This window comes from Microvirga soli (assembly GCF_016734765.1).
Lineage (GTDB): Bacteria > Pseudomonadota > Alphaproteobacteria > Rhizobiales > Beijerinckiaceae > Microvirga > Microvirga soli.
This window is the reverse complement of the sequence record NZ_JAERQE010000010.1, coordinates 1-56,412: the sequence shown is the minus strand read 5'-3', so window position 1 is coordinate 56,412 and position 56,412 is coordinate 1. Positions and strand designations below refer to the sequence as shown.

The 56,412-nt window shown below is 60.6% G+C and carries 54 protein-coding genes and 3 pseudogenes (1 of these 57 only partly in view); 28 read left to right on the top strand and 29 right to left on the bottom strand.

Annotated features, from left to right (window positions below):
• The 6 genes from JKL45_RS11220 to JKL45_RS11195 all read right to left on the bottom strand — a co-directional run.
• Positions 1-399: the start of a copper resistance CopC/CopD family protein gene (locus JKL45_RS11220; RefSeq protein ID WP_201861218.1), read on the bottom strand. 1,200 nt of this gene lie to the left of the window's left edge; the window shows 399 of its 1,599 coding nt (coding positions 1-399); its start codon is at positions 397-399; its stop codon lies beyond the left edge, outside the window.
• A 44-nt stretch (positions 400-443) separates the two neighbouring features.
• Positions 444-968 (bottom strand): YcnI family copper-binding membrane protein, encoded by a 525-nt coding sequence (locus JKL45_RS11215; protein WP_376771025.1) that lies wholly within the window; start codon positions 966-968, stop codon positions 444-446.
• Between the two features lie 54 nt (positions 969-1,022).
• Entirely contained in the window at positions 1,023-1,409 is a 387-nt protein-coding gene (locus JKL45_RS11210; protein ID WP_201861216.1) for a hypothetical protein, read from the bottom strand.
• Between the two features lie 31 nt (positions 1,410-1,440).
• The gene (locus JKL45_RS11205; RefSeq protein WP_201861215.1) at positions 1,441-2,592 is read right to left on the bottom strand and encodes a DUF8744 domain-containing protein; all 1,152 of its coding nucleotides are present in this window, start codon (positions 2,590-2,592) and stop codon (positions 1,441-1,443) included.
• A gap of 107 nt (positions 2,593-2,699) precedes the next feature.
• Entirely contained in the window at positions 2,700-3,023 is a 324-nt protein-coding gene (locus JKL45_RS11200; RefSeq protein WP_201861214.1) for a metal-sulfur cluster assembly factor, read from the bottom strand.
• Between the two features lie 148 nt (positions 3,024-3,171).
• Positions 3,172-3,870, bottom strand: a complete 699-nt coding sequence (locus JKL45_RS11195; RefSeq protein ID WP_201861213.1) for a Crp/Fnr family transcriptional regulator — start codon at positions 3,868-3,870, stop codon at positions 3,172-3,174.
• Between the two features lie 306 nt (positions 3,871-4,176).
• Between JKL45_RS11195 and JKL45_RS11190 the strand changes: the two genes are divergently transcribed.
• The 3 genes from JKL45_RS11190 (at position 4,177) to JKL45_RS11180 (ending at position 6,994) form a co-directional block, all read left to right on the top strand.
• Complete coding sequence (locus JKL45_RS11190; RefSeq protein WP_201861212.1) at positions 4,177-4,632, top strand: pseudoazurin; 456 nt, start codon at positions 4,177-4,179, stop codon at positions 4,630-4,632.
• A 143-nt stretch (positions 4,633-4,775) separates the two neighbouring features.
• A complete protein-coding gene (locus JKL45_RS11185; protein ID WP_201861211.1) occupies positions 4,776-5,957 on the top strand; it encodes an NnrS family protein in 1,182 nt (393 codons plus the stop codon).
• A 230-nt stretch (positions 5,958-6,187) separates the two neighbouring features.
• On the top strand, positions 6,188-6,994 hold the full coding sequence (locus tag JKL45_RS11180) for a YoaK family protein (protein WP_201861210.1): 807 nt from the start codon (positions 6,188-6,190) through the stop codon (positions 6,992-6,994).
• A 111-nt stretch (positions 6,995-7,105) separates the two neighbouring features.
• Here JKL45_RS11180 and JKL45_RS11175 read toward each other — a convergent pair whose 3' ends face one another.
• Complete coding sequence (locus tag JKL45_RS11175) at positions 7,106-8,065, bottom strand: GGDEF domain-containing protein (RefSeq protein WP_201861209.1); 960 nt, start codon at positions 8,063-8,065, stop codon at positions 7,106-7,108.
• 68 nt (positions 8,066-8,133) lie between these two features.
• Positions 8,134-8,304 carry a hypothetical protein gene (locus tag JKL45_RS11170; RefSeq protein WP_201861208.1) on the bottom strand — a complete coding sequence of 57 codons (171 nt, stop codon included), beginning with the start codon at positions 8,302-8,304 and terminating at the stop codon, positions 8,134-8,136.
• Positions 8,305-8,386: 82 nt separating this feature from the next.
• On the opposite strand from JKL45_RS11170, the gene JKL45_RS11165 reads away from it, so the two are divergent.
• Together JKL45_RS11165 and hmpA are read left to right on the top strand one after the other, a co-directional pair.
• Complete coding sequence (locus JKL45_RS11165; RefSeq protein WP_246498479.1) at positions 8,387-8,797, top strand: response regulator; 411 nt, start codon at positions 8,387-8,389, stop codon at positions 8,795-8,797.
• A 164-nt stretch (positions 8,798-8,961) separates the two neighbouring features.
• On the top strand, positions 8,962-10,176 hold the full coding sequence (gene hmpA, locus JKL45_RS11160; protein ID WP_201861207.1) for an NO-inducible flavohemoprotein: 1,215 nt from the start codon (positions 8,962-8,964) through the stop codon (positions 10,174-10,176).
• Between the two features lie 28 nt (positions 10,177-10,204).
• Here the strand turns inward: hmpA and JKL45_RS30800 are convergent, their stop codons facing one another.
• On the bottom strand, positions 10,205-10,450 hold the full coding sequence (locus JKL45_RS30800; RefSeq protein WP_376771024.1) for a DUF6894 family protein: 246 nt from the start codon (positions 10,448-10,450) through the stop codon (positions 10,205-10,207).
• A 364-nt stretch (positions 10,451-10,814) separates the two neighbouring features.
• On the opposite strand from JKL45_RS30800, the gene JKL45_RS30470 reads away from it, so the two are divergent.
• Positions 10,815-10,946 (top strand): hypothetical protein, encoded by a 132-nt coding sequence (locus tag JKL45_RS30470; protein WP_255549809.1) that lies wholly within the window; start codon positions 10,815-10,817, stop codon positions 10,944-10,946.
• 125 nt (positions 10,947-11,071) lie between these two features.
• Here JKL45_RS30470 and ccoS read toward each other — a convergent pair whose 3' ends face one another.
• The 10 genes from ccoS to JKL45_RS11110 all read right to left on the bottom strand — a co-directional run bounded on the left by ccoS (position 11,072) and on the right by JKL45_RS11110 (position 20,119).
• Positions 11,072-11,245, bottom strand: coding sequence for a cbb3-type cytochrome oxidase assembly protein CcoS (gene ccoS / locus JKL45_RS11155; protein WP_201861206.1), 174 nt, complete (start codon positions 11,243-11,245; stop codon positions 11,072-11,074).
• Positions 11,246-11,270: 25 nt separating this feature from the next.
• Positions 11,271-13,502 (bottom strand): heavy metal translocating P-type ATPase, encoded by a 2,232-nt coding sequence (locus JKL45_RS11150; RefSeq protein ID WP_201861205.1) that lies wholly within the window; start codon positions 13,500-13,502, stop codon positions 11,271-11,273.
• Between the two features lie 37 nt (positions 13,503-13,539).
• Positions 13,540-14,346: a DUF2189 domain-containing protein gene (locus JKL45_RS11145; protein WP_201861204.1), complete on the bottom strand. Its 807-nt coding sequence runs from the start codon at positions 14,344-14,346 to the stop codon at positions 13,540-13,542.
• A gap of 36 nt (positions 14,347-14,382) precedes the next feature.
• On the bottom strand, positions 14,383-14,583 hold the full coding sequence (locus tag JKL45_RS11140; protein WP_201861203.1) for a hypothetical protein: 201 nt from the start codon (positions 14,581-14,583) through the stop codon (positions 14,383-14,385).
• Positions 14,580-15,461: a cytochrome-c oxidase, cbb3-type subunit III gene (ccoP, locus tag JKL45_RS11135; RefSeq protein ID WP_201861202.1), complete on the bottom strand. Its 882-nt coding sequence runs from the start codon at positions 15,459-15,461 to the stop codon at positions 14,580-14,582. Before ccoP ends, JKL45_RS11140 begins: the two co-directional genes overlap by 4 nt.
• The gene (locus tag JKL45_RS11130) at positions 15,452-15,622 is read right to left on the bottom strand and encodes a cbb3-type cytochrome c oxidase subunit 3 (RefSeq protein WP_201861201.1); all 171 of its coding nucleotides are present in this window, start codon (positions 15,620-15,622) and stop codon (positions 15,452-15,454) included. The genes ccoP and JKL45_RS11130 overlap by 10 nt, the downstream gene beginning before the upstream one ends.
• Before the next feature lie 22 nt (positions 15,623-15,644).
• Positions 15,645-16,397 carry a cytochrome-c oxidase, cbb3-type subunit II gene (gene ccoO, locus JKL45_RS11125; RefSeq protein ID WP_201861200.1) on the bottom strand — a complete coding sequence of 251 codons (753 nt, stop codon included), beginning with the start codon at positions 16,395-16,397 and terminating at the stop codon, positions 15,645-15,647.
• A gap of 4 nt (positions 16,398-16,401) precedes the next feature.
• On the bottom strand, positions 16,402-18,057 hold the full coding sequence (gene ccoN, locus JKL45_RS11120) for a cytochrome-c oxidase, cbb3-type subunit I (RefSeq protein WP_201861199.1): 1,656 nt from the start codon (positions 18,055-18,057) through the stop codon (positions 16,402-16,404).
• 157 nt (positions 18,058-18,214) lie between these two features.
• A complete protein-coding gene (locus JKL45_RS11115; protein ID WP_201861198.1) occupies positions 18,215-18,706 on the bottom strand; it encodes a response regulator in 492 nt (163 codons plus the stop codon).
• 759 nt (positions 18,707-19,465) lie between these two features.
• Positions 19,466-20,119 carry an SOS response-associated peptidase gene (locus JKL45_RS11110; RefSeq protein WP_201861197.1) on the bottom strand — a complete coding sequence of 218 codons (654 nt, stop codon included), beginning with the start codon at positions 20,117-20,119 and terminating at the stop codon, positions 19,466-19,468.
• A gap of 209 nt (positions 20,120-20,328) precedes the next feature.
• Between JKL45_RS11110 and JKL45_RS11105 the strand changes: the two genes are divergently transcribed.
• A complete protein-coding gene (locus JKL45_RS11105) occupies positions 20,329-20,703 on the top strand; it encodes a DEAD/DEAH box helicase family protein (protein WP_201861196.1) in 375 nt (124 codons plus the stop codon).
• On the opposite strand, the gene JKL45_RS11100 is transcribed toward JKL45_RS11105, so the two are convergent.
• From JKL45_RS11100 to JKL45_RS11090, 3 genes are all read right to left on the bottom strand, one after another.
• Positions 20,696-21,664: an IS5 family transposase gene (locus JKL45_RS11100; protein WP_201861195.1), complete on the bottom strand. Its 969-nt coding sequence runs from the start codon at positions 21,662-21,664 to the stop codon at positions 20,696-20,698. The two genes, JKL45_RS11105 and JKL45_RS11100, sit on opposite strands and share 8 nt — an antisense overlap.
• Positions 21,665-21,858: 194 nt before the next feature.
• A complete protein-coding gene (locus JKL45_RS11095; protein ID WP_201861194.1) occupies positions 21,859-24,342 on the bottom strand; it encodes a bifunctional diguanylate cyclase/phosphodiesterase in 2,484 nt (827 codons plus the stop codon).
• Positions 24,343-25,119: 777 nt separating this feature from the next.
• Positions 25,120-26,160: a hypothetical protein gene (locus JKL45_RS11090; protein ID WP_201861193.1), complete on the bottom strand. Its 1,041-nt coding sequence runs from the start codon at positions 26,158-26,160 to the stop codon at positions 25,120-25,122.
• Positions 26,161-26,679: 519 nt separating this feature from the next.
• Here JKL45_RS11090 and tnpA point away from each other — a divergent pair.
• From tnpA to JKL45_RS11065, 5 genes are read left to right on the top strand one after another with little or no spacing between them, the layout of a single operon-like run.
• Entirely contained in the window at positions 26,680-27,102 is a 423-nt protein-coding gene (gene tnpA, locus JKL45_RS11085; protein ID WP_201861192.1) for an IS66-like element accessory protein TnpA, read from the top strand.
• On the top strand, positions 27,099-27,446 hold the full coding sequence (tnpB, locus tag JKL45_RS11080) for an IS66 family insertion sequence element accessory protein TnpB (protein WP_201861191.1): 348 nt from the start codon (positions 27,099-27,101) through the stop codon (positions 27,444-27,446). Before tnpA ends, tnpB begins: the two co-directional genes overlap by 4 nt.
• Positions 27,447-27,491: 45 nt before the next feature.
• Positions 27,492-29,177, top strand: a complete 1,686-nt coding sequence (gene tnpC, locus JKL45_RS11075; protein WP_201861190.1) for an IS66 family transposase — start codon at positions 27,492-27,494, stop codon at positions 29,175-29,177.
• 20 nt (positions 29,178-29,197) lie between these two features.
• Positions 29,198-29,449 (top strand): hypothetical protein, encoded by a 252-nt coding sequence (locus JKL45_RS11070; protein ID WP_201861189.1) that lies wholly within the window; start codon positions 29,198-29,200, stop codon positions 29,447-29,449.
• A 47-nt stretch (positions 29,450-29,496) separates the two neighbouring features.
• On the top strand, positions 29,497-29,715 hold the full coding sequence (locus tag JKL45_RS11065) for a DUF6894 family protein (protein WP_201861188.1): 219 nt from the start codon (positions 29,497-29,499) through the stop codon (positions 29,713-29,715).
• On the opposite strand, the gene JKL45_RS11060 is transcribed toward JKL45_RS11065, so the two are convergent.
• The gene (locus tag JKL45_RS11060) at positions 29,712-30,446 is read right to left on the bottom strand and encodes a Crp/Fnr family transcriptional regulator (RefSeq protein ID WP_201861187.1); all 735 of its coding nucleotides are present in this window, start codon (positions 30,444-30,446) and stop codon (positions 29,712-29,714) included. The genes JKL45_RS11065 and JKL45_RS11060 overlap by 4 nt on opposite strands.
• Positions 30,447-30,753: 307 nt before the next feature.
• On the opposite strand from JKL45_RS11060, the gene JKL45_RS11055 reads away from it, so the two are divergent.
• Complete coding sequence (locus JKL45_RS11055; RefSeq protein ID WP_201861186.1) at positions 30,754-31,779, top strand: patatin-like phospholipase family protein; 1,026 nt, start codon at positions 30,754-30,756, stop codon at positions 31,777-31,779.
• A 414-nt stretch (positions 31,780-32,193) separates the two neighbouring features.
• Here the strand turns inward: JKL45_RS11055 and JKL45_RS11050 are convergent, their stop codons facing one another.
• Positions 32,194-33,459, bottom strand: a complete 1,266-nt coding sequence (locus tag JKL45_RS11050; RefSeq protein WP_201861185.1) for a polyhydroxyalkanoate depolymerase — start codon at positions 33,457-33,459, stop codon at positions 32,194-32,196.
• 749 nt (positions 33,460-34,208) lie between these two features.
• Here JKL45_RS11050 and JKL45_RS11045 point away from each other — a divergent pair.
• Positions 34,209-34,610, top strand: coding sequence for a response regulator (locus JKL45_RS11045; RefSeq protein WP_190847302.1), 402 nt, complete (start codon positions 34,209-34,211; stop codon positions 34,608-34,610).
• Positions 34,611-34,644: 34 nt separating this feature from the next.
• Here the strand turns inward: JKL45_RS11045 and JKL45_RS11040 are convergent, their stop codons facing one another.
• On the bottom strand, positions 34,645-35,142 hold the full coding sequence (locus JKL45_RS11040; protein WP_246498487.1) for an ABC transporter permease: 498 nt from the start codon (positions 35,140-35,142) through the stop codon (positions 34,645-34,647).
• 95 nt (positions 35,143-35,237) lie between these two features.
• Here JKL45_RS11040 and JKL45_RS11035 point away from each other — a divergent pair, with 95 nt between their 5' ends.
• The 7 genes and pseudogenes from JKL45_RS11035 to JKL45_RS11005 all read left to right on the top strand — a co-directional run bounded on the left by JKL45_RS11035 (position 35,238) and on the right by JKL45_RS11005 (position 40,376).
• A complete protein-coding gene (locus JKL45_RS11035; RefSeq protein ID WP_201861184.1) occupies positions 35,238-35,939 on the top strand; it encodes an IS6 family transposase in 702 nt (233 codons plus the stop codon).
• Positions 35,940-36,070: 131 nt separating this feature from the next.
• Entirely contained in the window at positions 36,071-36,217 is a 147-nt protein-coding gene (locus JKL45_RS11030; protein ID WP_201861183.1) for a hypothetical protein, read from the top strand.
• Positions 36,218-36,363: 146 nt separating this feature from the next.
• Positions 36,364-36,810, top strand: a complete 447-nt coding sequence (locus JKL45_RS11025) for a peptidoglycan-binding domain-containing protein (RefSeq protein WP_190848473.1) — start codon at positions 36,364-36,366, stop codon at positions 36,808-36,810.
• A 90-nt stretch (positions 36,811-36,900) separates the two neighbouring features.
• On the top strand, positions 36,901-37,392 hold the full coding sequence (locus tag JKL45_RS11020) for a Gmad2 immunoglobulin-like domain-containing protein (protein WP_190848474.1): 492 nt from the start codon (positions 36,901-36,903) through the stop codon (positions 37,390-37,392).
• A gap of 656 nt (positions 37,393-38,048) precedes the next feature.
• A complete protein-coding gene (locus tag JKL45_RS11015) occupies positions 38,049-38,435 on the top strand; it encodes a hypothetical protein (protein ID WP_190848475.1) in 387 nt (128 codons plus the stop codon).
• An 81-nt stretch (positions 38,436-38,516) separates the two neighbouring features.
• A pseudogene (locus JKL45_RS31055) lies at positions 38,517-39,197 on the top strand (IS6 family transposase); the annotation flags it as partial.
• Positions 39,198-39,434: 237 nt separating this feature from the next.
• A complete protein-coding gene (locus JKL45_RS11005) occupies positions 39,435-40,376 on the top strand; it encodes an IS5 family transposase (protein ID WP_201861182.1) in 942 nt (313 codons plus the stop codon).
• A 292-nt stretch (positions 40,377-40,668) separates the two neighbouring features.
• Here JKL45_RS11005 and JKL45_RS11000 read toward each other — a convergent pair whose 3' ends face one another.
• Complete coding sequence (locus JKL45_RS11000; RefSeq protein ID WP_190848477.1) at positions 40,669-42,477, bottom strand: adenylate/guanylate cyclase domain-containing protein; 1,809 nt, start codon at positions 42,475-42,477, stop codon at positions 40,669-40,671.
• Between the two features lie 924 nt (positions 42,478-43,401).
• Between JKL45_RS11000 and JKL45_RS10995 the strand changes: the two genes are divergently transcribed.
• The 4 genes from JKL45_RS10995 to JKL45_RS10980 all read left to right on the top strand — a co-directional run bounded on the left by JKL45_RS10995 (position 43,402) and on the right by JKL45_RS10980 (position 52,417).
• The gene (locus JKL45_RS10995) at positions 43,402-44,592 is read left to right on the top strand and encodes a S8 family peptidase (RefSeq protein ID WP_190848478.1); all 1,191 of its coding nucleotides are present in this window, start codon (positions 43,402-43,404) and stop codon (positions 44,590-44,592) included.
• A 764-nt stretch (positions 44,593-45,356) separates the two neighbouring features.
• Positions 45,357-47,090: a peroxidase family protein gene (locus tag JKL45_RS10990; RefSeq protein WP_246498476.1), complete on the top strand. Its 1,734-nt coding sequence runs from the start codon at positions 45,357-45,359 to the stop codon at positions 47,088-47,090.
• A gap of 127 nt (positions 47,091-47,217) precedes the next feature.
• Entirely contained in the window at positions 47,218-49,956 is a 2,739-nt protein-coding gene (locus tag JKL45_RS10985) for an endonuclease (RefSeq protein WP_201861180.1), read from the top strand.
• 640 nt (positions 49,957-50,596) lie between these two features.
• Entirely contained in the window at positions 50,597-52,417 is a 1,821-nt protein-coding gene (locus tag JKL45_RS10980) for a di-heme-cytochrome C peroxidase (RefSeq protein ID WP_190848481.1), read from the top strand.
• Positions 52,418-52,514: 97 nt separating this feature from the next.
• Here JKL45_RS10980 and JKL45_RS10975 read toward each other — a convergent pair.
• Positions 52,515-52,637, bottom strand: a pseudogene (locus JKL45_RS10975) (IS6 family transposase); the annotation flags it as partial.
• A 153-nt stretch (positions 52,638-52,790) separates the two neighbouring features.
• Positions 52,791-53,553, bottom strand: a pseudogene (locus JKL45_RS10970) (IS5 family transposase).
• A gap of 457 nt (positions 53,554-54,010) precedes the next feature.
• Here JKL45_RS10970 and JKL45_RS10965 point away from each other — a divergent pair.
• A complete protein-coding gene (locus JKL45_RS10965) occupies positions 54,011-54,259 on the top strand; it encodes a hypothetical protein (protein WP_190848482.1) in 249 nt (82 codons plus the stop codon).
• Between the two features lie 20 nt (positions 54,260-54,279).
• On the top strand, positions 54,280-55,488 hold the full coding sequence (gene grrM, locus JKL45_RS10960; RefSeq protein WP_312896946.1) for a cyclophane-forming radical SAM/SPASM peptide maturase GrrM/OscB: 1,209 nt from the start codon (positions 54,280-54,282) through the stop codon (positions 55,486-55,488).
• A 173-nt stretch (positions 55,489-55,661) separates the two neighbouring features.
• Here the strand turns inward: grrM and JKL45_RS10955 are convergent, their stop codons facing one another.
• On the bottom strand, positions 55,662-55,967 hold the full coding sequence (locus JKL45_RS10955) for a transposase (protein ID WP_376771023.1): 306 nt from the start codon (positions 55,965-55,967) through the stop codon (positions 55,662-55,664).
• 26 nt (positions 55,968-55,993) lie between these two features.
• Here JKL45_RS10955 and JKL45_RS10950 point away from each other — a divergent pair, with 26 nt between their 5' ends.
• The gene (locus tag JKL45_RS10950; RefSeq protein WP_190848484.1) at positions 55,994-56,335 is read left to right on the top strand and encodes a helix-turn-helix domain-containing protein; all 342 of its coding nucleotides are present in this window, start codon (positions 55,994-55,996) and stop codon (positions 56,333-56,335) included.
• Positions 56,336-56,412 lie beyond the last annotated feature (77 nt).

Below are 56,412 nucleotides of genomic sequence, written 5' to 3'. Positions count from 1 at the left end.
GGCTTGGTTTCCCTCGACGCCCGGCGTGGGGGCGGATCCCGTCGGGGCACCGATCGAGAACACGACGGATCCGCCGATCGGATGACCGTCGCCCGACGCGACGCGGTAGCTCAGGACATGGCTGCCCCGGGGAAGATCCCCGGGGATGGCCACTTCCAGCACCTCGTTGCGGACTGCAGCGTGCAGGCCGCGATGCACCTGGCCGCGGGCATCGGTCAGGCTGACGACCAAGGGCGAGACGGGCTCGTTGAAATGCAGGCGGACGGTAGCCGGCGCCTCCTCCACGGAGGCGCCGTCCGCGGGATGGGACTCGACAAGCGCCGCATGCGCGAGGGCGTGCTCGCCCCCGCCCAGGATCGCGAGCGTCAGCCAGAGCATGAGGAGGATCGCGCGCTTCATGGCGGCACCGGGAGTTGCCGCAGAGACGGCTCCCGGCTCCCTCGTCAGTGGCTGGCCTTGGCCGGCAGGAGCTTCAGCCCCGGCGCCGGATACTGGTAGTCGTCGGCGCTCTTGCCCTCGGCCGGGATCTCGATCCAGCGGTCGGCCTTGCCGCCCTCGCATTCCTGAACCACGGGAATGTAGAGCATGGTGTCGGGCTTAAGGCTGTCCGTCAGGTAGGCGCGGAAGACGAACTCGTCGTAGTGCTCGTCGGGCAGCTTGCCCGTCCACACGATCTCGCGCACGCCTTCGGTCGTGGGGGTGCCGTGGTAGTCGTAGGCCTTGCCGTAAGATGCCTTGACGGTCTGCAACTCCCAACCGGCCTTAGGCATCGGCTTGACGTTGATGACGCCCTCCGGGATGCGCACGCGCAGCTTCAAGGTCGGCGCGCCCTCGCAGCCGTGGCCAACGCGCAGCACCGCCTTATAGGTTGTACTGACGGGGGCCTGCTGCACTTCGAGGGTGGTGTGGGCCAGCACGGGGCCGGCAAGCGCGAGGAGAGCGGAGGCGGCGAACGCCCCGCGGAGCAAGATCGAAATCATGAGTGTATCCTGTCGGATTGAGCAATGTCAGCTAATTGGGGCTCAGGTCCGGACGGGCGGCGCCCGCGCTCCGACAGGAGGAAGAAGGGGACTTGGCTGCGCCGCGAACTCAAGGCCGACCTGGAAGATCAGCGTGCGCGCCTCCGGCGCGGGCAGGCACGTCAGGGCATGGTCATCGGGAGGGCCGGGCAATCCGGGGCAGACGCTCAGGATGCAGCACGGCGGCTTGTGGCCAAGATCCTCGGTGGGGCTGCCCGCATCATGCTCGGCGGCAGCCGTATGGTGGCCATGGACCTGGGCGGCTCCGTCAGAGGCCGGCAGGCCTATAGCCCCAACGGCCATGGCGACAATATGGAGAACCAGCGCAAGGGCGGAGACAAGCGCCGTCGCCCGTCGCCTCCACTCCGCACTGTGCTCCATCCATGTCATATCGGGCTACCTAGACCTGTGCTTAGGCGGATCAATGCGGACGGGATCCGCCTTGGCAGGACCCACCCGTCGGAGGAGCCTCGCGGCCGTTCCGCGAGGATTTGATCAGGCTGGCAACGAAGCCGGCGAGGGCCAGGAGCGTGAGGGCGCCGCTGGCCATCCGTCCGGCGTCCCATCCAGCGAGCCCGGCACCGGCCCGTAGGGCAACGGACAGGTGCAGCAGCGCCAGCGGCAGGTAGAGAATGGGTCCGTAGCAAAGCCTGAGGCGGGCAACGGCGGGCAGGATGATGAGTGCGTGCCCGAACACCATCGAGAGCACAAACCCTATCAGAACAGCATGCAGAGCGAGGTCATAGCCGAAGCTGCTTTCGCCCGGAGGGAACACGATCAGCACGAGGCCTGCCAAGCCCAACCACGCATAACCTGCCAGCATGCAGGCGGCCATGAAGCGGGTCTGCCCCGTCCTGCGGACATTCAGCAGGGCAATGTCATGGCGCAGAAGCCACAAGGTGGTGACGAGCAGGGCCAGGCCGAAAAGGATGGCCCCGTTCCCGGTCATGACTCCGTTCTGGGCACCGACGGCGAGCAGGCCGATAGCGAACAGGAACAGGGCCTCGCTCCCGCGCCGTTGCGGCATCAGGCGGCTGAGTTCCAGACGCTCGCCGGCAATGGTCAACACCAAGAAGGCGAGCCACCAGCCCACTAGGTCTGGCACGGCCTGACCCATCAGCCAGAGGACATTCCCGGCGAGCCAGGCGAAGGCACCGAACAAAAGGGCACCGGTGAACACCGCCGGCTGCTGCAGGGTGATCAGCAGTGAGGCGCCGGCCAGCACCGCCGCGGCGGCCGCGTAGGCGCCGGCGCCGAAGGCCTCCGGCGCTCCGACGAGCAGGAGGAGCGTGCCGAGCGCGGAGAGCGCTGGGGCGGCATAGCTCCAGCCGCGGCCCAGCGCCACGGCGCGCTCCAGGCTGATCAACGTGCCGAACAGACCGGAGATCATCAACGGGCCGTGCAGGGCGGCGAGGGAGGCGCCCAGGGGCAGTGTCCACCCCAACCGCGCCAGCGCCCCGTACAAGCCCGCAATCAAAGCGAGGGCCCCGAGGGCCAGAAACGCAAGCCGCAGTTCCAGGCGGGGCTTGGCGCCCACCAGGGGCAGGGTGGCCGTTGGGGACGTATCAGACATTCAAGAAGCTCTCTGAAGCCCGCATCTAAGGGGCCAGACCACGGTTGCGACGATGCACCGACGGCCTCGGGATGTGATCGGTCGGGCTTCAGGCCGGAGCGGAGCCATCATGCGGCTCTCCGCGGGGTGTGGCCTAACAGTTCCTGGCCCCGGGGAGTGATGCGGTCGGGCGTCCAGAGCGGACTCCACACGAGGTTGATGGCAATGCCCGGCGCATCCGGAAACCGGCGCACCAGGCGCGCGCGGGCATCCTCCACAATCATCTCGCCGAGCGGGCAAGCCCGGGTCGTCAAGGTGAGCGCCACGTCGATGCCATGGTCGTCCTGGCCCGCCTGGTAGACAAGGCCGAGGTCGACCACGCTGAGGCCGATCTCGGGATCCATCACGTCCTGAAGGCAATCGAGAATGTCGGGATCGAGATGTCGGGCCATTGCTTGCTCCTTGGGACAGGTCACACATACGCCAGTGGGGCAGGGCGCTCTTTGACCCGGCGCAAACATGGCCGCGAATCTCCCGAAGCCTGGATCCGGCGGACGGCCGGACCGGTCGCCCTCGCGCTCGGCCTAACGACCCTCTGTCCTAGCTGGGCGAGCCCTCGGCGAGCAGGAACAGCTTGTGCGGGTCGCGGATCATGATCCGCTGCCGTCCGCCCTCGACCAGCCCCTGAGCCTCCCAGGCTGTCAGGATGCGGCTGACCGTGTGCAGTGTGGTGCCCGTCATCTCGGCAACGTCCTGACGCGTGATCGGGAAGTCGATCTCCACACCCGCCTCGACCTTACGGCCAGCTCGTTGCGCGAGGCGAAGCAGGGCATGGGCGACGCGGCGCTCGACCTGTTCGGTCGACAACTCGACCACCCGGGTATGGGCATCCTGGAGCCGGCTGCCCACGGTCTGGAGCGTGTTGACCGCCAGCCCAGGGTGGGTCGCCACAAGGCGGGGCCAAGCGGCGGAGGGCCAGACCAGGGCGATGCTGTCGACGACGGCCTGGGCCGTCGCCGGGTAGGTCATGCGCCCGATGGCCATGGCGACGCCGAACACCTCGCCGGGCGTAACGAAGCGGACCACGACCTGCTGCCCGTCGGGGGTCAGCTTGAACACCCTGAGATGCCCATGCAGCAGGATAAAGAAGGAATGCGCCTCCTCGTCCTGCTGGAACACGTTCGTTCCCTTGGGATAGCGGACCGACTGCGCCTCCTGCAGCAGCTGATCGATCTGCTCCGGCGCAAGCCCGGCGAAGACGGGGACACCCGCCACAAGGGATCGATCAACACCAGCCATGCGTCTTCCTTTACCTGAAATGAGCCGCGCGCACTGCCCGCCGGTCCGGATCCGCGCCGGGATAACAGCCGGACGTCATATTCTGTTCGCAAGGCCAGATGGTTTCGCCAACCGGCAGCTCTCCACGACGTGTGATCCCACAGTATTTGCCTTGGCGCAAACAGCGGCTCCGTCTTGCGCTGCCTTTTTAGCAAATATGCCGACTCTTTGCGCAAGATCAAACACAGACGAGCCCGCCGGGCGTATCAACTCCCCAAGAGCTTCAGACAGGAGCTCACATGTTTCGCATCGCAACAGGAGACAATCATGCGGAAGGTTATTGTGCTCGGCGCTCTCGTGGCAGCCCTTGGCTTTGCAGGCGCCGCCACCGCGGCCGAGGTCGAAGTGAAGATGCTCAACAAGGGCACTGAGGGCGTCATGGTGTTCGAGCCCGCGCTGGTGAAGATCAACCCAGGCGATACGGTCAAGTTCGTCGCCTCGGACAAGGGCCACAACGTCGAGACCGTTGACGGCATGCTGCCGGAAGGCGGGCAGAAGTTCGTCGGCAAGATCAACGAGGAAGTGGCGATCACCTTCGATAAGCCGGGCGTGTACGGCTACAAGTGCAAGCCGCACTACGGCATGGGCATGGTCGGCATGATCGTGGTCGGTGAGCCGACGAATGCGGATCAGGCCAAGGCCGCCACGCACCCCGGCAAGGCCAAGCAGGCGTTCGCCAACCTGTTCGACAAGCTCGCGGCGACTAAGACGGCCGCCAAGTAACAGTCTGCTTCTATCCTTGCACCGCCACGGTGAACCTGCCGTGGCGGTGCCAACCTCTTGCAGCGGCCGGGCGATCGGCGGCCTGACTCTGCGCACAACCCTCGGGGTTGGCTTGGATGGTATGAACCCATAGGAGGCCTGTGATGGCTCCCATTCCCCGCCTGCGGGACTACAAGGGACCCGCGCTCCTCTCCTACGGCTTCCGTCCGTTCTTCCTCTTCGGCTCGCTCTATGCTGGTCTCGCCATCCTCGCTTGGCTGCCGATGTTCTACGGCACGTTGGAGCTGTCGACAGCGTTCGCTCCGCGCGATTGGCATATCCATGAGATGCTCTACGGCTACCTTCCGGCGGTGATCACCGGCTTCCTGCTCACCGCGGTTCCGAACTGGACCGGACGCATGCCGCTGCAGGGCCGGCCGCTGCTGGTCCTCGTGCTCGTCTGGGCCGCGGGCCGCCTCGCCGTCACAACCTCGGCCTGGATCGGCTGGGAGGCTGCGGCGGTGATCGACAACGCGTTCCTGCTGCTTGTCGCAGGGGCCATGGGCCGAGAGATCGTCAAGGGCAGAAACTGGCGCAACCTTAAGGTCCTCATCGCCCTCGGACTCCTTCTTGCCGGCAATATCCTCTTCCATGTCGAGGCGCATGTCCTGGGTGCCGCCGACTGCGGCATCCGCTTCGGGATTGCCGCCACCATGATGCTGATCATGCTGGTCGGCGGGCGCATCATCCCGAGCTTCACCCGCAACTGGCTCGTGCGCGAGAACCCCGGCCGCCTACCGGCGCCGTTCGGCCGCTTCGACATGGTCACTATGATCGCCGCCGGGGTGGCACTTGCGGCATGGATCGCCACGCCCGATTGGAGCGTGACCGGGGCCGCTCTGATCGCGGCCGGCGTGCTCCAGGCGGCGCGCCTCGCACGTTGGGCGGGGGAGCGCACCTGGCGCGACCGGCTCGTCCTGATCCTGCATGTCGCCTACGCCTTCGTGCCGCTCGGCTTCATACTGACCGGGCTGGCTACCTTGGGCCTCGTGTCCAGCGCAGCCGGAATCCATGCCTGGTCGGGCGGCGCCATGGGCGTCATGACACTGGCCGTGATGTCCCGGTCGAGCCTTGGGCACACCGGCCGGGCGCTGGTTGCGTCCACGGTCATGCAGGGACTCTATCTCCTGCTCGTCGTCGGCGCCCTCGCGCGGATCTGCGCCGCGGTTCATCCCGCCCTGAGCGATGTCCTGCTCCATGTGGCGGGACTGGCCTGGGCCGGGGCCTTCGTCGGCTTCGCGTTGGCCTACTGGAACGTATTTACCCGGCCGCGCGTCAACGCGTGAGGCGGCCGCAAACGTGATCGACCTTCCCGCCGCTACATATGGCCAAAGAAACTCCCTCGCCGGCGCATGCAGGGAGGGAGAAGGGATCCAGAGGGAGGAAGAACTCTGAAGTCCCTCCTCATTATCCCAGATCCAGACACTGGACGATGACTTGTGTTAAACACGGCTGCAGATACGGCGGTGCCGAAACTGGGAGGCCGCCGCCCCACGCGGAGTGGCAACGGTCCGCGATGAACCGGCAGCATCGGCTTCGGCGGAAGCGCGGCCTGGTCGGTCATTATGCCCGTTCCGCCCGGCGGATTATTGCCCCGGGGCGGTCGGCGAGGGCCGACACCCGGCTTGGGATGGTCCTCGCGTTTGTGGCGGGGGCGGCCAACGCGGGCGGATTCCTTGTCATGGGCCAGTACACCTCGCATATGTCCGGGATCTTTTCGTCCCTCGCCGACAATCTCGTCCTCGGCGCCTTCGGCCTCGTGATAGCAGGGACGGTTGCGTTGATGTCCTTTGTCGCCGGGGCGGCCTGCTCGGCCATCCTGATCAACTGGGGCCGCCGCGGCAATCGGCGCGACCTCTACGCCCGGCCCCTGCTGCTGGAGGCGGCCCTGCTGCTCGGCTTTGGGCTGCTGGGTGGCTTGGCGCACGGCGCCTCCGGGTTCACTCCATTAGCCGTACTCATGCTCTGCTTCATCATGGGGCTGCAGAACGCCACCGTGACCAAAATTTCCGGCGCTCGCATCCGCACGACCCATGTGACGGGCATAATCACCGATGTTGGCATTGAGCTGGGAAAGCTTGTCTACTGGAACAGGGATCAGACCTGTCCGGAAACGTCCCGGGTCCGCGTAGACCGACCAAAACTGCGCTTGCTGAGTTTGTTGCTTGGTTTCTTCTTCGCAAGCGGCCTGTTTGGGGCGTTCGGCTTTCAGAGCTGGGGCTTTGCCACGTGCCTTCCCCTGGGATTGCTCTTGCTGCTGTTGGCTGTCCCCTCACTGGCCGATGATCTGCTCAAGCGCCGCCGGGCACTGAGCAAGCCGTGATCCAAGCGCTCTCCCGGTTCCATGAATGTGCTACCTGGAATATGTTTCCCTTCTGGATACGAGCGCCCTGGTGGATGTTACTGATGTGCGCTCGTTGGCGGTTGATCCGTCTTAGCCCGGAGCCGCGAGGATCAGTGCCGTTTCCACCCGGTTTCGTCCGCCTGCCTTGGCTTGATAGAGCGCGCGATCAGCCGCAGCGAGCAGGGCTTGCGGCATCCCTGCCGAGCCTCCAGTTCGGACAACGGCCGTTGCAGCGCCAATACTGGCGGTGACCACCTTTCCGGACACCGACGTTGCCTCATGCGGTAGAGCCAGGGCCTCAATCACCACACGAGCGCGCTCCGCCACTGTAGCCGCACCTTGCGCATCGGCCTGGACCAGAATGATCGCGATCTCTTCTCCGCCGTAGCGTGCGATGAGATCTCCTGGCCCAAGCGTCAGGCCTTGGAGGGCCGCCGCGACTGCCCGGAGGCAATCGTCACCCACCAGATGCCCATAGGCATCATTGAAGCCCTTGAAGTGATCGAGGTCGAGCAGGAGGAGTGACATCTGCGCCATCTCACGAACGGTGCGGCGCCATTCCCGGGCTAGCGCTTCATCGAACGAGCGGCGGTTGGCGAGGCCGGTCAGGCCGTCCTTCGTCGCCATGGCGGTTAGCTGATCCTCCAGCGCCTTGCGCTCGGTCACGTCCCGCATCACCACGGCCCGGTCGCCGGGCTGGCCGAGGGTATAGTCCCCGATGGGCCGTGAGGTGACCTCAACCCATAGCAGAGTGCCATCCCCGCGAATGGCCCGAACCGTGACGGTTGAGCTGTCACCCTCGCCCGCCACCAGACGCGCCGTCGCGGCGGCGATGATCGGCAAATCCTCAGGAAAGACGAACTCCCGCACAGGCTGCCCGACAATCTCCGAGACGGGCCGGCGAAACATTCGTTCCGCCGACGGCGAGATATAGCTGAAGGTCATGTCCGCCCCGACGCGAGCGATGACATCGGTGCAGTATTCGGCTAGCAGGCGCAGCTCCGCCTCCGCCGGTATGCTGTGTCGGTGTGATGCCCCGCCTTCCGCCATCTGTGCTCCTACCTCACGCGCTGCGCAGGTGCAGGCTCATATCACGGCAACACCAACTCCCAAAGATCTCAGACTGCGACCCTGTCGGTCCCACAAACGCAGGCGCCGCACACATAGGCCTTGTCGGAAATTGGCTGCCGGTGCCGGATTGCCGCAACTGGCGCCACGGATCCGGGCTGCTCCGGCGGCAGTTCGACCCGTGGCCGGAACATCGGCGTCCGCATGATGTTGGGACCCATGTTGCGCGGGATCCATTCGAGACCGCTGTCGGTCCGGCGTTCCTGCCTTGTTGCGTTTCCCAGTCAATTCACCAAGGAGACAATGATGGGCCAAGCGATCAGGCGGACGGTGCTGGTGGTCGAGGATGAGCCGGAGCTCCGCCATTTGGCCGCGACGGTAATCGAGGAGACCGACTTGGAGGTCGTCGAGGTGGAGACCGCCGATGCGGCATTGGCCTTCCTGCAGGATCATGCCGACGAAGTGATGATGGTCTTCACCGACGTCACGCTGCCGGGCCGGGCGGATGGCATCGACCTCACGCTCGCCTGCGCGGCGCGCTGGCCGCACATCCGCGTGCTCGTCACCTCCCGGCGGGTGCGGTTGCCGAAGGACGGATTGCCCAAGACGGCGCGCTTCATGCCCAAGCCTTGGCGGGCGCTGGATATTCTGGTGGCCGTCGAAAGGGCGGTCCGTAGCGCCGCGATCCCGGCTCCGGCCGCGCGGCGTCAATGACCGGGGCACCGTCCGGCCTGCGACCAGCGGTGATCAGGGCAATCCCTTAGTTTCGGCACCGGCCCCGGCGGCGTAACCCCTGGGGTCCGACGGCCGGCCTCATGCATGCCGGAGCGGTCCGTCGGCATCCATTCCCCTGATGCTGCATCCCAGGAGGTCATCCCATGACGGACACACTGAGCGACACCACCATTCATCTCGTGAAGGCGACGGTGCCGGCCTTGCAGGAGCATGGGCTGGCGGTCACGAAGCGCATGTACGAACGCATGTTCCAGAACGAGGAGATCCGCGACCTCTTCAACCAGTCGCATCACGGCGAAACCGGCTCCCAACCCAAGGCGCTGGCCTCCGCCATCCTCGCGTATGCCCAGAACATCGACAATCTCGGTGCCCTGGCGCCGGCCGTCGAACGCATCGCGCAGAAGCATGTCGGCCTGAACATCCTGCCCGAGCACTATCCGCACGTGGCCGAGGCGCTGCTCGGGGCGATCAGGGACGTGCTCGGCGATGCCGCCACGGATGAGATCCTGGCCGCCTGGGGCGAGGCGTACTGGTTCCTGGCCCATGTGCTGATCGGGCGCGAGAAGGCCATCTACACCAGCCTCGCCACGGCGCCCGGCGGCTGGAACGGCTGGCGCAATTTCCGGATCGAGAGCAAGCAGCGCGAGAGCGAGATCATTACCTCGTTCGTGCTCCGGCCCGAGGACGGTCAGCCTGTTCTGTTTCACCGGCCCGGCCAATACCTGACCCTCTGGATCGAGGCGCCGGGCGAGCATCCTCTCAAGCGCAACTACAGCATCTCCAGTGCGCCGAACGGTGAAACCTACCGCATCTCGGTGAAGCGCGAGCCGCAGGGGGTCGCGTCGTCCTGGCTGCATGACCAGACCGAGGTCGGAACCGTGCTCAAGGTGGCCCCGCCTGCGGGCGAGTTCTTCCTCAACGAGGAGTCGCCACGGCCGGTTGTGCTGCTGAGCGGCGGGGTCGGGCTGACGCCGATGATGAGCATGCTGGAGACCATCGCGGCCCGCTATCCCAACAAGGCCGTCCATTACGTGCATGGGACGCTGAACGGCTCCACCCATGCGATGAGGGACCGGGTCAGGTCCTTGGCCGCGGCCTACCCGAACATCAAGGCCGCCACCTTCTATGTCGAGCCGCGGCCGGAGGACCGTCAGGGCGAGGACTATGATCAGCAGGGATTGATCAGCATCGAGTGGCTCAGGGCCAACACACCACTGGAGGAGGCGGGCTACTACCTGTGCGGCCCACGACCGTTCCTGAGAGCTTTCGTCGGCGGGCTCGCCTTGGCCGGGGTCCGGTCGAACCGCATCCACTATGAGTTCTTCGGGCCAGCCGACGAGATCCTCGCGGCAGCCTGACGCCAGGTCCGGTTGACTGGATCCGTGCTCACGCGCTCCAGGAATGAGGCTGGGGCCGGGGGGTATGCCAATCGACCTTCATGGATGCCGTTACGGTGGAGAGCCGCTGGTTCCGCTCATCCCTGACCTTGACGACGACGTCACTGAAATCGCACTTCGCCAGCCGGCCGGCTCCAATCTCGGCCGTCGCGCGGGCCGTTCCCTGCGCCCCGGCTTCCTGGCTGGCGAACTCCGAACCTTCGTCATCCCGTATGAGGTCGGTCCCTTTCCGGATGTCAAAATGCTAGAGCGCCGTGGCAATCCCCTCTTGGAAATGGTCCCCCTCTTGGAAATGATGCTTTGGAACGGTGGAACAGCCAAACCGGAACGAAGGTTTCGTTCCGATCTTAGTTGTCCCGTGTGGGGCCGGAGGTCCGGAACCGGGTCTCCGCGCTGGCCGGGCCGCACCGGGGCCGCATGGCGCAGGCGTCCTTTCCGATCCATCGATGCTGGCGTCCCAGCCGACCGGTCAGCGACCGTGGTCACACTCCTGGCTTCTGAGCTCTTTTGTCCGGAGGCACCGAACCGCTTGAGGTCGCCGCTGGAACGGAACCGGTTTTGAATCCGTTGGGCTGTCATTGGGAAAGGATGAGCGGATCGTGCCTCGCTTCGTTGACAAGCCGTTCGACTGGGTGGCGATACTCGCCTTGGCTTCAGGGGCCGCCGTGCTGGTGCCGAGTCTCGCGGCACTCGGCATGACGCTGTTGGCCGTGATCCGCGACCTTGTCTGACAGAGGCTGCATGCCGTGTCCCAGGGCTGAACCTTCCCAAGCAATATCGTTGCAAATAGTCCCGGTCTCGTCACTCTCTTCCACAACGGTGTGGCACCGAATGTGACCCGGAGAGGCATGGTCCATCACCTGTCCTGATGGGCCTGACCTTGATCATCCGGATCCTCTTCGAGCAGGACCCGTTCCGCCGCCCCGTCGAGATCGTCGTACTGCCCGTTGCGGAGGGACCACAGGAAGGCGGCCAAGCCGGCCAGCCCCATGCCAAGCGCGATGAGGATCAACCACCACATGGAATCCATCCGATCCTCCTCCGGGTTCTTGGCCTCATGCGGCCTTGCGGGCCGGTGACAGCCTCATGGCGTTGGCGACGACGATGATCGAGGACAGCGACATGGCGACGGCTGCAACGAGAGGGGTCACATAGCCCAGCATGGCGACTGGCACCGCCAAGGCATTGTAGCCGACCGCCAGGGCGAAGTTCTGGAAGATCAACCGGCGGGACCGGCGCGCGATCCCAAGGGCATCGGTGACGGCCGAAAGGCCTTCGTTCAGGAACACGAAGTCGGCGGCATTGCGGCCGATGTCAGCCGCGGTGGCGGGAGCCATGGAGACATAGGCGGCTGACAGGGCGGGTGCGTCGTTCAGGCCGTCCCCGACCATCAGGACCTTCCGGCCCGCTGTCTCATGCGCCGCGACCCGGACCACCTTGTCCGCCGGCAGGAGCCCGGCCGCAAAGTCACGGATCCCGAGCCTCGACGTCAGGTCTTTGACCACGGCCTCGCAGTCGCCGGAGAGGACCTCCACCGCCAGCCCCTGACGCACCAGGTTGCTCACCGTCTCCCGGGCCTCGTGGCGGACGCTGTCCTCAAGCACGAATACCGCCAGCGGTTCGCCATCTCGCGCCAGGACCGAGATCGAGCCGGCTGCGGAGGCATCGTCCCGAGCCTGCTGCCCTGTTGCCCAGTCCGGCCTCCCGAGCCGGTACGTGTCGCCGCCGATCTGGGCTTCGAGCCCCAGCCCGGGAACCTCCTCGATCCAGTCGAACGCCGGGGCTTGAGACACGCGTTGCGCCCCGACCACGGCAATTGCCTGTGCCGCCGGATGGCGCGAACCCATGGTCATCCCCAGGGCGATCCGCATCGCCGCCGGCGCCGCCACGTCCGCGTTGACTAGGATGGGCTTGCCCAGCGTCAAGGTGCCGGTCTTGTCGAAGGTCACGCCATCGATCTCGGCCAGGCGCTCCAGGGCAGAACCGTCCTTGACCATGATCCCGCTCTCGAACAGGCGGCGGGCGGCGACAACCTGCACGATGGGAACCGCCAGGCCCAGGGCGCACGGGCAGGTGATGATCAGGACGGCGATGGCGATGGTGATGGATGAATGCCAGTCCCCGGTGAGGAACAGCCAGCCGAGGAACGACATTAAGGCCAGCGTGTGGACGACGGGTGAGTAGAGTGCCGCGGCGCGGTCCGCCAGTCGGCGGTAGCGGGCCCGCCCGCCCTCGGCGGCCTCCATCATCCGGACCATCTCCGCCAGGAATGAGTTCTCGGCGCGAGCCGTCGCCCGGACTGTCAACGGCCCAGTGAGATTCATCACGCCCGCCTGGACCATTTCCCCCGGGGCTGCCTTCCGCGGCGCGGTTTCCCCCGAGACGAGGGAGCAGTCGAGATCGGATGCTCCCCGTTCGACCACGCCGTCAACCGGGATCCGGCCACCGGCGGCGACAAGAACCATCGCGTCGGGTTCGATCTCCGACACGGGAACGTAGAGCGGCCGCCCGTCCTGGATGATCGTGGCGCCAGCCGGGGCGAGCCGCGCAAGACCGGCGACGGCGGAGCGCGCCCGCTCGCGCATTACATGGTCGAGGGTGCGGCCGATGAGCAGGAAGAACAGCAGGGACGTTGCCGCGTCAAAGTAGGCATGCGGTGCATTGTGGATCGTGTCGTAGAGGCTGAGTGCGAAGGCCAGCGACACACCAATGGAGATCGGCACGTCCATGTTGGTGCGGCCATGGCGCAATGCTGACCAGGCCGAGGCGTAGAAGACACGGCCAGAGTAAAGGAGGGCCGGGAGAGCGAGGAGGGCCGAGATGAGGTGGAACGCCTGCCGCGAACTGGCGTCGGCCCCCGACCAGACCGACACCGAAAGCATCATGATGTTCATCGCGCAGAAGCCTGCCAGCGCAAGAGCCTTGACGAGGCGGGCCAGCTCCGGGTCTTCGGCGTCCTGCTCCGGCGCGAACAGGTGTGCCTCATAGCCGATGCCTCGCAACGCACCGATCAGGTCAGGGGGCGTTCCCTCGCTCGTGCGCCAAGTGACGGCGACCCGCTTCATGGAGAGGTTGACCCGGGCGGCCTCGACGCCGGAGAGCTTCGCCAGCGTGCGTTCGACTGACGCAATGCAGGCGGCGCACCTGACGCTGGGCACTGAGAGATCCGTCTGGCGCGTACCGCCAGCAAGCTCGCGACTGGCGAGCCGGATCTCCTCCAGCAGGGTGTCGGGCTGCCGCGTGTCCGTCATTAAATTCTGAACATCTGTGGGGGCGCAGCAGGTCATCGCCGGTTGTCATCCTTTGCCGCACGCTGGCGTAGCATCACTGCATCGCTCGGTAAGCGTGCCAGGTGGCATGACCAAGCAGTGGGAAGATGACGATGAAGCCGAGGAAGCCCGTCACGGCGCTGGCCGCGAAAAAGGCGAGAAGGATGGCGCCCCAGGCGATCATCGGGGTGAGGTTGTTCCACACCATGGCTATGCTCGTGCCCATGGCTGTCAGGGCGTCTGTGCGCCGGTTGAGCAGCATCGGGATCGAGAAGACGCTGATCGCGAACCCGAAGGCCGCGAACAGCCCTCCGACGAGCGTCCCGACGATGAGCATCGCCCAGCCAACCGACGTCGTGAGAAGCATGGCGACGACCCCGTCGAGCCCCGGGAAAGGCCGGACGCCGAAGAACAGGGCGTAGACCAGGACCGCGGCCCGGTTCCAGAGGAGCATCAGCAGGCAGAGCAGCAGGCCGGTGTAGAAAATCTGTGCACCGGCTCGCGGGCGCACGAGCAGCATGGTGCGTAGTGTCGGATGCTCGCCGGCCTCCAGTGCGCGGCTCTTCTCGTAGAGGCCGATGGCCAGGACGGGCGCGACGATCATGTACCCGGCGATGGCGGGAAACAGGATGTAATCCCTCCCTGAGGCGAACAGCGCCCAGGCGAGGGTGAACGTGATGACGAAGACTGCCACCCCATAGGCGATGCTGAGGCCCGGCCGGACCATCAGGTCGCGCCAGCCCGCCTTCAACCAGTCGAACGCGGCCTGCGCCGGGAGGTGGCGTTGCAGGGAAGGGTTGCGCGTCTCCTCGATCCCGGAGGTCTGGGTCAGCAAGCCGTAGGACTTGTCCGTTTCACTCATCTGTCTTCCCCGAAATCGTGCATCAGTTGAACATTCTCAGCAGGCGGGCTTCGCCGCCCTGAAGGCACCTTCCTTGGACCCGGCCTCCTTCAGGTGGGCGACGCAGTCGGGCTGCGAGGCCACCGCGACGTAGACGAGGTGGGCATTGGCGGCCGCCACGACGAGCAGCACGGCCGCCGCCAGGCTCCACGCCACAATAGGCCACTTGGTCTGCTTCGGTGCCTCAACTCCCGTCATGGCTTCACGTCCCCAAGGGAGTTGACGTACAGGGCAAGGATCTTGATCTCCGCCGGGGTCAGGCGCTCGTCCCAGGTCGGCATGTGCCCCTGCCGCCCGCCATGGATCGTGTCGATCAGGGTCTGGAGGTCGCCGCCGTAGACCCAGTGCGGATCGGTCAGGTTGGGTGCCCCGACCTCCCGGTTGCCCTTGCCGTCCTCGCCGTGGCACGCCGCGCAGGTCGTGAGGAAGACCTCCCGCCCGGCCTGGACCTGGGCAACGTTCTGCGGTGTGGACACAGCCGGATTTGAAAGGGATTGCACGTAGGTCGCGACGTTCGCGACCTGGGCGCGGTCCAGCATCGCGTCGCGCCCGAAGGCCGGCATCTGCGCGACCCGGGTGTTCTGGTGGCGCGAGTTGATGCCCAGACGCATGGTCTCAGCGATCTTCTCCACCTCGCCGCCCCAGAGCCAGTCGTCGTCGGTCAGGTCGGGATAGTTGGCGCGGCCCTTTCCGTCCGCTCCGTGGCAGGCGGCACAGTTGTCGCCGAAGAGCTGACGTCCGGTCGAGCGGACGACCTTCATCAGGTCCTCGTTGGACTGGATCTGCTCGTAGCTCTCGGTCTCGATGGCCTTCACCCAGGACGCGCGCTCGGCCTGTGCGGTGACCAGCTCCTGCTCCACGGTCTGGCGCTGGTCAATGCCCAGGATGCCCTTGGTGTACGTCGTGACCAGCGGCCAGGTCGGCATCAGGAGCCACCAGAGCACGGCCCACACGTGCGTGACCACGAGGAAGATCAGCACGCCGCGCGGCACGGCGGTGTCGAGCTCCTTGATGCCGTTCCATTCGTGCCCGGTGGTCTTCTGACCGCTGACGGGATCGCGTTCCTCTACTGCCATGGCCTGTCGTCCCGATCGAGAATGTTCCGCTTGGCGTCGTCGAAGCGCTTCCGGTTCGACGGCCAGAAAGCGTAGATCACCACGCAGATGCTGAAGGCGATGAAATAAAACAGGCCCCAGCTCTTGGCGAAGCCAACGAGGGTGTCGTGGTCGATGTCCATCGGCCGTCCTCCTTTGCCTTCGTCAGTTGGTGGGATCGGGCGCCTGTTGTGGCGCGGCCGTGTTGGAGTAGGCGGCATCGGTGAGACGCCCGAGCACCTGAAGATAGGCGACCAGCGCGTCCATCTCGGTGAGCTGCGTGACCACCCCGTCGAAGGCGCTGACCTGCGTCTTCTCGCCATAGCGCTCGGTGACGCCTGCGGCGAACGGGCTGTCGGGCGCCGCCTGTCCGAAGGCGTCGGCAGTGGCATTGGCAATCATGGCGTTTGTGTAAGGTACGCCGAGAGCCCGCTGCGCCTGCAGGTGCCGCCCGAGATCCTCCGTCTCCAGGCCGGTCCGGGCGAGCCAGCGATAGGCCGGCATGTTGGATTCCGGCACCACGTCGCGCGGGTTAGTGAGATGGGCGACGTGCCAGAAGTCGGAATACTTGCCGCCGACGCGGGCGAGATCGGGGCCCGTGCGCTTCGAGCCCCACAGCATCGGACGGTCGTACTTGGACTCCACGGCGAGCGAGTAGGGGCCGTAGCGTTCGACCTCGTCGCGCAGAGTGCGGATCATCTGGCTGTGGCAGGCGTAGCAGCCTTCGCGGATGTAGATGTTGCGGCCGGCCAGCTCCAGTGGCGTGTAGAGGCGCAGGTCCGGCGCCTCCTCGACGGTCTCGTTGATGGTGAAGAGCGGAGCGATCTCGACGATCCCGCCGACACTGGCGGCCGCGATGATCGCGATGACGAAGCCAATGGCGGTGCGCTCTAACTTGCGGTGGAATAGTTCTGCCATGATGTCACTCCGCCGGGGTCGCTACGGTGTTGGGGGCAAGCCCAGAGTCCGGCACGTCCGCCTGCCTTCCGGCGGCAACCGGCACGGCGCGTACCGTCATCCAGATGTTGTAGGCGGCGACGACGGCGCCGAGCAGGAAGAGCAGTCCGCCGAAGGCTCGCGCGATGTAGTACGGATACATGGCGACGAGCGAGTCGAGGAATGAATAGGCGAGCGTGCCCTCCTCCGTGTAGGTGCGCCACATCAGGCCCTGGAGGATGCCCGAGTTCCACATGGAGAAGACGTAGATGAGGGTGCCTGCCACCGCGAGCCAGAAGTGGACCTCGACCAGGGCCGGAGAATACATCCGCTCGCGCTTCCAGAGTGACGGCACCAGGGTATAGAGCGAGCCGAAGGTGATGAAGGCGACCCAGCCCAACGCCCCCGCGTGGACGTGGCCGACAGTCCAGTCGGTGTAGTGGGAGAGCGCATTGACAGGCCGGATCGCCATGAAGGATCCCTCGAAGGTCGACAGGCCGTAGAAGACCGCGGCCACGAAGATGAACCGCAGCGTCGCATCGTCCCGGACCCGGTGCCAGGCACCGTTGAGAGTGAGCAGGGCGTTGCCGGCCGAGGCCCAGGAGGGGACGAGCAGCATCACGGAAAAGGTCATGCCGAGGTTCTGCACCCAGTGGGGCAGGGCGGTGTAGTGCAGATGGTGCGACCCGGCCCACATGTAGAAGAAGGTGATGCCCCAGAAGCTGAGGATCGAGAGCCGGTAGGAGAAGATCGGCCGCTGCGCCCGGACTGGCAGGTAGTAGTACAGCATCGCCAGGAAGCCTGCAGTGAGGAAAAAGGCCACGGCATTGTGGCCGTACCACCACTGCACCATGGAGTCCTGCACGCCAGCCCAGATGGTGTAGCTCTTGGCCTGCCCCAGCGAGATCGGCAGCGCCAAGTTGTTGACGATGTGGAGGATGGCCACCACAACGATAAACGCCATGTAGTACCAGTTGGCGACGTAGATGTGCGGCTCCTTGCGCCGGGCCAACGTGCGCAGGAAGAGAACGAAGTACGTGACCCAGACGACCACCAGCCACAAGTCTGCGTACCATTCCGCCTCGGCGTACTCCTTCGACTGGGTCACGCCCATGAAGTAGCCGGTGACGGCGAGGATGCAGAACAGGTTGAAGCCGAGCAGCACGAACCAGGGGCTGACCTGGCCCGCCAGGCGGGCGCGGGAGGTCCGCTGCACGACATGAAACGAGGTGGCGATCAGGGCGTTGCCGCCGAAGCCGAAGATCACCCCGGTGGTGTGGGTCGGCCTCAGGCGGCCGAAGGTCGACCAGCCGGCGTCGAAGGCGAGGTCCGGCCAAGCCAACTGGGCGGCGGTCCATACGCCCATGAACATGCCGAAGATCGCCCACGCCAGCGTCAGGGCGACGCCGGCCTTGATCGGATCGTCATAGTAGTGCGAGAGACGATCCTGGGTTGGCTCGCGCTCGTAGTAGGACCTCATGACGAGGGCGGCGAGGGCACCACCGAAGAGAAGGACAATCACGCCGTGCACGCCGAGCGGGTCGGAGCCGCCGGCTGCCGCCATGGCGACGCCCGCGACGAAGACAAAAAGAAGTATAATCAGGGCGTTCTGGCGCTCGCCGGTGGTTAGTTGCTGAACCATGCCAATTTCTCTATGTGGGTTTGGAGTATTTATGCCACCTGGACCAGACAATTCTTTTCTCTTTATCCTTTGAACCAAGGCAAGGTTGCCCGTGGTAGAAGCGCTCCGCATACGCTTGCTTAAAGTTCCTTACTAGCGATTACGGCCCAGACGTCAACTATCTAAAATTTACGAGCGCTCCAGCCATGTTCCGCCGAAGCATTGGCGGATGTCGGCGAGGCGCATCGGCCCGGTGGGTGCCCTCTGCGGGACCGGGCACGAGCCCGCCCGATTTCAACGCACAGCTTAGGGCGGCGCGGATGGCCTCAATAAGGGCATCGTCCTCCAGAGGCTTCTCCAAAATGTACATGTACCCGCAGTGCTCGGCACATCGCCGAAGCTGTTCGTCGACATGGGATGTGATCAGAATGGCGGGGTGATCGATCTGTCGCGCCCTCACTTCAGCCATGAGTTGGCATCCGTCCATGTCTGGCATGAGGTAATCGACCACAAGGCAGCCATGGTCCAGCAGCGCGGGATCGGCCAGGAGCTCGCTCCCGCTGCCGTAGAGACGCACCTTCAAGCCCTCCAGCTCAAATGCGAATTTCAGTGACGCTCCGACAGCCCTGTCATCATCGACGACCAGGACCAGCGCAGTGGGTTCCACCATGGCAGGACCTCGAAAAAGGAAGGTATATTTTCAAGGATGAGCATGGACTGGAACCTGCATCGGGCCAACTCAGGAAAACTCCCTAAGGAGCCGGCGCGGATCGTCTTGCCGCCTCGGTGTGCACGACCTAGGAGATCATCCGCTACGGCACGTTGATCGCCTAGGCGAGGCAGCTCGGCCGCGCTGGGAACGTGTCAGCCTCTGTTTCCGCGGCCATGGCGTTCTAAAACGGATAAGTTCTCTTACCCGGATTGTGGCTCTGGCCATGGATGGTTTCGAGAACCTGCTAACGATTCCACGAGTAACACCAGCCAATGTTGCACTGTCCTCCGCCTGTCAATCGGATGAAGCGGAGAGATTGCGGCCAGCCGGAAAGACACTGGCGAACTAGCTCGCGGGATCTAGAAACATACTTCTATAGATGGGCCTTCTCGGCACGTGAAGTTACATGAAAAACGGCCGCTGCTGCCAGCGGCCGTGAAGTTTGATGCTAAACCAGGAAATGGGTAAATAGCGGGTAAGATCGTACGGCTTATTGGTTGAAGAATACCTATCGGCCTCGCATAACCTTGAGATCAAACGTGGTTAAAGCTTATGTCTATGGCGCTGCAGGAAAGTTGCGCGGGCTTGACTGCATAGCTCAGAGTGTCGATTCATTTACTAAACTGCGATTCCCAGAACAACTTCATAAGCCTGTTCGTCAGACTGGGCCTCAAGGACGAGGGTAGTGCCGCAGACTCCTGCTTTGACGGTGAGCGTTCAGACCGGCGCCTTGGCTTGATCTGATCTTTCCCCCTCTGCAACAATTTGCAGCATTTCGTCGGGAAGCGGTCTCTGAAGCTTCAGGGCTTCTTCAGTCGGTGCGTTGAGCCACACGTCAAACTCTTCAGGTGTGGTTAGTATTACCGGCATCGCCTTGGGATGGATCGGTCCCACAACACCGTTCGGCTCCGATGTCAGAAATGAATAGAGCAGGTGTTCACCTTCAGCAGGATCAGCCTTCGTTCCACGCACGCCGGTCCATGGCAGCCAAATACCAGCAAATGCGGCAAGGGGGCGCTCTTCATTCAGGGCAAACCAAACGGGAGTTTTACGAGGTTTCGTATCCTTGTATTCACTGAAACTGGTCAACGGAACCAGCAGGCGGTACTGCGGCTTGAGCCAGGCCCGCCAGAACGGCGAGGCCACATTCCGCACGTTCGTCACCGGATGATTGCCCACTTTTGGGGGAGGGGGGAACCCCCAGCGCATCTGGATCAGCTCACGCTCCCCTTCATGGTTTCTGATGACTGGCGCCATCTGGTCTGGAAAGATCGCGGATAGGGGAGGGACGTTGCCCGCGCTGTCACGGGTCACGTCGAACGCCCGGCGCATCGCGGCCTGGGTTGCAGAGGAGCTATAGAGATTGCACACGGGTGGAACCTTCCGTCTCGGCATTCCTGGGTTTCATCTCAATCGGGCAACTGTGTCGCTGTGAACCTGACAATAAGCGCTGCCTCGCGCAACCCTTCAGAGTATAATCAGAGCACGCTTCAGGTCGCGTTTATGATTTGCGAATCATGATCCACGGCTTTCCCGTCCCGTCCTTCTGATTTTCCGATTGTTTCCCAAGATTTTGACCGATGCCGCCTTCCTCAAATCCTTCTGATGCGTTGTCTCAACCGTCTGTTCCGGCGCTGTCCCGGACGATCGGCGACAAGCAGGCAGAGCCCTATCAGGCCAGGATCGCCGCCTCTGTCCGCAACGCCATTCAGCGCGGACGCTCGGGTGCGGTGCTAGCTCCGACTGGAAGCGGCAAGAGCCTGCTCGCGGCCGGTGCCGCAGAGGACGCTGTCTCTCTCGGTAAACCGATCCTGGTCCTGCATCCTGACGTCTCGTTGCTGCGTCAGAACTACGCTCAGTTTCAGGCTGTTCCTGCGGTGAAGGGTGCGCAAACGACTTTGGTGCGCAATTCAGATGTAGGCCGCGTTGACGCCCTGACGTCGAGGCTCAGGTGATGCGCTGGGATATCGGCATGCCGAGGCGGGTGATGACGTTGATGACCTTGCAAGCGGCCGCGGCCTCAGCCTTTTGCATTGGCAGAGTCCGGGCGTAGAGGCGGCGGCCGACCACGGTCTTGTAGCGCATCATCGCCACCTCGCCCAAGGATCGACGGCCGTAGTTCACTGCCTTCTGCCAACCGAGCCGACCCCGCTCCTGGATCAGTCGGAGGTGCCGATCCCGCGGCGTAGGCGCCGTCTCGGCCGTGTCGCTCGGCACTGCTGTTGATCGTGGTGGAATGATCACCTCAGCGGCAGGATCCCGCTCGGCGATGATACAGTAGACAGGAGCACCGTCGTATGCGCCGTCCGCCGTGACCGAGGCGATTGGGCCCGAGATTTGGTCGAGCAACGGTCCGACCTGCGAGGCATCGCCGTCTTCGACGGTGGTCAGCTCTGAAGCAAGGATCTCGCCGGTGTCAGGATCAACAGCCAGGTGGAGCTTGCGCCAAGTCCGGCGCCCTTGGCCGTCATGCTTCTCACGCTGCCATTCGCCAGCGCCGAACACCTTCAGGCCGGTGGAGTCGATCACTACGTTCACTGGACCAGTTGCTGTTCTCACCGCCTTGGCAACAGTCAGGTCGGCGCTGCGGCGGGAGAAGGTGGTGTGATCGGGCACCGGCAGATCCATGCCCAGCAGACGCAGGATTGAGGCCAGCATCCCCTCGGTCTGGCGCCACGGCCGCCCAAAAGCCAACCGCAGCATCAGGCCCGTCTCGACAGCAATCGCGGAGTATAGCTGTGGTCGACCGCGCTGGCCGGTGGATGCCGGTGTCCATGCCTCGATCGCTTCGGCCGTCACCCAGATGGTCAAGTCGCCTCGGCGACGCAACGCGGCATCGTAGTCCCGCCAGTTCTGCACGCGGTAGCGGGCCTTTGGGATCCTGTGGCGGCGCTTTTCATTGACCTTGTAAGGCATGCGGCTCTCAGCTTCAGAGGACCGCCTCTATACCTGACGGCCAGCTCTACACGACACTCTGGACCGATTTATGCACCAACGTCGCGCAGAGCCATTGCCCAATCTTGAGCGGCTTGCATCATGGTTTCCATGCCACACGTCAAGTGGAGCGGATGGCTGTCCCCGCTCCATAATCTATGGCTTGAAATCATGAATCACCCGGAGACTTTTGTCTCCCAACTGCTCCAACCGGCAACGAACTGCGGCACGTCAGAAGCCGTGATCGCCTGCGAATAGAGGAAGCCCTGTGCATTGTGGCACCCAAGGGCGCGGAGCCGCAGGGCCTGACCGGGCGTTTCAACACCCTCCGCTGTGATCGCCAAGCTGAGGCTGTGGCCAAGACTGATGACGGCTGCAACAATGGCCGCATCGTCGGCATCCTCCTCCAAGTCCCGAACGAAGCTTCTGTCGATCTTGACGTGATCGACCGGAAACTGCTTGAGGTGGGTCAACGAGGCATAGCCGGTGCCGAAATCGTCAAGGGCGATCCGCACCCCTTGGTCGCAAAGCTTTCTGAGAATAGTCCCGGCATACTCTGCGCTTCTGCCGAGCAGGACCGTCTCGGTGATTTCCACTTCCAGCCGCTCTGGCGGGACTTTCGCGGCATCCAAGAGGCTTAGGATTTCCTCTGCAAGCTCTGGACGGCTAAATTCCGCTGATGAAAGATTGACCGCGACACGCCCAAAGTCAATGCCGCTGTCGAGCCAGTGCCGCATATCCCGCGCGGCACGACTGATGATCTGCTTGCCAAGGGCTACCCCAAGCTCCGGGTCATCGAACGCTGCGCCGAACGCTGCTGGCAGCAGGATGCCCCGGCTAGGATGGTACCATCGTGCAAGGGCCTCGAACCCAACGATCCTCCCCGAGGCGAGATCGATCTTGGGCTGGTAGTGCGGCAGGAACTGCTCGCGCAACAACGCCTTTCGCACCTGCTGTCGGAGAGCCGCGTGATCTTCGATCTCCTGCCCCATCTTCGACGTGTAGGCCACGACCCTGTTGCGCCCCTGAGCCTTCGCCCGGTAGAGGGCGATGTCGGCTGCCTTCATCAGGTCAATCGGAGCGCCATGATGATCAGGGAAGGCCGTGACGCCGATGCTGCCTTTGATGATCAGCCTCCGACCTGCATAGTAGAACGGTTGCCGCAGGCGCTTGATCACCCGCTCTGCGTATCTCATTGAGTGCTCAAGCCGCATTGGCTCGATCAGAACGATCCCGAACTCATCGCCTCCAAACCGTGCGACAGTGTCACATTCGCGGGTTATGCTTTGCAGGCGCGCTGCAACCTCTCGCAACACGGCATCACCTGCATCATGACCGAGGAGGTCATTGATCACCTTGAACTCGTCCAGATCGAGCATGAGGAAGCTGACGCTCGTATCGTTGCGTTTCGCCTCGGCCAGCGCCTGCTCCAGACGGTGTTGAAACAGGATACGATTAGGGAGACCTGTCAGCGGATCATGGTTGGCAGATCGCCAGATCGCTTCCTCCGACGCCTTGCGCTCACTGATGTCAAAGGTCACGCCAACGATCCGGCTCGGCCCACGCCTTTCGGCGCGAACTCCAACCCATAGCACCTGATCACTCGGCAAGAGGTAACGAAGCTCAACGCTGCTTGCGCCTTGCTCCGCGATCTCGCGAAAGAAGGCCCCGCGCTTGTGCAGGTCATCGGGGTGGACCCTCTCCAGAAAGCCTGAAAGGGAGCGGGGTGAATGCCCAAGCAAGTCGGGCAGGTTCTTGGCACTCGAAATCTCACCGGTTTCGAGGTTTAGTTCCCATGCCGACATTCTTCCAACCTGTAGAGCAAGGCGGAGCCGTTCCTCGCTGGCACGGAGTTGTTCCTCAGCCTGCTTACGTTCGTGGATGTCGCTCAGGCTGCCAATCCATTCACGGATCGAACCATCGGGATTCTTGATGGGGACGGCGCTGTTCAGCGTCCAGCGGTACTCACCGCTGGCGTGCCACACCCGGCACTCATTCTGGTACGGGACTCCAGACGCTACGGCTGCCAACCACGCTTGTCTGGTCCTATCCCTATCATCGAGGTGGACTACGTTGAGAGTGCCCGATCCAATAGCTTTATCCTCGCCCTGTCCGGTAAATTCTTTCCAGCCTCTTGCCTCTGTTACCGTTCCGTCTGGCGTGGCGAGCCACACAACCCCGGCGCTGACCTCAAGAAGCGCACGATACTGCTCTTCCCTGCGCGCCAGTGCCGCTTCGGTTATCTTGGCCGCATGGATGTCCGTGCTAGTGCCGAACCACCGCTCGATCCTGCCTTGCTCGTCATAGGACGGAGCAGCTTGGCTCAGAATCCATCGGTACTCGCCGGAACGATGGCGGATACGGTACTCCGCTTCAAAATTCCGCCCGGTTGCGATGGATTGCTCCCATTGGGTTTCTACCCGGCTGCGGTCGTCAGGGTGAGCCACCTCTCTCCAGCCAGCGTCGTGAGCAACGCCAACAGGAACGCCTGTGAACTCATACCAGCGACGGCTGTAGTAGTCGTTGCCACCATCGGGACGCGCCAACCAAACCATTTGCGGGATGATCTCGGCAATGGCTTTCCAGTCTCGCTCGTACCCTGCGAGCCGCTGTGTTCCCCCTGATAGAGGGGCGGTGCCGTTTACGCTACTCTGTTTCATTAAAGGCTGCCCGATAGACTTTACTGTTATTGTGCCACTGTCTCGGAAAACCCCTCAGTGGCAAGGTGGAGTGATCAAAACAGGACTGTCTTCTGGATGTGAGATTAAGCCGCAGAAAGTTGCGTAAGGCTTACGCAGGTCAGTAGCACTTTAGTGTGCCTAAGCGACTGGACGCTGAACCGTGGTAAGCGAGCGTTGCGGTAAAGGAGAAGCCGAGCCCATTACGGCATGTGCCTCCGAGGGTTCAGCGCTCTTGTCGGCTACCGACGCAGGCGCGTCACAACGAGGACACCCGTCACAAAGCCGATTAAGATGGTACAGACGCTCAGGACGACGCGCATGATAAATTTGATCACCATTGCCAAACACCAAGCCGTTGCTGGAAGGATATACCAGATTGCATTGTGTGCCTTCCCGGCTCCATCAATCTCCCTTTGGTCGTGAAGTCCCATCATTGGCTCCTTACTCTTTCCTGCTGCCGAAGAGCCTCTATGCGTTCGAACACAGCTTGAGTTGCCCGGAAGCATTCCGTAGCATGCTTCTTCTGGTGCTGTGGCCACCTGTCAGGATGCCAATGCCCAAGGAGTGCTCTCCTCGCAGCATTGAGCACCACAGGGCAGCAATTGGAGGATAGCCCAACCTCCCTGTATGAATCTTCGAGCGGATTGGTGATAGAGAGAATGTCTGCCTCAAGATCGGCGATAAGTTCCCGCGCGTTCGCCAGTTCTCGCTCAAGCGCTTCGATGCGAGATAGTGCCGCCCTGTACTGCCAGTCCATCAGGCGGCCTCTTCCTGAAGCCCCTGAAGGTCCAGTTCATCATCGAGACCTAGATCGAAGAACGCGTTCGGAATGCGCTCGATAGCTCTCCAAGGACAATCCTCTGACCACCATTTGAGAGAAGGGACGCCTGCACTGAGGAATTCGGCCTCGACCTCACGGCGCAGTCCGCGTGGGATCGGAGAGTTTCCCCTGCCATAGACTCCCATGAGCACGAGAAAACGTTGAGGGCCAACCGCTTGAACTTCGGCAACCACCGATTGACGAAGGTCTTCATAATAGAGGTTCCTGCCCCGAAGAACGTCCAAAATCCGGTCTGTATGTCCGAGACAAACCCGCAACCGACGACCAGCCTCGACAAGCTTCCGCCCGGAATCCAAACCGATCCAGTCAGGACCGAGTTCAAGTTGAGGATAAGCGACATGTTTCGCGCGAGAGAGCCAATTTGAAACCCACATTGGCACCGTGACATTCTCAGCAATAGACCGGATCGAGTTCGTTAGGGCCTCGTCACTGGCTTCGTCTCCGACAACTTGTCGGATCAAAGTCAGGGCAGTCGCGAGGTCCGCCGCCTGCTGAACGCTTGAGACCTTCGCCGCGAAACGTGGATGAAGGAACTGGGGATGAAGCGCCAAAAGGATTCTGAGCCTCGTCCAATCACAGGACGGAAGTAGGCGAACGACCTTGGCGATCTGCCTGTGCTCAGGGTCGGAGAGGGTCGTGTGCAGAGTCTCGTAATAGAGCCGGGGTTGTGGGCCAGACACCGTCTTTGCGACGGCCCCATGGAAACCGTCAGGACAGGAGCCGAAATACTTCGCCAGCAGGTCGCTTGAGCGAAGCTGCCGAATGTCAGCGAGGACAGGGCGTAGAGCTAAAAGCTGCTCGCTCACCTCTTGGCTCTGACAGATAGTACGGGGGATGTTAGCCCCGACACGAGACAAAACGGCAAAAACAATCTGTCGGCGATGTTCCGAGAGCCTGATCAACCACCCGAGAAAACCAGCATCCACAATGTCGAGTGCTACGATGAAGTCGTGCATCCGACCGCTCGGTAGTGGCTGGTATCCGTGATCCATGCAGGTGACCTAAGAAGTTTGACCCGAGATAAAGCCTCTCACTCTTTCTAAATCCCGCAACTATTTTCACGTGATTGTTTGTCCAATCGCTGGTCTGGCGGGAGGATAGACCTCCTCGGCATGATCTGCTCTGTTGCACTGACGAGCAGATCATTCGGAGACTGTGGGTAGATGCATAAGGTCGCCTCTACGAGGGATGGAGCAATCCCCATGATCTTTGTCGTCACTGGAGACGGAGAGCATGGGCCTGTCTCTATCACGTGTAAGACGCCGGTCACGGCACTCCAACAGGCCCGTAGATTGGCTGATGATGGGGCTCGGAACGTCATGATTGATGCGGGCGGTCACGAGTACGCCCCGGCTGACTTCCAGCGACACTTTATTCAGGCCGACTGTACGCATCCGAGCTGGGCCGCCTTGTGGAAGTGAGGCATTTGGAAGAGCACTGGCTATATCGACGTTAATATGGACGGTGTAGTAGCCATGGATATTATCAGGGATCGTGAGCCGGTCAGCCGCTTGGACGTGGTCGACACTGGCCGCCGTCGCCGGTTCAGCGACGAAGCGAAGCTGGCGATTGTTGCTGAGAGCTACCGTGAGCCAAAGCAGGTCTCGGCCACGGCGCGCCGGCACGGGATCACCCGCTTCCAACTGAACAGTTGGCGCAAGGCTCACAAAGAGGGACGGCTTGGCGCTGGTTCATGGGGTGGGTTTGTGCCCGCCCTGGTCATGCGGGACTCGCACGCGCTCTTGGAGCCTTCGCCGACTGCGCCCGTACCACATCCCCCACGTGGCCTCGGTCGGATGGACGTTGTCACCGCGAACGGGCGGCATGTGATCGTCGACCGGGATGTCGACGTCGATGCGCTGCTGCGGATCATCCAGGGCCTTGAGGCGCTGCGATGATCCCCATCCCAACCGGCGTTCGGGTGTGGCTGGCGACGGGCTATACCGATATGAGACGGGGCTTTCCATCGTTGGCCCTGCAGGTGCAGGAGGTCTTGAAGCATGATCCTCTCAGTGGTCATGTGTTTTGCTTCCGGGGCCGTCGCGGCGATCTGATCAAAGTGATTTGGCATGACTCCCAGGGAGCATGCCTGTTTACCAAGCGCCTCGAGCGCGGCCGGTTCATCTGGCCGTCAGCGGCCGATGGCGTGGTGACGATCTCACCGGCGCAACTGTCTTATTTGCTGTCCGGAATTGACTGGCGTGCCCCTCAGGAAACCTGGCGTCCGACGCGGGTTGGATAGCATTATTCGTTTGAAACTACACGGAAATTCTGATCGAATGGCGTCATGCCTTCGAAGCCTGACGATCTTCCAGAAGACCTTGCGAGCGCCTATCTGGCGCTGCTTTCCGAGCGTGGGGTGTTGCAGGCTGAACGGGATGTCGTTGTCGCCGAGAGGGACAGGGCTGTGGCGCAAGCCGCCAAGGCGCAGGCCCTGTTGTCCGACCGCGAGGCCCTGATCGCCCGTCTGGAACTGGCGATCGAAAAGCTGAAGCGCGAACTGCGCGGCCAGCGTTCTGAGCGCGCGGCGCGACTGATCGACCAGCTGGAATTGCAGCTCGAAGAACTGGTGATGGCGGCGACCGAGGATGAGGTTGCGGCGCAGGCCGCCGCCAGGAGCTCAAACGGGCGCCCTTTTATGCGCCGGCGGCTGGTCCGACAGCCCTGGCCGGAGACTATCGAGCGCGAACGCGTGGTGATCGCTCCCCCGGCGACCTGTGCCTGCTGCGGTGGCTCGCGCCTGTCGAAACTGAGCGAGGACATCACCGAGACGCTGGAGGAGATCCCGCGCCGGTTCAAAGTGATCGAGACGGTCCGGGAAAAGTTCAGCTGCCGGGATTGTGAGGCGATCAGCCAGCCGCCGGCGCCGTACCATGCTACGCCGCGCGGCTTCATTGGCCCTCATCTGCTGGCGACGATCCTCTTCGACAAGTTCGGCATGCACAGTCCGCTCAATCGCCAGAGCGCCCGGTTCACATGCGAGGGCATCGCGCTTTCGACCTCGACGCTGGCCGATCAGGTCGGGTTTGGAACCTGCGCGCTCATGCCGGTCTTCGATCTGATCGAGAAGCATGTCTTTGCGGCCGAGCGCCTTCACGGCGACGATACGACCATTCCCATCCGGGCCAAAAGCAAGTGCACGATCGGGCGCATTTGGAGCTACGTGCGGGATGACCAGCCCTTCGGGGGCAGCACGGCTCCGGCAGCGGTCTATTACGCTTCGAGTGACCGCCGCGGCGAACATCCGCAGAAGCACCTGGCCGGGTATGGCGGCATTCTGCAGAGTGACTGTTACAATGGCTTTGAGCCGATCAGTGTTGCCGAACAGAAAGCGGTGCCCATTACCTTTGCTTTTTGCCACGCGCATGCGCGACGGAAATTCTTTGAACTGGCCGATATCGAGAAAAGTGCTCGGGAACGCAAAAGAAACCGCAGGCCGATCTCCCCCATCGCGTTGGAGGCTGTCAAACGGTTCGATGCGCTGTTTGACATCGAGCGTCAGATCAACGGCTTGAGCGCCGCAGAACGATTGGCGGTGCGGCGAGAGAAAAGCAAGCCGCTGTTCGATGACATGCACGAATGGCTGAAGCGGGAGCGTGCCACGCTCACCCGATCGTCCGAGGTGATCGGAGCCATTGACTACATGCTGAAGCGCTGGGACGGCTTTGCCCGTTTCCTGGAGGATGGCCGGGTTTGTCTCACGAACAATGCCGCCGAGCGGGCCTTGAGAGGGATCGCCCTGGGGCGCCGCAACTGGACCTTCGCCGGCTCCCAGCGTGGGGCCGATCGGGCCGCCGTCATGCTCACCCTCATCACGACCTGTCGTCTCAACGATGTCGATCCAAAAGCCTGGCTCGCCGACGTGCTGGCCCGTATCGCCGATCTTCCTGTCGTCCGCCTGCACGAATTGCTTCCCTGGGAGTGGAAAAGCCGACGGCTGGCCCTGTTGCCTGCATCTCAACTCGCCGCCTGACAGAAAAAACGGATCGACGAATGGGATATCGCAACTCAACTCTGTACACGCTGAAATACGTGGCTGACATGCTCGGTGAAGATGAGGACTTCCTGCACGAGTGCTCCATCGAGATGTTCCCGGAAGACGGCTGCCTCAGTGCCTACGACACCTTTCCAGCCTCCGAATTGACCGAGCACATTGTCCTCTTCACCGAAGATGGCATCGACAACCTCAAATACATCATCGAGGCTCGCAGGGACGCCGCATCTCAAAAGCCGCACCAAGATTAGCCAAGATCCCGTTTACGCGCGAGGCTTTATCCCGCGTCCCTCCTCGGATGCGTACTTCCGTCCGCGACACCGAAGGCACGGAACTGCCTGACATCTACACCGCCCAGGATCAGGCCATCCGCACCAGCGGTGAGATCCTGCGCGACATGGGCGCCGAGTTCTGGAACGGCACCGAATGGAAGCTCGAAGTCACAGGCGAGAGCGACCAGGTCCTGTTCGTGCTCCGCTTCTCGGCCGAGGAGCGGCTTGATCCCAGCGCATCCTAGAGGCTTTGTTCCCGGAGGCCGTCCTGCTCGGCCAGATGCAGGTAATTCGCATTGAAGCCGCTGAGGGTCATCAGACGCCCCACATCAAGAATGACAAGGTTTTTGCCTCTCAAGGTAATCAGTCCACTCGCCCGTAGCCGTTGAAGGATCCGGTTCACGTGCACGCCTGTCAGGCTGACGGTGTCGGCCAGCTCGGCCTGGGTGATCGGAAGTTCATATTGGTTGCCGTTCGTCAGCCCGACCGTTTGCAGGCGCAGCAGCAATTCGCACAGAAGATGACCAACGCGCTGCTCGGATCGGCGAGCCCCAATGTTCACCAGCCACTCGCGTAAGGTCGCCTCATCGACCAGCGCCGCCCACCAGAATGCCCGCGCAATGGCGGGTCTCTCCATCAGTTCCAGAATGCGAGCCCGGGAGATCTTTACCACCGTGCAGGCAGACAGGGTGGCGATGGTATGGTCCATGGTCTTCAGAATGAACACATGCAGGTCGCAGAAGTCGCCTGGCACGAGGTAGGCCATGATCTGGCGCCGGCCCGTCGGGAGAACCTTGTAGCGGCAGGCGAAGCCTTCCAGGATCAGGTTGACGTCGCTGGGCGTGTCGCCCTCTCTGATCAGATCCGTCCGCGGACCAACCGCCCGAGCGGAGCGGATGACATCATCCAGGAGAAGGCGGTCGGCATCCGGCAGAGGCCCAAATGCCTCCAGCTTGCGGGTGAGCAGATTAGCCATGGGACGGCCTCCTGAACCCTGTCACCCTTAAAGTAGCGGGAGCGCCTGTCCGGCCAAGAGGCCTATGCGCAATCGATGCGTTGCCTCACATTCCATCAGGCCTCGCCTCCTTGTGACACTGCCTTGAGCAGTACCGTTTGTTCCATGCTCACTGTGCATTGCAGCCTATGCCCAAGCCTATGCTGCAATGCAGCAACTGCTGCTCATCTCAGACGTTCACAGTGCTCCTGTCGGGCTTGTTCATCCGATCGGCTGTGCCGCACCACCGATCACCACAACTATAACCCGCGGCACTATGGAGGCAGACATGACCCTTCTCAATCCCATCACAGAGCCGCTTCCGCTTGCACAGACAGGCATTCTGCCGCCGACCCGCTCCTCCCGACTCAAGACGGTGGGAACCAGGCCAAGGCGGATCTCGCTTGCGCTCCAAGGTGGGGGTGCCTTCGGCGCCTTCACGTGGGGCGTTCTCGACCAGTTTCTGGAGGAGGGCGTATCCTTCGATGTGGTGAGTGGCGCCAGCGCGGGCGCCATGAACGCCGCGCTGCTCGCCTCCGGGTTGGCGCAGGGTGGTGCCGCGGAAGCGCGCGCCACGCTGGAGCGGTTCTGGCGCAAGGTCAGCGAAGTGGGCAGCCAGAGCCGCCTTCTCACGTCAAATCCCATTCTGACGCGGATGACGTCGCACCTGTCGCCCTACCAGTTCAACCCCTTCGATCTGAGCCCCTTGCGGGACATTCTCACGAGCGAGGTCGACATTGAGGCCGTGTGCCGGCGGGCGCCTGTGCGGCTGCTGCTTGGGGCAACACGGGTCCGGGACGGAGCGCTGCGGCTCTTCCGCAACAAGGAGTTGACCTATGATGTTGTCCTCGCCTCAGCCTGCCTGCCGCAACTGCATCAGGCCGTGTTGATCGATGGCGAGCCGCATTGGGACGGCGGCTACGCGGCCAATCCTCCGCTGATGCCGCTGGTGACCGCCACGCGGGCGTCGGACTTGGTGGTCGTGCAGATCATTCCCACGAACGATGCTGATTTACCGACAACCTCAGGAGCTATCGATAAGCGGGTGAACCAGATCACCTTCAGCAACTCACTCCAGAGAGATCTGGAGGCCTTGTCGATGATGGCTCAGCTTTGCCGGGAGGGCGACATGCAGGGCTCGGGTCTCGGACGTAAGCTGCAACGTCTTAAGCTGCACCACCTGAGTGCTGAGGATCATGTTGATGGCTTGAGTGGGCTCAGCTTCATGAACACGGACTGGGGGCATCTTCAGCATCTGCGGGATCAAGGCCGGTCGGCGGCGGAGGCCTGGCTTGCGCGGCAAGCGAAACATTAGCCACGCCAGATAGTCTCGCTCCAGGCGATAAGGTCCTGTCGGTTCCGTAAGGAAGCCGCTCGGGGGAACATTCACGCTTGCCCTGGCGTTGCTTCAGTATCTCGCCGGAAAAGGAGAGCCGGATTAATACCCTGCACAACGACATAGCCATCGCCGCGTGTATCGACGGGGATGGATTGAAACGAACCCTGGTTTGCTTTGAACGGCACCAGGGTTTTCTCTTGGATGCGGGATCAAGAAGAAGTTTGCCACTCAGCTTGAGGAGCACCATCAGCGGGACCGGGAGCCGTATGTGCAGCGGCTGGTGGATCTCCATTGCTCGATGGTCAGGCGCATGACCTTAGAGGATATCTGCTCTAATCCGTGAGGTTCCCAGCGACCAGTTCACGCGGCTTATCGATCCCATGAGTACTGCTACACTCTGGAGATCGTAGCTTCGACCTTGCTCGACACTCGGGTGACGCGAGTTGGAGACCTCCGGGAATTGAGCGGGCTGTCTATTGCATGTCTGGCCATGAATGCCTTGATGCGCGGGGCGATCTCCGCTCGATAGCGTGAGCCGTTAAACACACCATAGTGCCCAACTCTGGCTTGCAGATGGTGCTCCTTTTTCGAGGGCGACAAGTTTGGCGTCAGGTCGAGCGCCGCCACCGTCTGGCCGCGCCCGGTGATGTCATCCTTCTCGCCTTCAATGGTCATGAGAGCACAGCGGCGGATCGCCTTCAGGTCCACGGGTCTGCCCCGGTGCCGCATCAGCCCTCTGGGCAGCAGATGGTCGATGAACACCGTCTCCAACGTCTGGAGGTAGTACTCGGCAGACAGGTCCATGACAGCAAGGTATTCGTCGTAGAATTCCCGGTGCTTTTCCGCCGAGTCGCCATCTCCTTCGACCAGATGATTGAACATCTCCCAGTGAGCTGAGATGTGGCGATCCGGGTTCATGGCCATGAACCCGCACAACTGCATGAACCCCGGATAGACCAGCCGCCCCCGGCCTCGGAACCGGTCTGGCACCGGGTGGATGCAGTGACGCTTGAACCAATGGATGTCTCGTGTCTGGGCGAAGCTGTTGACTGCGGTCGGCGCATGGCGGGTATCGATGGGTCCACCCAGGAGCGCGACTGAACGGGGCACCTGTGGATGTTCTTCAGCCTCCATGTGGGCAATCGCCGCCAGCACCGGAACGGCGGGTTGGCACACTGCCATCACGTGCAGGTCTGGCCCCAGCACGTTGAACATGCTGATGCAGTAGTCCACATAATCCGAGAGATCGAACTGGTCCTCGGATGCAGGCACCTGCTTGGCATCACTCCAGTCGGTGATGAAGACCTGATGGCTGTCGAGGAACGCCTCCACCGTGCCGCGCAGCAGCGTGGCATAATGACCGGACATCGGAGCAACGATCAACACCTTGGGCTTGTTCGACGGTGGTCCGAAGGCGATCACCCGGCAGAAGGGCCGCTGCCACACAACCCGTTCCGAAGCAGCGAGGTTGAACGCGGGTTTAGGATAGGAGCGAGTGCTCCGCTCGAATATCTCACAAGAAGCCACCAGAGCGCGACCGTGCGGAGTATAGGTGAGCGGACTGAAGGGGCTCTCACAGACCAATCGCGTCAGGTCTGCCGCGAGTCGGGCAGGAGATAGCATAAACTGTGACGCTTCATGCAACAGGTACAACATGCGACCGAGCCTCGTAGTCCGTTTGCGCCCCACAGTGCTTGAGTCGTCGGTTCCCGCTCAGCACTGGTGTGATGGCGCTGCGGTTCGGCTCAATCCGCAGTGAGTTTGGAGCAGCGATGCTTAGCATTGGATGAATTGGATACTCTCAAAAAAAGGCGGGAAGCCGTAGCTTCCCGCCAGTCGGGAGGAACCAAACCATGAGGATCATATCCACAAAGTCCGAGTTAAATCTCTCCCAAACAAGTTTGTTCCAAAGATGACTGGAACAAGACAGGATTGTTCAAGTATTTTAACCTATGATAATCTTTATTTTGCATTCAACAGGCTAATTCTAACCTAGGTTAAATTTGTTTGTTCGTTGCCAACGATGCCAACTTCGATCAGAAATTCTGGTGAGACCCTGATGGATGGTGATGTTGTTGAGAAGAGTCTGCGTCTGCACACCTAACGGTACGGTTGAGACAAATTCCGCTGCGGCGAGCAGAGGACCGTCGAGCACCCCTCATGGGGCGCCTCTTTCTACTTGTGGTCTGACCTCTTCCAGCGGAATTGCGTCAAGGTTAGCCGCGTATTTGCTTCTTTCAAGCTTAAGAAAAGCAGTATGAATAATGATCAGTTTTTAGGATTGAAGACTGAATGAGTATGATCGCAGGTCCAACGAACAGACCTCCTGCCGTATATTTAACCACTCGCCCTTTATTAACCTGTGTTAAACTTTGCCGGACCGCCTCAACAATGGGGGAGCAGCGATGTCTGGGCGAACGATCTCTTCGGTCTCCAAGCCAGAACTCGGGTTTAAGCAAAATTCAAATGGTGCTGAACCAGAAGTAACAACATTCCTAATCAGTGACAACGCCCTGCTGCTCCTGGGACTTCAGCAGGTCCTACAGGAAACGCCACTCGTCATTGCCAGGGCGGCTTCTTCTCCAGGGCCAGATTGGCTCCAACAATTAGCGTCACAGCCTACCCTGGTCCTCATCGATGCCAATCAGAACGCCGGTCGCGCGCTTGAGGCCATCAGGCAGGCAAGAGAGCAGTCTCCGGAAGCCCGCATTGTGGTTCTGGCCGATCACTTCGATCTGAGCTTCGTGCGGTTGGGGCACGAGGCAGGTGTGGATGGCTTCTGTCCAGCAGCCAGTGCGCCTGACTAAATCAACAGAATCGACCAAAAGGGGACATTCCGCTTCAGGATGCCTTGACGTTTGTCCCCCAGCGGCTGTGCAGGAAGCGCTCCCAAGGCGAGAACAGGAGCCGATCCGCGAGAAGGCCAATCAGCACGATCACAATCATGACGCCGATGACCTGATCCATGGCGTTGAGCTCGCGCCCATAGTGCAGTAGGTGTCCGAGCCCGAAGCCCGTCAGGATGGTCACGTAGATCTCCGCTGCCATCAAGGAGCGCCAGGCGAAGGCCCAGCCCTGCTTCATCCCGGTTACCAGAAACGGCAGCGAGGCGGGCAGGATAACGCGCGTCCACTTGTGCATACCCTCCGATCCCATGGTTCGGGCCGCACGGGCATAGATCGGAGGGATCGAGCGAGCACCGTAATCGGTTGCAATGATGACGGACCATACCGTCCCCATGATGACAACAAACAACATTGCGCTTTCCGTCTGCCCGAACCAGACAAGAGCCAGCGGAACCCAGCATACGCTCGGCAACGTCTGAAGCCCGAGCGCCATGGCTCCTACCGTGTCCTCAAGCGTCTGGGACATACTGGTGAGGAGGTGTTGTCACGTTAACTCAGGTTTGACTGCGACCGTGTAGACGGGCCGCCATGAGAAAGTCTGTCAGCTACAAACGTCATCGGTTCCCGCCTCAGATCATCGCCCATGCGGTTTGGTTGTACTTCCGGTTTCCTCTGAGCCTGCGCCTGGTCGAGGAGATGCTGCTCGAGCGCGGCATCGTCGTGTCTTATGAGACGGTCCGCCGATGGGCGCTGAAGTTTGGACCGGCGTACGCTCGCCGCCTCAGGCGCAAGAGACCAAACCATCGCGATATTTGGCATCTCGACGAAGTCGTGGTCACGATCTCTGGCCAGAAGCACTGGTTGTGGCGGGCGGTTGATCAGGACGGCTATGTGCTCGATGAAGTCGTCCAGAGCCGGCGCGACACCAAGGCCGCCAAGCGCTTGCTGAAGCGGCTGTTGCGGAAGCAGGGTGGCCCACCGCGGCGCATGATCACCGACAAGCTCGGCTCCTTTGCGGCTGCCCACCGTCAGATCATGCCAGACGTCGAACACCGCTCGCACAAGGGGCTCAACAATCGGGCGGAGAATTCACATCTGCCGTTCCGCCGGCGCGAACAGGCGAGGCAGGGCTTTCGATCTGCCGGAGGACTGCAGAGGTTCGTCAATGTGTTCTCTGCCGTCCGTAACCTTTTCGTTCCACCCCGCTCCCGCCGCTCTGCCCGTGCGACCCACCTTCACCGCCTCAACGCTATGGCCGAGTGGAAGGTCGCGGCGAATGTCGCCGCTTGAAACTGTCATGCCGCTGAATTTGCCTCGATGCGCCCGATGCGGGTTAACATGACAACACCGAAAAACTCCTGAGGGCTGCTTCGTCCATCTATTACTAGGGTCAGCGTGCCAGATTAGGCCCAGCATCCTGTATGCTGACCACGCACAGAACGGCAGTTGCCGAGTTTTTCAACAGCATCGATCCGGAGCAGACATTCCCCTGTCGTGATACCGACGGTGCGCTGTTCGCGCTGCAGGCGCTCACACCGGCTGAAGCTGACGCGCAAGAGCGCAGCTGATTGCAGCACGAAGTAGAACACTTGGGCCTGCAACACGAGACCGCGCCAGCAAAGTGCGGCCGAGCACATGTCGAATTGTGATCGGGTGTACTCTGATCCTGTGAGCAGCAGACTAGACGTAGGCCAATTTCAGGAGGCAGCACGCTATGGCGGAACCAGTTCTGAAGAAGGGGTCGACGGATCCCGCTGTGCAGGACTTGCAGGAGGCCCTCAAGATCCTCGGACATGATCCAGGGCCGATCGACAGTGTCTTCGGGCCCAGCACTGAGCGCGCAGTCCGATCCTTTCAGCAGTCAAAGGGCATCGCTGCGGATGGGGTCGTCGGCCGGGTCACGTGGATCAATATCGATGAAGCCGACCAGAGCGAGCCAGGTCTCCGCCTTGGCTCAACCGGCCTGCCAGTCCGCCGCCTTCAGAGTCGGATGAGTGCGGTTGGTTTCGACACAGGCGGGGTCGATGGACGCTTCAGCCCGAAAACAGAAGCGGCAGTGAGACAGCTTCAGCAACGGTTTGGCCTTGCTGTGGACGGCGTCGTGGGCGCGAAAACTTGGGCGGTTGTTGCTGCACTGGAGAACGAAGGGTCGGCGAGCTGACTGAGATGGATCATCGGGGGTGGCTGCACTCCGATCGCACATCATTTCGGATCGGGCTAAGCAGCGCAGGTTTGGTCGAGGAGAGCAGGTATGGCGAACGAGATCCAACAACCCAAGCCGTTCGATTTGGTAGGCAACCCGATCCTGATCGGAGGAATTGGCTCAGGGTTTGAGGCCATTCTTCAATATCGCGTCCATGACGGTCATAATGAGCGCACAGGCCACTTCATGGTTGGTGGCGGGACCGGTGAGCACGGACAGTTCCACCTGTCGATTGACGTATCTGGAGCCGTCTTCCAGTTGGACCGTCTGTTCGTCGAGGTGTTCGAGCAGAGCGCAGCAGACGGCTCAGAAATCAACAAGGTGATTGTCCCTGTTATCTTCGGACCTAATATCGTACCCGGGTACGTGGGCTTCCGTCTTCATACGGTCCAGCGTGGCGACACACTTGCGAAGATCTCCCGCGATCACTACGGCGATCCCGGCCGTTTCCAGGATATCGTCAGGGCAAATCCACTGGTCATCAGTGACCCTGATCGGATCTTCCCCGGTCAGGTGCTTAAGATACCAGTCGGCGCGTAATGAGTATGCAAGACAGGTCACAACAAGATGAGCGGTGATGAGAGCGTGATGCAAACCGGTCGAGCCGGGATCAGGACAACCCGAGGTATCGTCAGAGCTGCGAGGTCGCTAAGTTGTTGGGGACCTGATCCGCGGACTTACATCAGGGCCCGCGGCCACATAAGCCGCACTTACAGGCCGTAGATATGACTGCCCCGACCACTTGCAGCCACGTTCAACAAAACCCTTGCCGGCAGGGAGCGTCCAGATATGACGGTGCCGGCCAAACACATGGCTCCCCACGACCAGATCGTCAAAACGCCAAAAACTCCTTGCCACGTAGGCGCCGTCTACAAAGGCTTTATCGGAAATTACGCTGAGTGTTTCTCCGCACAGGCATCATCCCCGCCATGATCTACAGTAACTTGGGGGCTTAGCACCGTCGCGGAGACACGCGCATGGACACCGACACTCGCACCCAATCCCAGGCAACCCAAGTGGCACCTGAGGCCCAGAGTAGGTTTGGAGCCTTACACTCACTAGTCACCGAGTTCATCACAGGGGGGCGGCCAGACCCGGATAACCCTCAGCCCCCTGGTCCTTGGGACCCAGTAATTCGCCAGACCCTGACGCGGATCAGGGACCGTCTAGGGCCACACCCTGATCCATGGAAGGTCATGGGTTCTGTCTCAGACATATCGGATATGGTCAGTCTCAATCCGCAGCCTCTTCCACCCAAAGCACTGTTCTCGATCATGCTTGCCGAAGAGGTAATCAACCATGTGTCGCGCCTGCAGGACATCGCTGACATAGCGGGCCAGTCCGGCTCACCCGCCCGGGATTACATGGCGCGGTTTGTCGACGACATCGAACTTTGCCCGCCTTATCGGAAGTGGCCGTTCCCACCGCCGAAGCGCGGAGAGACTTTGTTCGATCCGGTTGATATCGTCACCATGGGCGTTGCCTTCACGCATTTGGCCGAAACTGTTCCTGACGAGAGGCTCCGCGGCGATATCCAAGGCATGGGTGCAAGGCTCATGGAGAAGGGCACAGCCCGGATGTAACAAGCTGGAGGAGGGCCTCCCAGAGCGGCTCTCCTCTCCACCTAACAGTTCCATTGAGGGTGTTCTGCGAATTACAGGCCCATCGGGGAGACTCACTCTTGTCCTGCATTGTACGTCTGCGCCCGCATTCCCGCCGAGGTGATCAGTCTTAAGGTCTGGCCCTATTTTCGCTTTCACATGAGCGTGCGCATGGTAGAGGAGATGCTGGCCGCGCGTGGAACTGAGGTCCGCCACGAAACGGTTCGGCGCCGGACTGAGAAGTTTGGACGGGAGTTTGCCAATCGCATTCGCCAGCGCCCTCCTAGGTCGGGCGATTGGTGGCATCTCGAAGGGGTGGTGATCACCATTGCGAGGAAGAAGCGTTGGCTCTGGGGGGCTGTGGATCAGGGCGGCTTTGTCCTGGATATTCTTCTCTAGAGCCATCGAGACTGCAACGCCGCCAAGCGCCTGCAGCGCAAGCTGTTGAAGAAGATCGCCATGGCTCTGCGGGTGATGGTCACAAACAAAATTGGGTTCTACGGTGCGGCTCGCAGGGACATGGATCTCGGCACCGAGCATCGGCAGCACAAAGGTTCAAACAAACGGGCGGAAAACTCACACGAACTCACCCGCCGACGCGAGCGCCAAATGAAGCGCTTCAAGTCGGCCGGGCAGGCGCAACGTGTTCTCTCAATTCACAACTCGATCAGCAATTTGTTTCACCTACGGCGTCATCAATTGACTGCCACCACCTATCGCAATGCTCGAAAGGCAGCCTTCGAGGCTGATTGGACATCACCTGTGCGGCACTTGCCGTGTGAAATCGAGACTTATTTCGCCTTGGTGATGGCGAACGCCGGTAATGTGACGATGTCGAAAGAACAATCCTCATCTGAACAGCATGGTGTTCTCGATTTCAGCTTGTAGTAGCACTATTCATGAGACCTGTGCGCGGGTGGCCTCGACCCGTGGCTGTTTGGGTGATTCAATAGGGCCGCTGGACATGACTGGAGCGGTCCCATGGCACGCCGTCAGATTGGACAGGAAGTCTTCACGTTTGTCGCCGATCCTATATCCCATCGCGGCGCACTGGACCGGCTGTCAGAGCTGATCGACTGGTCCTTGCTGGATCGACACCTGGCCGACATCTACGCCGCTGCCAAGGGCGAACCAGCCTGGCCACCGCTGGCCCTGTTTCGCGCCCTACTGCTGGCCGTCTGGTATGACTTATCGGATGTGAAGTTGGCCGAAGCGCTGGAAGACCGCGCCTCATTCCGGCGCTTCTGCGGGTTCGCCGCCCACGAGCCTACGCCAGAGCGCACCGCCTTCGTGCGGTTCCGGCGGGAGCTGGTGGGGCGCTCGCTCGACAAGGTGCTGTTCGATGAGGTGACGCGCCAACTCAAAGCCCAAGCCATCACCATCAAGACAGGCACGCTAGTGGATGCCACGGTCATTTCCTCGGCAAGTGCTCGGGATGAGGAGGCCGCCTGGGCCGGGCACAAACGACGTAGGGCCATCCACGGCTTCAAAGCGCATGTGTCAGCCGACGCCGACACGGCCCTCGTGGAGGAATTGACCGTCACCCATGGCAATGTCAACGACGGGCGCGCTGGCGGCGTGGTCCTGCCGGATGATCCTGGCGATGTTTATGCCGACAGCGCCTACCGCGGAACAGCCTTTGCCTCTGCCGTGCAGAGCAAAGGCGGATGCCCACGCGTGGTCCAGACAGGCGTGTGGGGCCGACCTGGTGGCAATGCCTTACGCAAGCTGCGGGCGTGGAACCATCAAGTCCAGCATGTGCGCTGCCGGATCGAGAAGATCTTTGGCACCTGGAAGCGCAGCTACGGCCTACGACGTATGCGCTGGACAGGATTAGCGAAAGCGGCCCTGCAGGTCAGATTGACCGCTATCGCCTACAACCTGAAACGCACGGCGGTGATCCTGATACCGGAGGCTGCCTGATCAGGGGCGAAGTGTGCCTTCAGACATCCCCAACGGGAGCATTGGTTGTCAACACTGCCAGTCTCGGAAAGCGACGTGGGGGACTTCCCTCACGGTCATCACGACCGCGATTTGACCACCCGCGCACAGGTCTCATCACACGGTCGCTTTGTGCTGATAAGAATAAATTCTACTACGCACTCTCCACTAAAGATGCCAATGCAAAATGTCTGACCGTTAAATAGCGCTCCATTTTGTGACAGATCTTGATGAGCTTTACCGTCGAGCTTGAGCCAATTTGCACAAAACGGCTTCAATCCGGAAGACCAGCCTTTATCAGACCTTCCAAGTACCGGATGGCTCCTGGTGACGACCGGTATAATTTCCGGACTTTTCCTACATGGTAGTCCGGTTCATAAGCTAACAACTGCTCTACTGCTCGAGTAGCTTCATCAATGCGATCAAGATGAGCAAGGCTTGCAATCAAAGGCCGGTAGCTTGCAGTCCAGGTATCCTGTTCGCTGATGGCTCGCTGAGCCCACCTGATGCTCTCGTCGTATTGTCCGTCCATACACAGCGCAACGGCCAAGCCGGAGAGCATCGCGACCATAGTCCGGTCGAAGGGGCTCAACCGCATCGCAGCGTGGAAATGAGGTATCGCCTCTTGCTGAAGGCCTGCCCAGCAGCGGACCCATCCACTCATGGTATAGGCGGGGGCGCAGCTTGGGTTCAGGATGAGTGCGCGGTCAAGAAGGAATAGGGCCATATCCAGATTATGGGCAAGGTATCCGATCGCCTGCGCCGACATCCAAAGAACAGTCGGATCGTCCCGCTCCCGCTCAACTGCGAGCCGGGCGGCTGCAACCCCTTCCTGACTGTGCTTGGTGATATCTTGGCTCCAGCCCTGTGCAATGTAGTAGACGTAGCACCAAGCCTTCAAAGCGTTCGGTTGCGCATAGCCGCGATCGTTGATCGTGATTGGCTCGAGTAGGTGCAGCGATTCCTCGACGCTGTCCCGAGTGCCCTCATAAAACTTTCCGAGTGCCCGGAGGAACTGATCATAGGAGCTAAGTTTCTCAGGATGCGTGCGTTTGACCCTTTCTATTTCGGCGCGACGAAGATGGGGCTCAATTGCAGCGGCAACATTGTCTGTGATGGTGTCTTGGAGTTCGAAAACCTCCTGCACATCGCCGTCATACCGGCCAGCCCAGATTTGAGTCTCGGTTTCCGCTTCAAGTAGGCGCCCCGTGATGCGCAGACGGTTGCCCGAGCGCCTCACGCTGCCATCAAGAAGATAGCGCACGCCGAGATCGGCGCCTATGCGCCTTGGACTGACCGGAGTTCCCTTGTAGATAAAAGTGGAGTCACGAGCACTCACGAAAAGCCATTTCATTCGGCCAAGCGCTGTCAGGATGTCCTCGACAATGCCGTCCGCTAGATAATCGGCTTCACGATCATCGCTCAGGTTTCGGAATGGCAGAACGGCGATTGAGGGTTTGTTGGGTAATTTCAGGAGTGGAAAAGGGCGGCTTCCATGAGGCGCAGTATGCGCGGGGGGATGTGCCCCTCTTGAAATGTAGACTTGTATGGGGCGAGCGATGTTCTTCAAGGTATGCTCACCGCGATCCTCAAACCGGAGGCTTAGTCTGCCGTGTAACTCATCAAAAACTTTGGACGATATACATATGCTTCCCGGTGCGGCGATCTCCTGCAGACGGACCGCCACGTTGACGCCGTCGCCATACAGATCCCCATCAGGTCCGCAAATGATGTCTCCCAGATTGATCCCAATTCGAAGCAGGATTCGTCTGTCATCGGCCTCTGAGTTGGCGCGCTCCTCCAATTGGCGTTGAGCTTCGAAAGCGCAGATGACAGCCTCAACAGGGCTCACGAATTCAATGATCGCGCCATCACCCGTGGTCTTGATAAACCGCCCGTGGTGTTTCCTCACAGTGGGTTCTGCAACTTCCGTCATGATTCTCTGCATGGCAGCGAGTGTGCCCACCTCATCCCGCTCCATCATGGCCGTCGAGCCGACAACATCAGCGACGAGAATCGCTGCGAGGCGACGTGGTCCTGCTGCAGAGCTGACCACTGAAGACGTTGCTTGGCCTTCTACCATAACTCTACCATCAAACTGGCTCGTTTATGCAGTCGATGCAGAAGGTCAGTAATGCTCCCTTACTATTAGGGGCTACTCAGTTGTAAGACGTTGGCTCATCGGTGACAATACAGCAGCAATCAAGCATTCTCAAGCTCAGTGTATCAGGATTATCCTTGGCACTTAGATAAACGTTTCTCCTGGCCCATACCTTTCGGGAGGGAGTATGCGCAATATTGTTTTGTTGAGAGTCGCATCTATACTGGCGGCACTGACCTGCCCCGTTGGGGCTTACGCTCAGGCGGATCCGGCAAAGCCATCCTCCAAGCCGGCTTTCTTGGATCAGGGCTGGAGCGGGGACGACCGGACACGGTTCCGCACTGCTTCTCAGCGCTCGCAGTTGATGCTCTATAGCTGGCTTATCGTTGTGGAGAGACCAACCAGCGAAGAAATGTTCCTAGATGATGAGTACACCCGTTTACAATATGTTCCTCACAGCCGAATATGGCTACGGGATGGGCGAAGTCCAATAGATTATCCATTGATGTCGTTGTGGCGACGACGAGAAGAGATGAGGTTTAAATCGGCATGAATTGCGCCGAATACCATTCAAACCAATTGGAAATTGAACAATCACGCCTGAAGATCGACGTCGGTCCGGCCATCACTGATAAGTTAGCTTTTATGGAGGATTGTGATTGGCGTTAGCCCGAGAGGAAGGTAGACATCACTGCGACTTTCTAGTTAGAGATGCTCAAAGTACTCACGTTGCTAGGCTCGTAATATCCAAGAAACAGTTCGGCTGCGGCTCAGTACACCATTGGGGCCACTAAAATTGAGTAATGCCTCAGCCCTGTAGGTGTGCCGTTTGGCACAGAGGGCAGTCGTCTATTTCTTTCATAGTGTTTCTGCGCTGCGACTAGGCGCTCATCGGAGGAGACACCCATGGCTAAGCAATATACTGTTTTGCGTGGTCTCAACCAATCCAGGACTAGGGAGCCATTCGCTGTCGGGCCTAGCCCAACCGGTCTTGAGGCGCTCATCGCCGCACAGGCAATCCCCCAAGTTGAAGTCCGGACCTTGAACAAGATAGAAGTCTTGGACACAGCCCGCGATCCCGAGGTTAAAGGGATCGCTCCAGTCATGCCCATCAAACTGATCGAACCCACCAGTGCTGACGATGTCAATGCTACTGCAGGTGATGCATGGGGAATCAGCGCCGTCCGCGCAGACGTTTCTGCGTTCAATGGCGACGGTGTGGTGGTGTCCGTGCTCGATACAGGTATTGATCCCAACCATTCGGCTTTCCAGGGTATCACTCTCGTCCAGAAGGATTTCACCGGCGAGGGTGACGGCGACGGTCACGGACATGGGACCCACTGCGCAGGCACCGTTTTCGGGCGCGACGTAAACGGGACCCGCATTGGTGTTGCTCGAGGAGTTAAGAAGGCGCTTATCGGTAAGGTTCTCGGAACGAACGGCGGCGGGGACTCCGACATGCTGTTTCAAGGCATCACATGGGCTATAGAAAATCAGGCTGATGTCGTATCGATGTCGCTTGGCTTCGACTTTCCAGGATTCGTTGATCAGATGGTTTCAAACGGCCTACCAGTACCGGCTGCTACATCGATTGCCCTTGAAGGGTATCGTGCCAATCTTCGCATGTTCGATGCTCTGATGCAGATGATCCGGGCGAGGGCGGCGTTCGGTCAGGGTACAGTGGTCGTAGCGGCGTCGGGGAACGAAAGCGAGCGCACGGCCCAGAAGCCGTACGAAGTCGCCGTATCGATCCCTGCAGCTGCTGAAGGCATCATTTCGGTTGGAGCATTGGGAAGGGCGGGCAACGCACTGGACGTGGCTTCCTTCTCAAATACGTTTCCGCAGATCAGCGCCCCTGGCGTCGACATCATATCGGCACGCAAAGGAGGCGGTCTGATCTCCATGAACGGCACGAGCATGGCAACCCCTCACGTCGCGGGTGTCGCCGCCTTGTGGTGGGACTTCATGAGACAGTCTGATACCCCGGCCAATGCACTCGGTATCTCGTCCAAGCTGCTTGCAACGGCACGGAGTAACGTCTTCGCTGCTAATGTAGATCCTACCGACCGAGGTATGGGGATTGTCACTGCGCCGTAGTTGCCTACCCAAAATCGGGTTGCACAGTTGCTGGGAATGATAGTTCCCAGCAACTGCCCATAGAGTGAGCCGCGAAGATAGCTTCCACTGGTTCTTGGCGAAAGGCAGGAGTAGCAGTTCACACGAGTAGAACTACCGTGCATAGTTGTACTCCACCGCACTTAAACGTCTGACTGGTAGACGAGTATTTGGAAGCCCAGATGTGTTCAGTACTTTGCATATCCTTAAAGAGGATTGCAGGACAAGCTTTAGCGTGATAGGTTTGTTATCAGTTAGCCGTATCGTGTTGCTTTGTGCACAGTAGTTCATGAAACTCAGGTGGTGTGCCCAAGCCGATCGTCAGCGTCGGTCCAAAGACACGTCAATCAACTCATCTCCTTTAGCCGCTCTTCTTGGCTAGGAACAGCGTACCAGTGATCACATAGCAGCCAGGAAACGCGAGCAGGCTCTGCATTGTGCGGTTCCGGATTTTGGGCATTTTTGACGCGGTAGCCTCCTGGACCCTGAACAGGAAGACGTGTTTGTGAAACTCTCCCCGTGTCGAAGGAATGTCACATCGCGCAAAAGACTTGTTTCAGGTGGTCCTAACATAAACTCACACGCACGAAGGTAAGGTTTTTTCGGGAAGCAGTAGTACAAATCGCTCTAAATCGTCCATTTTGGAGAAGCTCACCATGACTGTCTTGTTTCAGACGCACAGTGGAAGAGAAAAATTCGAGCCCCAAGAAGGTAGAGTTGGAGCCACTCCGCGGGTTTCAAGCAACATGCGCATCCGTGTTGCGGCTCCGCCGGCTGGGACCGATATTGCCGTCGATGAGCAGGCGGACTTCGGATATTTGGTCCCGCCGCTAGACGCCCCCGAGCATTATCTGCCAGAGACTGCTGAAACCCTCGGTGAACTCGATGAGCTCGGCAACCTCATGATTGACGCAGTCGAGCCTGAAGATGCCACCGATGAGACATCGGCTGCAGACTCCACTATGCCTCCTGTACTAACTTATTGGGGCCAGTTCCTCGACCACGAGCTAACTGCTCGAACAGACCGGGAGAGCATCATCACAAGTGTGGTCAATGCGCATCCTCCGGTGTCATCCTCAACAGTCGAAAGCCAGTTCCGAAATGCGCGGACCCCACGATTCGATCTCGACAGCGTTTATGGCGGCTCACCTATCGGTCCAGGCGTTACCGCCGACGTGGTTACCGTCATTTCAGGCATGCGGCATCCAACGCATGTGAATAAAATGCGGGTTGGAACTGCCGTCGATCCTGGGCCACTTCCTGACAGTCTCGATGAGCATCGCGATCTGCCGCGCTATGTCCAGATCCAGGCCTCCGTACGCGATGCCGCCCTCAGACTTGCCCAAGCATCAATGAGCCAAGAGGAGTTTGAGAGATTTTCATCTGAACTCGGCCAAAGGGCATTAATTGGCGACACTCGCAACGACGAGAACCTCGTGGTCGCGCAGTTTCATCTCAGCTTCCTCCGTTTTCATAACAAGGCTGTTGATTTCCTCGCCAGCCACAAGACAGGATGGCTGCCGGATTTCGCCTCAGCTCAAATGTTGACGCGACTGCATTATCAGTGGCTCATTATAGAGGGGTATCTAAAGGGCGTTTGTGACCCTACGGTAGTGGACAGAGTGGTTCAGGATCGCGCATCGCACTTTTTCAGGTTTAGAGCGGAATTCGATGCACGACGTCAAAACACCCGGCTCGGCAACGCGCTGCCGCTCGAGTTTTCTGTGGCGGCTTACCGGTTCGGGCACTCGATGGTTCGTGCATTCTATGACTACAACAAGAATTTCGGCCGTCCTGGTAGCGGAATCTTGCCGAATGCCACACTCAACCTTCTGTTTGGGTTCACCGGCGGCGGCGGGAACATAGCTGGTGATAAAAAACTGCCCAAAAACTGGGTGATTGACTGGACCCGATTCATCGGGGTTGCGCCGCATGATTCATCTGACGGGCAGCCTGCACGGGTTGCACGCAAGATCGATACGGATCTCGCGCCCTCTCTCGGAAAGATGATAAAAGAGGGCAATGACGAGGCGGACGTGCAGTTGAAGGCACTGTTCAAGCACCTCGCCCGTCGCAATCTCCGACGAGGCTACAATCTGCGGCTCGCAACAGGGCAAGCCGTCCATCAATATCTCCAGCAGCACGGCGCCGTTGAAACGGGTCCGATCACTGACGTCTCGACGATTATCAACGCAAAGCCGTCATTGCGGGAGTTCCTGAGAAACACGCAGTCGAAGATGCACCAGCGCACTCCACTGTGGTTCTACCTCTTGGCCGAGGCAGAGGCCGGTGGCGGAAACCGGCTGGGTGAACTCGGAAGTTGGCTCGTCGCATCGACTTTCATTGGCGTGCTGCTCGCTGACCCAGACTCCGCCCTCTCGCGAGGGTTTGCACCGAGCCAAAGCCCTCTCAGAATGCCTGACAACAGTGAAATTGACTCTCTCGCCAAGTGGATGAGTTTCGCAAGAGTGATGCCATAGGGTCTGAATGGATCGCGGACCGCAGCGTGAGCCTTAAGTCGCTTCGGCCGCGACTCAACTCTTCAAGTTGCTTGGTGGCGAGCTCTTTTCCGACTGTGAGATGATGTCTGAAGTCAAGGAGAGACCGATGATCTTTGATGGGGATCTTCGCGTCGCTGCCGAGGCGGCACAACGCTGGCGCGCGCGTGAGGCGCAGCGGGCGGGGCGTGAGGGCAAGTCCGTGGCCGCCGTGGAGACGCCCCAACGCATTGAAGCCCGGCTCAAGCGGCTTACCGCTGCCGCAACGGCGCCATCCCGTGTCCTCAAGGCCGGACCACCGCTTCCAGAAGCTCAGGTGCTGCGCGCCATTGGACTGGAGCGCACCATCGGTCGTAGCGACTTTCAGGGAATCGCTTTCCTGGAATTGGCTCTGGCAGTGTCGCGCTTCGTAGGTAGGGTCAGCATTCGCTCCGCCCCCAGCCGCGGTGTCGGTTTCGGCACCGGCTTCATGGTGTCACCGCGTCTGTTGCTGACCAACAATCATGTCCTGCCCGCGCCTGGATCAGCGCAGTTCAGCGAGGTTGAGTTCGACTATCAGAACGATCGCGCTGGCCGCCCACTGCCGCTCGTGCCATTCGCGCTGGAGCCGCAGACCTTCTTCATGACCGACGTGGAGCTCGATTTCACGCTCGTTGCGGTCGCCGAGGGCTCGCGACAGGATACGCCCGCGCCCCTAGCCCACTATGGTTGGTCACGGTTGATTGCTGAGGAAGGCAAGATCCTGATCGGCGAGCACGTAAACATCATCCAGCATCCAAAGGGCCAGCATAAACAGTTCGTCTCACGCGCCAACGAGCTCGTCGACATCCTGGAGAGCCACCTTCACTACATCACCGACACCGAGCAGGGGTCGTCGGGGTCTCCCGTCTACAATGACCAGTGGGAGGTGGTGGCGCTGCACCACTCCGGTGTCCCAAGAATGGAGAACGGACAGTACATAGCCAAGGACGGCCGCCCTTGGGATGGTCGAGACAGCGACGAAATTGATTGGATTGCGAACGAGGGCGTGCGGGTCAGCCGTATGGTCCGCCACATTGAGGCCCGCTCACTCGACCGTGACGCTGCCCGGTTGCGCGATGACCTCCTGAACCGTGAGCCGCCCAGCCCACTGGAAGCTGCCGAGATGGCGGCGCACGCCGCTGCCCAATCCAACGGACGGAGCAAGCTCGTGAGCATCGCCGCCCCAGCCCAGGCCGGAGCCGCCGCCCGGCCGGCTGGCACCAGCTTCACCATACCCCTTCATATCACGATAGAGCTGGGAGCGCCGGAGGAGTCGGCTACGGATAGGGGAGGCTCTCCGGCAGAGGCCCCTCCCGCGGCCGGCGCGGGCTCACCCGAACTGGTCCGCGCACTTGCTGAGCTGAAGGACGCTCCAAATCGGCCCTACTACGATGCCCAAGCGGACGACCGCGCCCGGAACCTTTACTATCGTGACCTGGACGGCAACGCCGAACCGGCGGTGCTGTTCAAGGCCATGCACGCCCTCCTGCGGCGGACTCACAAGACCGAGTTGCGCTACAAGCCAGCCCTCCACGTCTATCCCTGGGTGGACCTCCGGCCCGGCTCCCCGCCCAGTATTCGGAGTATCTACTCAAACAAGGGTTTCGATCCCCGCGAGCTGATCGAGGCGGACTTCCACCTGGACATGGAGCGGGAGCGGCTGCGCGAGACGCTGAAGCGGGAGGGCGCCACTGTGCTGGAGAGCGCACTGGACCTACTTGAGGCCAGCCTACCGTATAACTGTGAGCACGTCGTGCCGCAATCTTGGTTCGCCAAACGGGAGCCGATGCGCGGAGACCTGCACCACCTTTTCGCCTGTGAGTCGCGCTGCAATAGTTTCCGAAGCAATACGCCATACTTTGACTTTCCTGAGTTCCAGGAGGCAATCCGCAACGAGTGCGGCAAGTCGGAAGCGCAGGGCTTCGAACCTTTCGCTGGAAAGGGAGCCGTGGCGCGAGCGACCCTTTACTTCCTGCTCCGTTACCCCGGTGAGATAGACGACAGCGCCAAGGAGTACAGCAAAAGCGACCTCACTACCCTACTGGACTGGCACCGACGCCACCCTGTGGACGAATACGAGCGGCACCGGAATGCCGCAATTTTTGAGAAACAGGGCAATCGAAACCCGTTGGTCGATCAGCCATCATGGGCAGAGCGCATCGACTTCGCCGCCGGATTAGGCCGGCGCGGCCGGGAAATCGCGGAAGTACGGCCAAGCGGTGACGAGCCCGAGCAGTTGGACCAGGTCTTGCGCGCCCTAGCCGCCCTGGACGCCCGAACTCCGTCCGCAGCGGCCCTGACTGAGGCTGTCGCAGACTTCGGGGCCTATGAGGGACTGCCGCCGGAAGTGGCGCTGCTGGACGAGGGTCGGACCGTGAAGCTCCTCAAACCTCTAACCTACATCTCCGAGATCGGTGAGCGCTGGCCGGTAGAGGCTGGGGTGGTGGTTGACGGCGCTTCCATTCCTCGGGCCTTCTGGAGCCTGATCGGCGGTCCCTTCGAGGGACGCTATCGCAACGCCTCCATAATCCACGACCGCTTCTGTGATCTGCGTAGCAGCTCTTGGGAGCTGACCCACCGCATGTTCCATGACGCCATGCGTTGCAGCGGCGTGCCGCTTCTCAAGGCCAAGGTAATGTTTTACGCCGTGTACCGCTTTGGCCCGCGCTGGACGGTAGGGCAGGAGGCAACCGGCTCTGTCCTGACCTTCGAGCGGCGCGCGCCTACCGACGCCGACGCCCTCAGCCTGCTGGAGGATGCCCGGACGATCTATACTGAGAATCCTTCTCTTCAGGAGATCGAGGCTATGGCCGACGCCCGAGGCTGAAGCCGCCCGGCTCTGTCGCGAATTTTGAATAACGACAGAGAGAGGACCCTTCTACCCACAGGCCTCACGCAGTCAGGATACTGAACTGCTCAGCGAGGGACAACTGCGAGCCACGGGCGTATTTTGCCTGTCCCTTCCGTATCATGGGAACTATCTTGATGTCTTCCAAGATCGCCCGAGCCGATATCAGGCTGGTATCTACGGCACCATCACCAAGAGCCATCCTGAGGGTTGTCGGATCCGCGATGCAAGCGCCTCTCCCTTAGGTCACAAGGTGCATCGTAGAAGCTGCCGCCGAAGTGTAGTACGACGACCTTGTTCTCGTCGCCCCGTAGCTACTTCTATAATCTCCAATAGTGGTATGTTTCTTTGTTGGTCGGTTGGTGGCATACTGAAGTAAATCACGCCTTGGCACCAAGCGTGACCTGTCGCGGAACAAGTATCGAGTTGCGCGCAAGTTTACAGGATTATTGACAAGCCACCGAGCAGGAAGCGTCTTATGAACCGGACCTGCCGCTGCTTCAATTGCATCTGACGAAGGGGGCGGTCTGCCCCTGATGTACATCGATAGTATGCGAGCAGGATTGTCGCAACATACCGCTTAATCGTCGCGTACTTCTCTGGAAGTGGAGAGAACCTAATGCGTCAGCAATTGTTGTCCGGCCTCCTGACGGCGACAGTATCGGCAGCGCAATCTTGGGCCGCGGACACTCCGACAATTTTCGTTGATCAAGGGCCAGACTGGACGCAAACGACACGCGCTGACTTTTACAGCCGCGATCAAGGCGCCAGGATGATCCCACTGGCTTGGCTGCAGGCGTTAAAGCAACCTAACGGCCAGCCATTCTTAGCCGATAGTCTCGTAAGATACGGTTATCTGCCAAATCCAGCGAACAGCAATGGCCTGCCTGTCGGCTTCACCGCGTCCGGACCAGGGGGAGCCCGAATTGCTGGTATGACCTGCTCGGCCTGCCATACGCGGCAGATCACAGCAGAAGGCAAGACGTACCGGATCGATGGTGGACCAGCCATTGTTGATTTCCAGAGCTTTCTGACCGATCTCGACTCCGCAGTCGGGCAGATCCTCGCCAGCGACGTAGCATTCCAACCGTTCGCCGTCGCGGTACTCGGTTCCGCCACGCCGGATCCTGACGATATTGCAGCGCTACGTCAGCGAGTGGACGCCTGGTACCTGCGTTACCATACGCTGATGACGCGGGCCTTGCCGAAAGATGCTCCTTGGGGGCCTGCGCGGCTCGACGCAGTCGGTATGATCTTCAACCGCCTCACGGGACTCGACCTTGGGCCGCCGCCGAGTCTCCTTATCCCCGAGAACATCAGGCGTGCGGATGCTCCCACGCGCTATCCATTCCTTTGGAACGCGCCGAAGCAGGACAAGATCCAGTGGCCAGGCTTCGCCGATAATGGCAACGACGTTCTCGCCCTCGCTCGCAACCTAGGGCAGGTGATCGGCGTATTCGGCGTATTCGAGCCGAGGAAAGAGGGGTTCTTCGTCAACTTCCTCAATAACAACTCGGCGAATTTTGACAGCCTGGGTAGGATAGAGGATCTGCTCAAGCAGCTCGGCCCACCGAAATGGCCGTGGTTGGTGGACACCAACCTCGCAGCTCAGGGGAAAGTGATCTTTGATCGGCCAACGGCACAAGGCGGTTGCAACGACTGCCACGGGATCAGGCCCGGGAACGTTCGGTTCCCGGGCGTGCAGACCTGGGCGACACCAGTCCAGGATGTCGGAACCGACACCCGGGAATACGACGTTCTAGCATGGACCGCCAAGACCGGTGCGCTGCAGGGTGCCTTTATTCCATTCATCACCAAGCCATTGCAGGAAACCGATCTTGCCTTCAACATTCTCGGGACCTCCGTGATCGGCTCGATCACGCAGCATGTGCTGAGCAACGGCGGCGATGTGCTGACTGGCGCAGCTCAGGTTGCACAAGCCCAAGGAGGGCAGGAAACCCCTGCAACAGGGCTGGCACGTCCAGCGGGCCCAACGCGACTGCCACCATCTTTGAGAGATCTTCAGGGGGCCTTCAATGCCCCAACCCCGCTGCTGGAAAAGCTTAAGACGGAAGGCACCCAGACACCGGGCATTCCAGCTCCAACGGCTGCCGCAGCAGCACCTCCGAGAGGCGCTTACGAGTCTCGGGTCATGCAAGGAATCTGGGCTGCTGCGCCGTATCTGCACAACGGCTCGGTTCCGACGCTCGCCGAACTGCTTAAACCAGTATCTGAGCGCGTGAAGGCATTTAAAATAGGATCCAATTACGACACGGTCAATGTCGGCCTTGCAGTAGAGCAGACGCAGTTCAACTACACCTTGACCACGACTGATTGCAGTGACCGCAACTCGGGCAACAGCCGCTGCGGACACGAGTTTGGGACGCAGTTATCGTCTGAAGAGAAGAAGGCGCTTCTGGAGTACCTGAAGACCCTTTAACTCTAGTGTGGCTGGTTGGGTCGCAAATCTGGAGCAGGGACGCGAAACCGGCCGACGCTCCGTCACAGGCTGCAAGCAGATCGAACTGCTCTGCAAGTTAAGGCTGCGGATTGTGGGCATACTTCGCCTGTCCTTTCCGCATCATATGAACCATCGCGATGCCGCCCAAGATCGTCCGAGCGAACGCCATCGACTTGAACCCGAGCATCGGGCGAATGCGCCAAATAAGTACCAGTAGGCCAATAGGTAGTTGTGTCGTTCCTCGACGCCGGCGAGCCCCAGATAAGTGGCAGGATCATCACTTTGGCGCATGCACCGGTGCCATGCACAGAAGGGTTCAGGAGCAGGAGCCGAAGTCCTGCACTTAGAGCGTCTAACAAAGCCGTTCGCATTGGGTGAAGCAGATAAGCGCGCATCCGAGTGTGGTGAAGGCGAGATGGATGTCCTCGCGTCGTTCATAGCGAATGGAGAGACGGCGGAAGCGATTGAGCCAAGCCAGTGTGCGCTCTACCACCCAGCGATGCCGTTCCAGGCGCTCACTGTCGTTCACACCGCGGCGGGCAATCCTGGGCACAATGGAGCGCCGTCGGCATTCGGTCCGGCAGCGCCGATGATCATAGGCCTTGTCGGCGTGCAGTTTATGAGGCCTGCACCTGGGACGTCCCCGGCCATGCCGCACCGGCTGCACAGCATCGAGAGTGGGTGCGAGCATCAGGCGGTCGTGCCGGTTAGCCTCACTCAGGCTGAAACCGAGCGGTGTGCCCGTCCAGTCGACCACAACATGGCGCTTCGTGCCCGGTTTGCCGCGATCCGTCGGGTTCGGGCCGGTGGCAGCGCCCCCTTTTGGGCCTCAATGGACGAAGCGTTGAGCGAGGCCCGGCTCCAGTCGAGTTGGTCGGCGTCTGCCAGACGCTCCAGCAGGATGCGACGCAGGCGCGTCCACACACCGGCCGCCCGCCAATCGCGCAACCGGCGCCAGCACGTCATGCCCGAGCAGCCGATCTCGGCGGGCACTATCTCCCAGGGAATGCCCGAGCACAGGACAAAGAGGATGCCAGCCAGCGCCGCCCGGTCATCGACTCGCGGCCGACCACCTCTGGGCTTGGCCGGTTCAGGAGAAGGAGCGGCTCAATCACCGCTCACAGAGCATTGGGAACAAGGGGTTTGGCCATGCCAAACCAATGTACTCACCCCGGTTTTGTTAGGCGCTCTTATTCTAGTGGCGTTCTAGGTGCTGTAAAATGGGCATAGCCGGCGATGAGCGGTTTTGGGTCGCGCGCAGAAGGGTCCGACAAACCGCATTTTAAGATCATTGGCGATAACCCGCACATCATCGACGTGAGGAGGTCGGGGGCGATGCCGAGCCAATACGCCCGCGGCACCTTGACGATCGCATCAAGGCCGACCGCCTGGCAGCTGCCCACACACGCCATAATCATCAGCCCTCAACTCGCCTAAGCCCAAGCCCCTCAGCCAAGTCGTTCTCAGGTGCCAAACGGCTCACTCGTGCAATAAAGCGTTAGTTGAAATTCTTCAGAAATCTGGTAAAATCTTAGTGTTAGGGGCAGTTTACCTTTGCTACGAGGTGTGGCTATGTCCGATAAATTTAACCTTACCCCAACTCTCGGACGTGGAACTGTTATGATGTCTCTTGTGGCGGCAGTAGCTTGCGCGGCAGCTGTCGATCCAGGCCAAATTGCGCCCTCTACAGAATATAAATCCAACGGCCATGATCTTTCGCCGCATATCGAAGCTCTGGCCATGCAAATACGCAAATTAGATCCTATTTTCGATCAGAATTCATCGCCAAGTGTGCAACTGGCGCAGTGGCGGAACTACTAAAAACTCACAGGTCTAGGGATATGCCCGCTGTAATGTCTTCGGGCACTACCCATGAGGTGTTTGCACGGCGATTAAAGTTGCTTGTCCTGCAGCCGACGCCGTTCTGCAATATTGATTGCTCCTACTGCTACCTCTCCAACCGCACGTCTAAAGCAAGGATGAGCCTTCAGACTCTGGATCTCGCGTGTCGGCGCATATTCGAGAGTTCTCTTATTGGATCCAGCCTTGACGTTGCTTGGCATGGCGGAGAACCCCTCACCGTTCCAATCGATTGGTATTTAGAAGCCGTCGATCTCATGGCCAAGCGGTCGAACGGGGAAGTTGAGTTGCAGCACTTTTTCCAGACTAACGGATTGCTGATTAACTCCAAATGGATTCGATTTTTCTTTGAGATAGGAGCGAAGGTCGGGATCAGCATCGACGGGCCCGCCGATCTGCACGATGCAAATAGGCGTGCGCGTCACGGGCGCGGCACTCATGAGAAAGTCATGGCCGCGGTGCACCTCCTGCAGGAGCACAGTCATCCGTTTCACGTGATCACAGTGCTCACCGAACACTCACTACATGAACCCGAACGCCTCTTCAATTTCTATGTTCAAAATGGAATTAGAGATGTCGGCTTTAATGTTGAGGAGATCGAAGGAGCAAATCAGGTTTCATCGCTCGAAGGAAAACAAGTGGAGGCCCAATTTAGAGAATTTGTTCGAAAGTTCTTTGAGTTGGTCTGGGCTTCGCCTGGCCTCGTGAGAGTTCGTGAATTCGAAGACGTCGTTGGACTTATCTTATCAGAATCGCCCGTGAGAGATCAGCAGAACGTTCCTTTCAGCATTGTCAGTATCGACTATAAGGGTTCTGTTTCTACGTTCTCGCCGGAATTATTGGGGGCCTATCATCCGCGATTCGCCAACTTCACATTCGGCGATGTCGTGACGCACGATATTCAAGCCTTAGAGGATGAGCCACTCTTTACAACCGTTAGCCAGGAAATACAACGAGGAGTTGAGAAGTGCAAGAGCGCTTGTCCTTATTTCCGCTGGTGCGGCGGTGGTGCGCCCGCGAACAAGCTATTCGAAACCGGGCGGTTTGATGTCAGCGAAACGATGCACTGCCGGTTGACCCGTCAGATACTCCTTGATGAAGTGGTTGCAGGACTTCAGACGCGCATTCGAGCACCACGGTCAACTTCCGGATCCGACGCTGCAATGATGCTCAACGAGAGTGAGGGGTGACATCGATTTTAAGTAACAATAAGTGTTTTTCCGTACTCGATCAAAACTTCATGGCATAATCCACATCACGTCGAGATTTCCTCTCCCGGTACGTTGAGCATACTTGATTTTGTGCTCTTTGATGCAGAGCACGTTTGGTCATGATGATCTGTCCATCTTAAAGCATTGGACGATTACACGGACGCATATCCGGGGGCCTTGAAGAAGTTCCAGCATTCGTGGGGCTCAAACAAATTGCAGATGTCGCCGAGCGCTCGCCAGAGCGCGTCAACGGTTCGAGCTTCGGCTTTGCGCAGGTATGATTTGATCTTGGCGAAGGCTTGCTTAATCGGGTTCAGATCGGGCGAGTAAGCGGGCAGGAACAGAAACCAGGCTCCCTTTTGTTTCAGACACTGCATGGCCTTCCCGCTCTTGTAGGCCGCTAGAGCATCGGACTGAAAGGCAGATTCAAGAGGTTTCGGTCTGGGCTGAAACGTGATTCCCTTCTGAGAACAGGAGGCGGATCATGACCCAGAGCTTCTCCTTGGATCTGCGCGTGCGGGTTGAGGCCTTTGTCGAGGCGGGCCATTCCTGCCGGGCGGCGGCCCGCCACTTTGGGGTCAGCGACAGCTGCGCCATCAAGCTGATGCAGCGGAAGCGGCAGTCCGGCTCACTCACGCCAGCCCGTCAGGGGCGCCCGCCGGGAGGCAGCAAGCTGGTGGCTTGTGAGACCTTCCTGATCCAGATCGGCGAAGCCGAGCCGGCCATCACCATGCCCGAACTGGCCGCTCGGCTGCTGGACGAACACGGGATTGTGGCTGCTCCCGCGATGCTCTCGCGCTTCCTGTGCCGGCGTGGCTTCACCTAGAAAAACACCTGATGGCGGCGGAGTGCGCACGCGCCGACGTGCGGGATGAGCGCCGGGTCTGGCACGCCCAGCGTCAG

Coding starts and splice junctions, on each gene's coding strand:
- JKL45_RS11210 (WP_201861216.1), bottom strand. CDS start 1,409: ATGACATGGATGGAGCACAGTGCGGAGTGGAGGCGACGGGCGACGGCG.
- JKL45_RS11205 (WP_201861215.1), bottom strand. CDS start 2,592: ATGTCTGATACGTCCCCAACGGCCACCCTGCCCCTGGTGGGCGCCAAG.
- JKL45_RS11200 (WP_201861214.1), bottom strand. CDS start 3,023: ATGGCCCGACATCTCGATCCCGACATTCTCGATTGCCTTCAGGACGTG.
- JKL45_RS11195 (WP_201861213.1), bottom strand. CDS start 3,870: ATGGCTGGTGTTGATCGATCCCTTGTGGCGGGTGTCCCCGTCTTCGCC.
- JKL45_RS11190 (WP_201861212.1), top strand. CDS start 4,177: ATGCGGAAGGTTATTGTGCTCGGCGCTCTCGTGGCAGCCCTTGGCTTT.
- JKL45_RS11185 (WP_201861211.1), top strand. CDS start 4,776: ATGGCTCCCATTCCCCGCCTGCGGGACTACAAGGGACCCGCGCTCCTC.
- JKL45_RS11180 (WP_201861210.1), top strand. CDS start 6,188: ATGAACCGGCAGCATCGGCTTCGGCGGAAGCGCGGCCTGGTCGGTCAT.
- JKL45_RS11175 (WP_201861209.1), bottom strand. CDS start 8,065: ATGGCGGAAGGCGGGGCATCACACCGACACAGCATACCGGCGGAGGCG.
- JKL45_RS11170 (WP_201861208.1), bottom strand. CDS start 8,304: ATGGGTCCCAACATCATGCGGACGCCGATGTTCCGGCCACGGGTCGAA.
- JKL45_RS11165 (WP_246498479.1), top strand. CDS start 8,387: ATGATGGGCCAAGCGATCAGGCGGACGGTGCTGGTGGTCGAGGATGAG.
- hmpA (WP_201861207.1), top strand. CDS start 8,962: ATGACGGACACACTGAGCGACACCACCATTCATCTCGTGAAGGCGACG.
- ccoS (WP_201861206.1), bottom strand. CDS start 11,245: ATGGATTCCATGTGGTGGTTGATCCTCATCGCGCTTGGCATGGGGCTG.
- JKL45_RS11150 (WP_201861205.1), bottom strand. CDS start 13,502: ATGACCTGCTGCGCCCCCACAGATGTTCAGAATTTAATGACGGACACG.
- JKL45_RS11145 (WP_201861204.1), bottom strand. CDS start 14,346: ATGAGTGAAACGGACAAGTCCTACGGCTTGCTGACCCAGACCTCCGGG.
- JKL45_RS11140 (WP_201861203.1), bottom strand. CDS start 14,583: ATGACGGGAGTTGAGGCACCGAAGCAGACCAAGTGGCCTATTGTGGCG.
- ccoP (WP_201861202.1), bottom strand. CDS start 15,461: ATGGCAGTAGAGGAACGCGATCCCGTCAGCGGTCAGAAGACCACCGGG.
- JKL45_RS11130 (WP_201861201.1), bottom strand. CDS start 15,622: ATGGACATCGACCACGACACCCTCGTTGGCTTCGCCAAGAGCTGGGGC.
- ccoO (WP_201861200.1), bottom strand. CDS start 16,397: ATGGCAGAACTATTCCACCGCAAGTTAGAGCGCACCGCCATTGGCTTC.
- ccoN (WP_201861199.1), bottom strand. CDS start 18,057: ATGGTTCAGCAACTAACCACCGGCGAGCGCCAGAACGCCCTGATTATA.
- JKL45_RS11115 (WP_201861198.1), bottom strand. CDS start 18,706: ATGGTGGAACCCACTGCGCTGGTCCTGGTCGTCGATGATGACAGGGCT.
- JKL45_RS11105 (WP_201861196.1), top strand. CDS start 20,329: ATGCCGCCTTCCTCAAATCCTTCTGATGCGTTGTCTCAACCGTCTGTT.
- JKL45_RS11100 (WP_201861195.1), bottom strand. CDS start 21,664: ATGCCTTACAAGGTCAATGAAAAGCGCCGCCACAGGATCCCAAAGGCC.
- JKL45_RS11095 (WP_201861194.1), bottom strand. CDS start 24,342: ATGAAACAGAGTAGCGTAAACGGCACCGCCCCTCTATCAGGGGGAACA.
- JKL45_RS11090 (WP_201861193.1), bottom strand. CDS start 26,160: ATGCACGACTTCATCGTAGCACTCGACATTGTGGATGCTGGTTTTCTC.
- tnpA (WP_201861192.1), top strand. CDS start 26,680: ATGGATATTATCAGGGATCGTGAGCCGGTCAGCCGCTTGGACGTGGTC.
- tnpB (WP_201861191.1), top strand. CDS start 27,099: ATGATCCCCATCCCAACCGGCGTTCGGGTGTGGCTGGCGACGGGCTAT.
- tnpC (WP_201861190.1), top strand. CDS start 27,492: ATGCCTTCGAAGCCTGACGATCTTCCAGAAGACCTTGCGAGCGCCTAT.
- JKL45_RS11070 (WP_201861189.1), top strand. CDS start 29,198: ATGGGATATCGCAACTCAACTCTGTACACGCTGAAATACGTGGCTGAC.
- JKL45_RS11065 (WP_201861188.1), top strand. CDS start 29,497: ATGCGTACTTCCGTCCGCGACACCGAAGGCACGGAACTGCCTGACATC.
- JKL45_RS11060 (WP_201861187.1), bottom strand. CDS start 30,446: ATGGCTAATCTGCTCACCCGCAAGCTGGAGGCATTTGGGCCTCTGCCG.
- JKL45_RS11055 (WP_201861186.1), top strand. CDS start 30,754: ATGACCCTTCTCAATCCCATCACAGAGCCGCTTCCGCTTGCACAGACA.
- JKL45_RS11050 (WP_201861185.1), bottom strand. CDS start 33,459: ATGTTGTACCTGTTGCATGAAGCGTCACAGTTTATGCTATCTCCTGCC.
- JKL45_RS11045 (WP_190847302.1), top strand. CDS start 34,209: ATGTCTGGGCGAACGATCTCTTCGGTCTCCAAGCCAGAACTCGGGTTT.
- JKL45_RS11040 (WP_246498487.1), bottom strand. CDS start 35,142: ATGGCGCTCGGGCTTCAGACGTTGCCGAGCGTATGCTGGGTTCCGCTG.
- JKL45_RS11035 (WP_201861184.1), top strand. CDS start 35,238: ATGAGAAAGTCTGTCAGCTACAAACGTCATCGGTTCCCGCCTCAGATC.
- JKL45_RS11030 (WP_201861183.1), top strand. CDS start 36,071: ATGCTGACCACGCACAGAACGGCAGTTGCCGAGTTTTTCAACAGCATC.
- JKL45_RS11025 (WP_190848473.1), top strand. CDS start 36,364: ATGGCGGAACCAGTTCTGAAGAAGGGGTCGACGGATCCCGCTGTGCAG.
- JKL45_RS11020 (WP_190848474.1), top strand. CDS start 36,901: ATGGCGAACGAGATCCAACAACCCAAGCCGTTCGATTTGGTAGGCAAC.
- JKL45_RS11015 (WP_190848475.1), top strand. CDS start 38,049: ATGGGTTCTGTCTCAGACATATCGGATATGGTCAGTCTCAATCCGCAG.
- JKL45_RS11005 (WP_201861182.1), top strand. CDS start 39,435: ATGGCACGCCGTCAGATTGGACAGGAAGTCTTCACGTTTGTCGCCGAT.
- JKL45_RS11000 (WP_190848477.1), bottom strand. CDS start 42,477: ATGGTAGAAGGCCAAGCAACGTCTTCAGTGGTCAGCTCTGCAGCAGGA.
- JKL45_RS10995 (WP_190848478.1), top strand. CDS start 43,402: ATGGCTAAGCAATATACTGTTTTGCGTGGTCTCAACCAATCCAGGACT.
- JKL45_RS10990 (WP_246498476.1), top strand. CDS start 45,357: ATGCGCATCCGTGTTGCGGCTCCGCCGGCTGGGACCGATATTGCCGTC.
- JKL45_RS10985 (WP_201861180.1), top strand. CDS start 47,218: ATGATCTTTGATGGGGATCTTCGCGTCGCTGCCGAGGCGGCACAACGC.
- JKL45_RS10980 (WP_190848481.1), top strand. CDS start 50,597: ATGCGTCAGCAATTGTTGTCCGGCCTCCTGACGGCGACAGTATCGGCA.
- JKL45_RS10965 (WP_190848482.1), top strand. CDS start 54,011: ATGTCCGATAAATTTAACCTTACCCCAACTCTCGGACGTGGAACTGTT.
- grrM (WP_312896946.1), top strand. CDS start 54,280: ATGCCCGCTGTAATGTCTTCGGGCACTACCCATGAGGTGTTTGCACGG.
- JKL45_RS10950 (WP_190848484.1), top strand. CDS start 55,994: ATGACCCAGAGCTTCTCCTTGGATCTGCGCGTGCGGGTTGAGGCCTTT.